The 55,120-nt window shown below is 62.9% G+C and carries 57 protein-coding genes (2 of these 57 running past the window's edge); 35 read left to right on the top strand and 22 right to left on the bottom strand.

Annotated elements, in window-relative coordinates; all coding sequences use genetic code 11:
- On the top strand, positions 1-57 hold the 3' end of the coding sequence (locus DS839_RS14410) for an autotransporter outer membrane beta-barrel domain-containing protein (RefSeq protein ID WP_162918526.1). It extends 3,831 nt beyond the left edge of the window; the window shows 57 of its 3,888 coding nt (coding positions 3,832-3,888); its start codon lies off the left edge, out of view; it ends in the stop codon at positions 55-57.
- Positions 58-270: 213 nt separating this feature from the next.
- The gene (locus DS839_RS14405; protein WP_162918525.1) at positions 271-648 is read left to right on the top strand and encodes a Crp/Fnr family transcriptional regulator; all 378 of its coding nucleotides are present in this window, start codon (positions 271-273) and stop codon (positions 646-648) included.
- A gap of 16 nt (positions 649-664) precedes the next feature.
- Here the strand turns inward: DS839_RS14405 and DS839_RS14400 are convergent, their stop codons facing one another.
- The 3 genes from DS839_RS14400 to speB form a co-directional block, all read right to left on the bottom strand.
- Entirely contained in the window at positions 665-1,063 is a 399-nt protein-coding gene (locus tag DS839_RS14400) for a Crp/Fnr family transcriptional regulator (RefSeq protein WP_162918524.1), read from the bottom strand.
- Between the two features lie 392 nt (positions 1,064-1,455).
- Entirely contained in the window at positions 1,456-2,799 is a 1,344-nt protein-coding gene (locus tag DS839_RS14395) for an IS5 family transposase (protein WP_119271043.1), read from the bottom strand.
- A gap of 254 nt (positions 2,800-3,053) precedes the next feature.
- A complete protein-coding gene (speB, locus tag DS839_RS14390; RefSeq protein ID WP_119271042.1) occupies positions 3,054-4,004 on the bottom strand; it encodes an agmatinase in 951 nt (316 codons plus the stop codon).
- Positions 4,005-4,150: 146 nt separating this feature from the next.
- On the opposite strand from speB, the gene DS839_RS14385 reads away from it, so the two are divergent.
- The 6 genes from DS839_RS14385 (at position 4,151) to DS839_RS14360 (ending at position 14,016) form a co-directional block, all read left to right on the top strand.
- Complete coding sequence (locus DS839_RS14385; RefSeq protein ID WP_119271041.1) at positions 4,151-5,809, top strand: AMP-binding protein; 1,659 nt, start codon at positions 4,151-4,153, stop codon at positions 5,807-5,809.
- Positions 5,810-6,070: 261 nt separating this feature from the next.
- Complete coding sequence (locus DS839_RS14380; protein WP_119271040.1) at positions 6,071-7,243, top strand: isovaleryl-CoA dehydrogenase; 1,173 nt, start codon at positions 6,071-6,073, stop codon at positions 7,241-7,243.
- A 193-nt stretch (positions 7,244-7,436) separates the two neighbouring features.
- Positions 7,437-9,044, top strand: coding sequence for a carboxyl transferase domain-containing protein (locus DS839_RS14375; protein WP_119271039.1), 1,608 nt, complete (start codon positions 7,437-7,439; stop codon positions 9,042-9,044).
- A gap of 203 nt (positions 9,045-9,247) precedes the next feature.
- A complete protein-coding gene (locus DS839_RS14370) occupies positions 9,248-11,230 on the top strand; it encodes an acetyl/propionyl/methylcrotonyl-CoA carboxylase subunit alpha (protein WP_119271038.1) in 1,983 nt (660 codons plus the stop codon).
- A 132-nt stretch (positions 11,231-11,362) separates the two neighbouring features.
- On the top strand, positions 11,363-13,150 hold the full coding sequence (locus tag DS839_RS14365) for a caspase family protein (RefSeq protein WP_119271037.1): 1,788 nt from the start codon (positions 11,363-11,365) through the stop codon (positions 13,148-13,150).
- The gene (locus DS839_RS14360; protein ID WP_119271036.1) at positions 13,150-14,016 is read left to right on the top strand and encodes an alpha/beta hydrolase; all 867 of its coding nucleotides are present in this window, start codon (positions 13,150-13,152) and stop codon (positions 14,014-14,016) included. The genes DS839_RS14365 and DS839_RS14360 overlap by 1 nt, the downstream gene beginning before the upstream one ends.
- A 13-nt stretch (positions 14,017-14,029) precedes the next feature.
- On the opposite strand, the gene DS839_RS14355 is transcribed toward DS839_RS14360, so the two are convergent.
- Positions 14,030-14,896: a cytochrome c3 family protein gene (locus DS839_RS14355; RefSeq protein WP_119271233.1), complete on the bottom strand. Its 867-nt coding sequence runs from the start codon at positions 14,894-14,896 to the stop codon at positions 14,030-14,032.
- Between the two features lie 123 nt (positions 14,897-15,019).
- On the opposite strand from DS839_RS14355, the gene DS839_RS14350 reads away from it, so the two are divergent.
- The 9 genes from DS839_RS14350 to mmsB are packed head-to-tail and all read left to right on the top strand — an operon-like array spanning position 15,020 to position 21,831.
- Complete coding sequence (locus DS839_RS14350) at positions 15,020-16,168, top strand: amine dehydrogenase large subunit (protein ID WP_368911671.1); 1,149 nt, start codon at positions 15,020-15,022, stop codon at positions 16,166-16,168.
- On the top strand, positions 16,168-16,713 hold the full coding sequence (locus tag DS839_RS14345) for a MauE/DoxX family redox-associated membrane protein (RefSeq protein ID WP_119271034.1): 546 nt from the start codon (positions 16,168-16,170) through the stop codon (positions 16,711-16,713). The genes DS839_RS14350 and DS839_RS14345 overlap by 1 nt, the downstream gene beginning before the upstream one ends.
- A 3-nt stretch (positions 16,714-16,716) precedes the next feature.
- Complete coding sequence (gene mauD, locus DS839_RS14340) at positions 16,717-17,310, top strand: methylamine dehydrogenase accessory protein MauD (protein ID WP_119271033.1); 594 nt, start codon at positions 16,717-16,719, stop codon at positions 17,308-17,310.
- Positions 17,311-17,322: 12 nt separating this feature from the next.
- On the top strand, positions 17,323-17,853 hold the full coding sequence (locus DS839_RS14335; protein WP_119271032.1) for a methylamine dehydrogenase light chain: 531 nt from the start codon (positions 17,323-17,325) through the stop codon (positions 17,851-17,853).
- Positions 17,853-18,299 (top strand): c-type cytochrome, encoded by a 447-nt coding sequence (locus DS839_RS14330; protein ID WP_119271031.1) that lies wholly within the window; start codon positions 17,853-17,855, stop codon positions 18,297-18,299. The genes DS839_RS14335 and DS839_RS14330 overlap by 1 nt, the downstream gene beginning before the upstream one ends.
- Positions 18,300-18,301: 2 nt before the next feature.
- Entirely contained in the window at positions 18,302-18,739 is a 438-nt protein-coding gene (locus DS839_RS14325) for a c-type cytochrome (RefSeq protein ID WP_119271030.1), read from the top strand.
- Between the two features lie 7 nt (positions 18,740-18,746).
- Positions 18,747-19,889 carry an acyl-CoA dehydrogenase family protein gene (locus DS839_RS14320; protein ID WP_119271029.1) on the top strand — a complete coding sequence of 381 codons (1,143 nt, stop codon included), beginning with the start codon at positions 18,747-18,749 and terminating at the stop codon, positions 19,887-19,889.
- 5 nt (positions 19,890-19,894) lie between these two features.
- Positions 19,895-20,941, top strand: coding sequence for an enoyl-CoA hydratase/isomerase family protein (locus DS839_RS14315; protein WP_119271028.1), 1,047 nt, complete (start codon positions 19,895-19,897; stop codon positions 20,939-20,941).
- A 5-nt stretch (positions 20,942-20,946) separates the two neighbouring features.
- On the top strand, positions 20,947-21,831 hold the full coding sequence (gene mmsB / locus DS839_RS14310) for a 3-hydroxyisobutyrate dehydrogenase (RefSeq protein ID WP_119271231.1): 885 nt from the start codon (positions 20,947-20,949) through the stop codon (positions 21,829-21,831).
- Between the two features lie 5 nt (positions 21,832-21,836).
- Here mmsB and DS839_RS14305 read toward each other — a convergent pair whose 3' ends face one another.
- Entirely contained in the window at positions 21,837-22,058 is a 222-nt protein-coding gene (locus DS839_RS14305) for a hypothetical protein (RefSeq protein WP_119271027.1), read from the bottom strand.
- A 141-nt stretch (positions 22,059-22,199) separates the two neighbouring features.
- On the opposite strand from DS839_RS14305, the gene DS839_RS14300 reads away from it, so the two are divergent.
- A complete protein-coding gene (locus DS839_RS14300; RefSeq protein WP_119271026.1) occupies positions 22,200-24,917 on the top strand; it encodes a winged helix-turn-helix domain-containing protein in 2,718 nt (905 codons plus the stop codon).
- A 10-nt stretch (positions 24,918-24,927) separates the two neighbouring features.
- Here DS839_RS14300 and DS839_RS14295 read toward each other — a convergent pair whose 3' ends face one another.
- Together DS839_RS14295 and DS839_RS14290 are read right to left on the bottom strand one after the other, a co-directional pair.
- Entirely contained in the window at positions 24,928-25,536 is a 609-nt protein-coding gene (locus DS839_RS14295) for a glutathione S-transferase family protein (RefSeq protein ID WP_119271025.1), read from the bottom strand.
- Positions 25,537-25,556: 20 nt separating this feature from the next.
- The gene (locus DS839_RS14290) at positions 25,557-26,024 is read right to left on the bottom strand and encodes an SRPBCC family protein (RefSeq protein WP_119271024.1); all 468 of its coding nucleotides are present in this window, start codon (positions 26,022-26,024) and stop codon (positions 25,557-25,559) included.
- A gap of 89 nt (positions 26,025-26,113) precedes the next feature.
- Between DS839_RS14290 and DS839_RS14285 the strand changes: the two genes are divergently transcribed.
- Positions 26,114-26,626, top strand: coding sequence for a winged helix-turn-helix transcriptional regulator (locus DS839_RS14285; RefSeq protein WP_119271023.1), 513 nt, complete (start codon positions 26,114-26,116; stop codon positions 26,624-26,626).
- On the opposite strand, the gene DS839_RS14280 is transcribed toward DS839_RS14285, so the two are convergent.
- The 8 genes from DS839_RS14280 to DS839_RS14245 form a co-directional block, all read right to left on the bottom strand.
- Positions 26,627-28,153: an MFS transporter gene (locus tag DS839_RS14280; protein ID WP_119271022.1), complete on the bottom strand. Its 1,527-nt coding sequence runs from the start codon at positions 28,151-28,153 to the stop codon at positions 26,627-26,629. It lies immediately after the preceding gene.
- Positions 28,154-28,195: 42 nt separating this feature from the next.
- Positions 28,196-28,987, bottom strand: a complete 792-nt coding sequence (locus tag DS839_RS14275) for an SDR family NAD(P)-dependent oxidoreductase (protein WP_119271021.1) — start codon at positions 28,985-28,987, stop codon at positions 28,196-28,198.
- 24 nt (positions 28,988-29,011) lie between these two features.
- A complete protein-coding gene (locus DS839_RS14270; protein WP_119271020.1) occupies positions 29,012-29,368 on the bottom strand; it encodes a DUF1428 domain-containing protein in 357 nt (118 codons plus the stop codon).
- A gap of 28 nt (positions 29,369-29,396) precedes the next feature.
- Complete coding sequence (locus DS839_RS14265; RefSeq protein WP_119271019.1) at positions 29,397-30,653, bottom strand: RNA polymerase sigma factor; 1,257 nt, start codon at positions 30,651-30,653, stop codon at positions 29,397-29,399.
- A gap of 108 nt (positions 30,654-30,761) precedes the next feature.
- Positions 30,762-31,181 carry a YciI family protein gene (locus DS839_RS14260; RefSeq protein ID WP_119271018.1) on the bottom strand — a complete coding sequence of 140 codons (420 nt, stop codon included), beginning with the start codon at positions 31,179-31,181 and terminating at the stop codon, positions 30,762-30,764.
- A gap of 10 nt (positions 31,182-31,191) precedes the next feature.
- Positions 31,192-31,632, bottom strand: a complete 441-nt coding sequence (locus tag DS839_RS14255) for a VOC family protein (protein ID WP_119271017.1) — start codon at positions 31,630-31,632, stop codon at positions 31,192-31,194.
- 36 nt (positions 31,633-31,668) lie between these two features.
- Positions 31,669-32,082, bottom strand: a complete 414-nt coding sequence (locus tag DS839_RS14250) for a YciI family protein (RefSeq protein WP_119271016.1) — start codon at positions 32,080-32,082, stop codon at positions 31,669-31,671.
- 138 nt (positions 32,083-32,220) lie between these two features.
- Positions 32,221-32,904, bottom strand: a complete 684-nt coding sequence (locus DS839_RS14245) for a DUF899 domain-containing protein (RefSeq protein WP_119271015.1) — start codon at positions 32,902-32,904, stop codon at positions 32,221-32,223.
- Positions 32,905-33,042: 138 nt separating this feature from the next.
- Between DS839_RS14245 and DS839_RS14240 the strand changes: the two genes are divergently transcribed.
- The gene (locus DS839_RS14240) at positions 33,043-33,489 is read left to right on the top strand and encodes a MarR family winged helix-turn-helix transcriptional regulator (protein WP_119271014.1); all 447 of its coding nucleotides are present in this window, start codon (positions 33,043-33,045) and stop codon (positions 33,487-33,489) included.
- 1 nt (position 33,490) lies between these two features.
- On the opposite strand, the gene DS839_RS14235 is transcribed toward DS839_RS14240, so the two are convergent.
- Genes DS839_RS14235 through DS839_RS14220 form a run of 4 tightly spaced genes read right to left on the bottom strand, consistent with a single transcriptional unit; the run spans position 33,491 to position 35,547 of the window.
- A complete protein-coding gene (locus DS839_RS14235; protein ID WP_119271013.1) occupies positions 33,491-34,234 on the bottom strand; it encodes a DUF899 domain-containing protein in 744 nt (247 codons plus the stop codon).
- A gap of 26 nt (positions 34,235-34,260) precedes the next feature.
- The gene (locus DS839_RS14230; RefSeq protein ID WP_119271012.1) at positions 34,261-34,737 is read right to left on the bottom strand and encodes an SRPBCC domain-containing protein; all 477 of its coding nucleotides are present in this window, start codon (positions 34,735-34,737) and stop codon (positions 34,261-34,263) included.
- On the bottom strand, positions 34,734-35,213 hold the full coding sequence (locus DS839_RS14225; protein ID WP_119271011.1) for an SRPBCC domain-containing protein: 480 nt from the start codon (positions 35,211-35,213) through the stop codon (positions 34,734-34,736). Before DS839_RS14225 ends, DS839_RS14230 begins: the two co-directional genes overlap by 4 nt.
- Positions 35,197-35,547: an ArsR/SmtB family transcription factor gene (locus tag DS839_RS14220; RefSeq protein ID WP_119271010.1), complete on the bottom strand. Its 351-nt coding sequence runs from the start codon at positions 35,545-35,547 to the stop codon at positions 35,197-35,199. The genes DS839_RS14225 and DS839_RS14220 overlap by 17 nt, the downstream gene beginning before the upstream one ends.
- A gap of 94 nt (positions 35,548-35,641) precedes the next feature.
- Here DS839_RS14220 and DS839_RS14215 point away from each other — a divergent pair, with 94 nt between their 5' ends.
- The gene (locus tag DS839_RS14215; protein ID WP_119271009.1) at positions 35,642-35,989 is read left to right on the top strand and encodes a VOC family protein; all 348 of its coding nucleotides are present in this window, start codon (positions 35,642-35,644) and stop codon (positions 35,987-35,989) included.
- A gap of 112 nt (positions 35,990-36,101) precedes the next feature.
- On the opposite strand, the gene DS839_RS14210 is transcribed toward DS839_RS14215, so the two are convergent.
- Positions 36,102-36,398 carry a putative quinol monooxygenase gene (locus tag DS839_RS14210; protein WP_119271008.1) on the bottom strand — a complete coding sequence of 99 codons (297 nt, stop codon included), beginning with the start codon at positions 36,396-36,398 and terminating at the stop codon, positions 36,102-36,104.
- Between the two features lie 162 nt (positions 36,399-36,560).
- Here DS839_RS14210 and DS839_RS14205 point away from each other — a divergent pair, with 162 nt between their 5' ends.
- Positions 36,561-37,199, top strand: a complete 639-nt coding sequence (locus DS839_RS14205) for a TetR/AcrR family transcriptional regulator (protein WP_119271007.1) — start codon at positions 36,561-36,563, stop codon at positions 37,197-37,199.
- Positions 37,200-37,221: 22 nt separating this feature from the next.
- Entirely contained in the window at positions 37,222-37,542 is a 321-nt protein-coding gene (locus DS839_RS14200; protein ID WP_162918522.1) for a response regulator transcription factor, read from the top strand.
- A 1-nt stretch (position 37,543) separates the two neighbouring features.
- Here the strand turns inward: DS839_RS14200 and DS839_RS14195 are convergent, their stop codons facing one another.
- Positions 37,544-38,032 (bottom strand): CGNR zinc finger domain-containing protein, encoded by a 489-nt coding sequence (locus tag DS839_RS14195; RefSeq protein WP_119271005.1) that lies wholly within the window; start codon positions 38,030-38,032, stop codon positions 37,544-37,546.
- 49 nt (positions 38,033-38,081) lie between these two features.
- On the opposite strand from DS839_RS14195, the gene DS839_RS14190 reads away from it, so the two are divergent.
- The 4 genes from DS839_RS14190 (at position 38,082) to DS839_RS14175 (ending at position 45,051) form a co-directional block, all read left to right on the top strand.
- Positions 38,082-39,098, top strand: a complete 1,017-nt coding sequence (locus tag DS839_RS14190) for a branched-chain amino acid ABC transporter permease (protein ID WP_119271004.1) — start codon at positions 38,082-38,084, stop codon at positions 39,096-39,098.
- Between the two features lie 9 nt (positions 39,099-39,107).
- Positions 39,108-39,578 carry a hypothetical protein gene (locus DS839_RS14185; RefSeq protein WP_119271003.1) on the top strand — a complete coding sequence of 157 codons (471 nt, stop codon included), beginning with the start codon at positions 39,108-39,110 and terminating at the stop codon, positions 39,576-39,578.
- Between the two features lie 122 nt (positions 39,579-39,700).
- The gene (locus DS839_RS14180) at positions 39,701-44,458 is read left to right on the top strand and encodes an NAD-glutamate dehydrogenase (protein WP_162918521.1); all 4,758 of its coding nucleotides are present in this window, start codon (positions 39,701-39,703) and stop codon (positions 44,456-44,458) included.
- Positions 44,455-45,051, top strand: coding sequence for a cation efflux transmembrane domain-containing protein (locus DS839_RS14175; protein WP_368911636.1), 597 nt, complete (start codon positions 44,455-44,457; stop codon positions 45,049-45,051). The genes DS839_RS14180 and DS839_RS14175 overlap by 4 nt, the downstream gene beginning before the upstream one ends.
- Before the next feature lie 2 nt (positions 45,052-45,053).
- Here DS839_RS14175 and DS839_RS14170 read toward each other — a convergent pair whose 3' ends face one another.
- Positions 45,054-45,374: a heavy metal-binding domain-containing protein gene (locus DS839_RS14170; RefSeq protein WP_119271000.1), complete on the bottom strand. Its 321-nt coding sequence runs from the start codon at positions 45,372-45,374 to the stop codon at positions 45,054-45,056.
- 226 nt (positions 45,375-45,600) lie between these two features.
- Here DS839_RS14170 and DS839_RS14165 point away from each other — a divergent pair, with 226 nt between their 5' ends.
- The 8 genes from DS839_RS14165 to DS839_RS14130 all read left to right on the top strand — a co-directional run.
- On the top strand, positions 45,601-46,200 hold the full coding sequence (locus DS839_RS14165; protein WP_119270999.1) for an ANTAR domain-containing response regulator: 600 nt from the start codon (positions 45,601-45,603) through the stop codon (positions 46,198-46,200).
- On the top strand, positions 46,197-47,429 hold the full coding sequence (locus DS839_RS14160; protein ID WP_119270998.1) for a CmpA/NrtA family ABC transporter substrate-binding protein: 1,233 nt from the start codon (positions 46,197-46,199) through the stop codon (positions 47,427-47,429). Before DS839_RS14165 ends, DS839_RS14160 begins: the two co-directional genes overlap by 4 nt.
- 239 nt (positions 47,430-47,668) lie before the next feature.
- Positions 47,669-48,967 (top strand): CmpA/NrtA family ABC transporter substrate-binding protein, encoded by a 1,299-nt coding sequence (locus DS839_RS14155; protein WP_119270997.1) that lies wholly within the window; start codon positions 47,669-47,671, stop codon positions 48,965-48,967.
- 15 nt (positions 48,968-48,982) lie between these two features.
- Complete coding sequence (ntrB, locus tag DS839_RS14150) at positions 48,983-49,891, top strand: nitrate ABC transporter permease (protein ID WP_162918520.1); 909 nt, start codon at positions 48,983-48,985, stop codon at positions 49,889-49,891.
- 10 nt (positions 49,892-49,901) lie between these two features.
- Entirely contained in the window at positions 49,902-50,696 is a 795-nt protein-coding gene (locus tag DS839_RS14145; RefSeq protein ID WP_119270995.1) for an ABC transporter ATP-binding protein, read from the top strand.
- Positions 50,693-53,143 carry a nitrite reductase large subunit NirB gene (gene nirB, locus DS839_RS14140; protein WP_119270994.1) on the top strand — a complete coding sequence of 817 codons (2,451 nt, stop codon included), beginning with the start codon at positions 50,693-50,695 and terminating at the stop codon, positions 53,141-53,143. Before DS839_RS14145 ends, nirB begins: the two co-directional genes overlap by 4 nt.
- A complete protein-coding gene (nirD, locus tag DS839_RS14135) occupies positions 53,140-53,487 on the top strand; it encodes a nitrite reductase small subunit NirD (protein WP_438816522.1) in 348 nt (115 codons plus the stop codon). Before nirB ends, nirD begins: the two co-directional genes overlap by 4 nt.
- Positions 53,484-55,120: the 5' portion of a nitrate reductase gene (locus tag DS839_RS14130; protein WP_119270993.1), read on the top strand. 1,006 nt of this gene lie beyond the right edge of the window; 1,637 of the gene's 2,643 nt are visible here — the first part of the coding sequence; it begins with the start codon at positions 53,484-53,486; its stop codon lies off the right edge, out of view. The genes nirD and DS839_RS14130 overlap by 4 nt, the downstream gene beginning before the upstream one ends.

Here is a 55,120-nt window from a genome sequence, read left to right as displayed (position 1 = left end):
TTTGCCGAGGATTATGAAGCCGTCGCGGGCAATGCCGGGGTGAGATTCGCCTGGTAGGCGCAATCTGCTGAAATTTCCGGCAATCTCATGCGGCAATGTGACGGAAAAGACACGGCTTCGCGCAGAATCCATCTTACCCGGCGGAATCCATTTTGGTCGCCCCGGGCAAGTCGAATAGTGTTCTTGAACAGTTGAGCGGCGTCAGGCGCCGAGGCGAAGATGGGTCAGGTCTCATCCCTCGAGAGCGCACTGAAGGAGAGGAGAATGCCGATGGCCGAGAATTTTCTGGGGAGTGCCCGCAGCGGCGAGGAGATACGCCTCGATGCGGGACAGGTCCTGTTCACGAAGGGCGATGCCGGGCACGAGATCTATGTCGTGCGCTCCGGCGAGTTGCAGATTCTCGACGGCAACCGGGTGTTCGAGACGGTGGGCCCCGGCGGCATCGTGGGCGAGATGTCCCTCGTCGACAGCGGACCGCGCAGCGCCACGGTGCGGGCGAGTGCGGCAACCGAGGTGGTGCCTATGGATGAGCGGCGCTTCCTGTTCATGGTGCAGCAGACGCCGCATTTTGCGCTGCGGGTCATGCGCGTCATGAGCGCCCGCTTGCGGGCGATGAATGCACGTCTCACGGGAGTGGATCAGGCCTGAGCCTGAGAGCCAAAGCTCAGGCCGTCGCTTTTGCGGTCGTTCCCGGCATGGCTCTGGCCCGGTCGTTCATGGCGCGCAAACGCCCGCTCATGACTTTCATCACGCGAAGCGCGAAGTGCGGCGTCTGCTGCACCATGAACAGAAACCGCTTCTCGTCGAGCGGAATGACCCGGCTCGATGTCACGGCCCGCACCATGGCACTGCGCGGTCCGCCGTCGATCAACGCCATCTCCCCTACGATGCCGCCTTTGCCCACCGTTTCGAAGACATGATTGCCGTTGAGGATTTGCAGTTCGCCCGACTTGACGATAAAGAAGCTCTTTGCCGGCTCGCCCTGTTGGAACAGAACTTGCCCCGCATCGAGATCGATGGTTTCGGCATTGTCACCAAATAGACTCAGAAAGTCGTCCGGCATCGTCCGCTCCCCTTGCGCCAATCGGTCATTCTTGCGACAGATCGATGACAGCTTGATGACAATGCGCCTGCCCTTACGAACGAGGCTGAGCGGCAAATCTTCCAACTGTCATCAAACTTTCATAAAAGCCGCAAAAGCTGATCGTGCTCCCCAGTGGGAGGTTTCTCCCTCTTGTTGGACTCGGCTCGCCCCCGGACGCCAGACCGGTGTGGCGGGCCTGTTTTCTTTCGAACGAGATCAAGACCTGGATCACCTGCTATGGCGGTGGAATATTCCCTGCTCGAAGCCAGGAGCTATCTTCCCTAAAGCTTTGAGTTTCTTGTGTAACTCTTGGAAGGTCACTTGTCCCGACGCCCACAATTGAAAATAGTCGGCCGTGAACAATTCGATTTTCAAGTGAATGCGGATCGCGGATGAGGCAGTAGCGCCATCAGGAAAAGACACAAGAGACGCCTCAGCCAGTTGAGGAGGAGGCGGAAGTTGTAGCCGGCAGCAGCGAGGATGGCGTTGAGTGCGTCGCCTTGCTCATGGGCGAGATAATTGCGGCCCAAGCGATGCTCGCTCTTGAGGTGGCCGATGACCGGCTCGATCGCCGCCCGCCGTTTCAACTCGCGCTTGATGGCCGGCGTCATGCGCCGCTTCTGGCCTGAGGTGAAGACCTTGAACCTGTGGCTCAGCGGGGCATTGTGGCCGCGATATCCTGCATCGGCGAGAATGCGCTCGATGCCGTTGCCGATCATAGCTTCCATCTCGGGGATCACGCTCGCCAGTGTGTGGCCGTCATAGGGATTGCCGGGCAGCGCCTTGGCATGGAGCGCGAACTGGCCACCCTTCGAGCGCTTGAGCGTGGTGGCAATCGAGACCTTCACCCCGAACTCGTAAGGCGCATGTGCCTTGCCTTTGCCGATGCACTCCACTTCCGGAGCGTGCAGGCTGTAGATCTTGTTGCCCCGCTGCAGGCGGTTCTGCTCCAGAACCCGCAAGGACAAGTGTAGCGGGCGCAGGAAGATCGCCTTGAGGTCGTCTTCGCCGGCGATCTGGCGGGCAATGTCGCGGATTGTGCGCCCGAGATAGGTCTTGAGCTTGCGCAACGCCTTGCCAGCACGCTTGAACTGGTGCGCATGAGCATAGCGTTGGTACTTGATCAGGGCCAATTTGCCCACCCGCGTATAGGATTGCCGCAGATCGAGGCCGACCTTCCTGGCCAGCGACACCAGCTTCTCGCGCGCCCGATGGATCAGCTTGGCGTCGGTCGGGAACATCACGTTCTTCGGCTCAACCGTGGTGTCGACGATCACCCGGAGCGGGTCGGAGGGCTTCATCGCCCCCGTCTTCACCGCCACCGCCAGGCTCTCTTCGAGAAGCGCCCTGATCCGCTCCTCGCCCATCCGCTGGCGCCAGCGCGTCAGCGACGAGCGCTCGAAGGTGAGCTCGTGGCAGAAAAACTCCTCGCCACAAAAATACTGGAAATACGGGTTCTCCACCCAGCGCGCGCACAGCTCCTCGTCGGAGAGATCGAAGGTGTGCTTGAGGATCGCAAGCCCCGCCATCAGCCGGGTCGGTAGCGGCGGCATGCCGGGGCCGTCGCTGTAGACCTCCCCGCACCTCTCTTCGATGAAGCCCCATGAGACCGTCCTCGCCAGCCTCACCAGCTCGTGCTCCATGTTGATGATCTGGTCGAGCCGTGAGCGAAACAGATCCTGCTCACCCTTCTCGCGACGTTCTCGTGGCTTCATGCGCGATCCCTCGGGTCTTCCTTCATGCCGAGAGAATCACGCTTCGCTGAGTCGCGGAATCCCAAATCGAATTTGCAAGAAAAGTCCGCCTCGCATGCCACATTCTGGCAGATCCGAAGACCTCAATACCTGCAATCACTCAATCCAGTCAGAGACTTGGGAATAGTTCACGGGCGACAAAATACCCTGTATCTTCCCTGCATCCGTGAGACACATGGAAAATCGGGCTGGCGGCGCCGGGACAGCGCTCGAGTCTACCGCCGCTTCACGCCCGGCAGCACGCAGAGCATCTCGAACAGCAGATTGGCGCCGGTGAGCGCGGTATTGCCGCTCGGATCGTAAGGCGGCGACACTTCGACGAGATCGCAGCCGACGAGATCGAGGCCCCATGCGCCGCGGATGATCTCAAGCGCCTGGATGGTGGTGAGGCCGCCGATCTCGGGCGTGCCGGTGCCGGGCGCGAAAGCGGGATCGAGGCTGTCGATATCGAAGCTCAGATAGACCGGGCCCTTGCCCATTTGCTGGCGCACCTCGTCCATCAGCGGGCTCAAGGATTTGTGCCAGCATTCCTCGGCCTGGACCACGCGAAAACCCTGCTGGCGCGGCCAGTCGAAATCATCGGCCGCATAGCCCGTGGCCCTGAGCCCGATCTGGATGCAGCGCCTTGTGTCGAGCAGCTTGTCCTCGACCGCGCGGCGGAAGGGCGTGCCATGGGCGATCTTCTCGCCGAACATGCTCTCGTTGATGTCGGCATGGGCATCGACATGGATGAGACCGACGGGTCCGTATTTCTCGGCGATGGCGCGCAGGATCGGATAGGTCAGCGTATGATCGCCGCCGAGCGTCAGGGGCCTGCAGCCCTTGGCGATGATCGAGCGATAGGCGCCGGTGATGATGTCCATGCATTTGGGCAGATTGAACGTGTCGATCGCCACATCGCCGATATCGGCGACCATCAGGCTGTCGAAAGGAGCGGCCCGCGTCGCCATGTTATAGGGACGGATCAGGCAGGATTCGGCGCGGATCTGGCGCGGGCCATAGCGCGTGCCGGCGCGGTTCGAGGCACCGATATCCATGGGGATCCCGACGAAGCAGGCATCGAGCCCGTCGGTTCCCGTCTGCGTCGGCAGGCGCATCATGGTGGCCGGCCCGCCGAAACGCGGCATCTGGTTCCCGCCCAAAGGTTGGTTCAATGTTCGTGCCATGATGGTTCCCCTCGCAGACATTATTCGGGCCACAGGTGACACGCCGCCCGTGGTTAAGCAAGGGGTCCGCCGTCACCTAGACTTTCGGTCGGACTGGTTGAAACTTCAGCGATATTCCTATTTCCTCCTCACAGGAGGAGTGTGAATTGCCGAAGCTCACGCAAAGCTATGTGCATGGGGCGAGCAGCGTGCCGCTGATCGGCCAGACGCTGGGCGCGTTCTTCGACGAAGCAGTCCGACGCTGGGGCAAGTGCGACGCGCTGATCGTGCGCCACCAGCAGGTGCGCTGGACCTATGACGAGCTCAAGCGGAAGGTCGATGATTTTGCCGCGGGCCTCCTGGCGCTGGGACTTGAACCGGGCGACCGGGTCGGCATCTGGTCGCCCAACAATGCCGAATGGGTGGTGACGCAATTCGCCACCGCCAAGGCCGGGCTTATCCTGGTCAATATCAATCCGGCCTATCGCCTGGCCGAGGCCGATTACGCGCTGAACAAGGTCGAATGCAAGGCGCTCGTCACCGCGAGCCAGTTCAAGACCAGCGACTATGTCGGCATGCTGAACGAGCTCTCCTCCGGTAACCGCCTGCCGCATCTTAAGACCATCATCCGCATCGGCGGGGAGAGTGCGGGCATGCTCGGCTTTGCCGACGTGCCGGGCCGGGCGAAGCCCGAGCACCGCCAACGCCTCGCCGAGATCGCCCCGACGCTCCAATTCGATGACCCGATCAATATCCAGTTCACCAGCGGCACCACCGGCTATCCCAAGGGCGCGACGCTCACCCACCACAATATCCTGAACAACGGCTTCTTCATCGGCGAGACGATGCGGCTTTCGGAAAAGGACCGCATCTGCATCCCGGTGCCGCTCTATCACTGCTTCGGCATGGTGCTGGGCAACCTCGCCTGCATCACCCATGGCTCGGCCATGGTCTATCCGGGCGAGGGCTTCGATCCGCTTGCGGTGCTCGAGACCGTCGAGGCCGAGCGCTGCACCGGCCTCTATGGCGTGCCGACCATGTTCATCGCCGAGCTCGGCCATGCCGAGTTCAAGAAGTTCAATCTCGCGACCCTGCGCACCGGCATCATGGCGGGCTCGCCATGCCCGATCGAGGTGATGAAGCAGGTTGTCAAGGACATGCATATGGACGAGGTCACCATCTGCTACGGCATGACCGAGACCAGCCCGGTGAGCTTCCAGACATCGGCCGATGATCCCTTGGAGAAGCGCGTCGGCTCGGTCGGGCGCATCCATCCTCATGTCGAGGTCAAGGTCGTCGATGCGGACGGGCGCATCGTGCCCCCGGGCACGCCTGGCGAGCTCTGCACCCGGGGCTATTCGGTGATGCGCGGCTATTGGAACGATGAGGAGAAGACCCGCGAGGCGATCGACCAGGGCCGCTGGATGCATACGGGTGATCTCGCCACGATCGATGAAGAGGGTTATTGCAACATTGTCGGACGCATCAAGGACATGGTGATAAGGGGCGGGGAGAACATCTATCCGCGCGAGATCGAGGAGTTCCTCTACAAGCATCCGAAGGTCGCCGATGTGCAGGTGATCGGCGTGCCCGACAGGAAATATGGCGAGGAATTATGCGCCTGGATCAGGCTCAAGCCCGATCAGGCCTGCACGGATGAGGAAATACGCCAATTCTGCCAGGGACAGATCGCGCATTACAAGATTCCGCGCTATGTGAAGTTCGTCGATGCCTTCCCGATGACGGTGACCGGCAAGATCCAGAAATATCTGATGCGCGAACAGGCGCGCCGGGAGCTGGGCCTCGAGGAAGAGAAGACGGCATGATGGGATTGAGCGATGCACGTCAATCCTCCCTCCGCCGCCGAAGGCGGGGAGGGTGGCGCGCGGAACGCGCGACGGGTGGGGTGTTTCCGCAAGGGAGATCTCTCGAGCAAAACACTTGCAAGGTGTTCCGTGCAATCGTTGGGTATCTAGCGGCGGAGAGACCCCACCCGACCGCCCTTCGGGCGGCCACCCTCCCCGCGCTTCGCGCGGTGGAGGGAGAGTGGAGCAGGAAGCTCTGTGATTGTGAGTAAGGTTAAAACGATGGCAAACAACAGCAATTTCGGCCTCAATTTCGACCTCGACGAAACCGCCGACATGATCCGCGACACGGTTTCGACCTTTGCCCAGGCCGAGATCGCGCCGAGGGCCGCCGAGATCGACAAGTCCAACGAATTCCCGCGCGACCTGTGGCCGCGCATGGGCGAGCTCGGTCTCCACGGCATCACGGTCGAGGAGGATTTTGGTGGATTGGGTCTTGGCTATCTCGATCATGCAATAGCGGTCGAGGAGGTGAGCCGCGCCTCGGGCTCGGTCGGCCTTTCCTATGGCGCCCATTCCAATCTGTGCATCAACCAGATCCGCCGCAACGGCTCGGACGAGCAGAAAAGGCGCTATTTGCCGAAGCTGATCTCGGGCGAGCATGTGGGGGCGCTCGCCATGTCGGAGCCGGGCTCGGGCTCGGACGTCGTCTCGATGCGCACCAAAGCCGAGAAGAAGGGATCGAAATACATCCTCAACGGCAACAAGATGTGGATCACCAACGGTCCCATCGCCGACACGCTCTTCGTCTATGCCAAGACCGATCCTGGAGCCGGGGCCAAGGGCATCACCAGCTTCCTCATCGAGAAGGGTTTCAAGGGCTTCCGCACCGCGCAGAAGCTGGACAAGCTCGGCATGCGCGGCTCCGACACCGGCGAGCTCATCTTCGAGGATTGCGAGGTGCCGGAAGAGAACGTCGTCGGCGAGGTGAACAAGGGCGTGCGCGTGCTGATGTCGGGCCTCGATTATGAGCGCGCCGTGCTGGCCGCGGGCGCCGTCGGCCTCATGCGCACCGCGCTCGACGTCGTCCTGCCCTATGTGCATGACCGCAAGCAGTTCGGCCAGCCGATCGGCACCTTCCAGCTCGTCCAGGGCAAGCTCGCCGACATGTATGTGCTGATGAATGCGGCACGCTCCTATGTCTATACGGTGTGCAAGGCCTGCGACCAGGGCCGCGTCACGCGCGAGGACGCGGCGGGCGCCATCCTCTTCGCCGCCGAGAAGGCGACGCAAGTGGCGCTCGATTCCATCCAGCTCCTGGGCGGCAACGGCTATATCAATGATTTCCCGACCGGCCGCCTGCTGCGCGACGCCAAGCTCTATGAGATCGGCGCCGGCACCAGCGAGATCCGGCGCATGCTGATCGGGCGCGAACTGTTCGAGAAGTCGATATGAGTGCGCACCGGCAAGGACGAATCCCCTCTCCCCCATCGGGGGAGAGGGTTAGGGTGAGGGGGAACCGGCGGCGGAATCTGTTTAAGATGCAGCAGGCCGCTGACGTCTGTTCCCCCTCACCCTCCCAATGCTTCGCATTGGGCCCCTCCCTCTCCCCCGTAGGGGGCGAGGGTATTTGGAAACTGTCTCGTCCATGACTTCCCTCAAGAGCGACATCGATCCCCAATCGGAAAAATTCCGCCGCAACGAAGAGCACATGCGGGGCCTGGTCGATGACCTGCGCCAAGTGTCGAGCCACATCATGCAGGGCGGGCCCAAGGCCTCGCGCGAGCGGCACGAAGCGCGGGGGAAATTGCTGCCGCGCGAAAGGGTGTTGCGGCTCCTCGATCGCGGCTCGCCCTTCCTCGAGACCGGGCATCTCGCCGCGCATAAGATGTATCACGGCGAAGTTCCCTCCGCCGGCATCATCACCGGCATCGGGCGCGTCAGTGCGCGGGAATGCATGATCGTGTGCAATGACGCGACGGTGAAGGGTGGCACCTATTATCCGATCACCGTCAAGAAGCATCTGCGCGCGCAGGAGATCGCCGAGCAGAACCGCCTCACTTGCGTCTATCTCGTCGATTCGGGCGGCGCCAACCTGCCCAATCAGGACGAAGTCTTTCCCGACCGCGACCATTTCGGCCGCATCTTCTTCAACCAGGCCAATATGTCGGCCAAGGGCATCCACCAGATCGCGGTGGTGATGGGCTCCTGCACCGCGGGCGGCGCCTATGTGCCGGCCATGGCGGACCAGAGCATCATCGTGCGCGAGCAGGGCACGATCTTCTTAGGGGGTCCGCCCCTGGTGAAGGCGGCAACCGGGGAAGTGGTAAGCGCCGAAGACCTGGGCGGCGCCGACGTCCATACGCGCCTCTCCGGCGTCGCCGATCATCTCGCCCAGAATGACGAGCATGCGCTCGAGCTCGCAAGGCAGGCCGTCGCCAATCTGCAGATCAGGAAACCCGGCGATCTCGTTTTGCGCGAGCCGAAGCCGCCGCTTTACGATCCGGCCGAGCTCTATGGCGTCATGCCGCCGACCTCGCGCGAGCCTTTCGACGTGCGCGAGGTCATCGCCCGCATCGTCGACGACAGCGTGCTCGACGAGTTCAAGGCGCTCTATGGCAAGACGCTGGTCACAGGCTTCGCTCATATCCACGGGATGCCGGTCGGCATCCTCGCCAATGACGGCATCCTGTTCTCGGAATCGGCGGTCAAGGGCGCGCATTTCATCGAGATATGCTGCCAGCAGCGCATCCCGCTCTTGTTCCTGCAGAACATCACCGGCTTCATGGTCGGGCGCAAATATGAGAATGAAGGCATCGCCAAGCATGGCGCCAAGCTCGTGACCGCGGTCGCGACGGCGCAAGTGCCGAAGATCACGGTCATCATCGGCGGCAGCTTCGGGGCCGGCAATTACGGCATGTGCGGGCGGGCCTATTCGCCGCGCTTCCTGTGGATGTGGCCCAATGCGCGCATCTCGGTGATGGGCGGCGAGCAGGCGGCCAATGTGCTCGCCACCGTCAAGCGCGACGGCCTCGCCGCCAAGGGCGAAAAATGGAGCGAGGTGGAAGAGGAGGCCTTCAAGGCGCCGATCCGCGAGCAGTATGAGCATCAGGGCCATCCCTATTTTGCCTCGGCGCGACTGTGGGATGACGGCGTCATCGATCCGGCCGAGACCCGCCGGGTGGTGGCTTTGAGCCTCTCGGCCACGCTCAACGCGCCCATCCCCGAAACCCGCTTCGGCATATTCAGGATGTGAAGAATGGAGTGGACGTTCGAAGCGATGGCTCAAACACCCTCGCCCCGCTTTAGCGGGGAGAGGGTAGGGGCCCATTGCGCAGCAATGGGAAGGGTGAGGGGCCTGCGGGTCGTGCCTGACAAGCCCCTCACCCCTCCCGCCGCTTCGCGGCGGGGCCCTCCCCTCTCCCCGCTGAAGCGGGGCGAGGGTTATGGGGTTGTCGCATGCTGAAGTCCGTCCTCATCGCCAATCGCGGCGAGATTGCCTGCCGGGTCATCCGGACGGCGCGGCGCATGGGATTGCGCACCATCGCCGTCTATTCCGATGCCGATGCCGACGCGTTGCATGTGGCGCAAGCCGACGAGGCCGTGCGCATCGGCGGACCCCTCGCACGCGACAGCTATCTCAAGATCGACGCCGTCCTCGATGCCGCGAAGAAAACGGGCGCCGAGGCGATCCATCCGGGCTATGGCTTCCTTTCCGAGAACGCCAACTTCGCCGAGGCCTGCGCCAAGGCGAAGATCGTCTTCGTCGGCCCGCCCGCCTCCGCCATTCGCGCCATGGGCGGCAAGAGCGAAGCCAAGGCATTGATGGCGAAAGCGCAAGTGCCATTGGTGCCGGGCTATCATGGCGAGGACCAGTCGCCCGACGTGCTCGAGAAAGCGGCCGACAAGATCGGCTATCCCGTCCTGATCAAGGCTTCGGCCGGCGGCGGCGGCAAGGGCATGAAGGTCGCGCAAGGCAAGGCCGATTTCCGCGACCAGCTCGCCTCGGCCAAGCGCGAGGCGCTCTCCTCCTTCGGCGACGACCGGGTGCTGATCGAGAAGTATCTCACGAAGCCGCGCCATGTGGAGATCCAGGTCTTCGCCGATGCGCATGGCCATTGCGTCTATCTGTTCGAGCGCGACTGCTCGATCCAGCGCCGCCACCAGAAGGTGATCGAGGAAGCGCCGGCGCCCGGCATGACGGCGGGCTTGCGCCAGCGCATGGGGGAGGCCGCGGTCACCGCCGCCAAGTCGATCGGCTATGTCGGCGCCGGCACGGTCGAATTCCTGCTCGATGAGGACGGCTCGTTCTATTTCATGGAAATGAACACGCGCCTCCAGGTCGAGCATCCGGTCACCGAGTTCATCACCGGCCTCGACCTCGTCGAATGGCAGTTGCGCGTCGCTTCGGGCGAAAAGCTGCCGCTCGCCCAGGACCAGCTCGCGATCAACGGCCATGCCTTCGAGGTCAGGCTCTATGCCGAGGATCCGGATCGCGATTTCCTGCCGCAGACCGGCACGATCACCCATCTGAGCTTTCCGCCGGAGAACGGCCATGTGCGGATCGATACCGGCATCACGCAAGGCAAGGCGATCAGCACCTATTACGATCCGATGATCGCCAAGCTCATCGTATGGGACCTCGACCGGCCCCAGGCCTTGGCACAATTGCGCCGCGCTTTGGCGCAGACGGAGATCGGCGGCCTCGTCACCAATACGGCCTTCCTGGCGAAGCTCGCGGCCAACAAGGCCTTCGCCAAGGGCGATGTCGATACGGGCTTCATCGGCCGGCACGAGAAGGAATTGCTGCCGAGCGTGCCCGCGGCACCGGACGATGCGCTGGTCCTTGCGGCGACGGGCATTCTCTTGCGCGAGCGGCAGAAGGGCACGCGCGATCCCTGGTCGCTGATGGATGGCTGGCGCCACCATGGCGGCGGCCACGACCATCTGACGCTGATCGATGTGAGCGGCGGCCAGACCGCGCACAAGCTCGTTTTCGATTATGCGAAAGATGGCTTCCTGTTCCATCTCAAGAAAGCGGTTCTGCCCGTCAGCGCCACCCTATCTTCATCCGGCAAGCTCACCGCGGATCTCGGCGGGCGGCGCCTCTCCGCCGGCTTTGCCTCGCAGAGCGATGATGTGACCCTCTTTCTCGACGGCGTCGGCTATCGCCTGAAACGGGCCGGCATCGATCTCGGAGAGGAGGACGGCGAGGCGGCGGCGCTCAGGATCGCGGCACCCATGCCGGGCCGGATCATCGCGGTCCATGTCGCGGCGGGCAAGATGGTGGAGAAGGGCACACCCCTCATCGTCCTCGAGGCGATGAAGATGGAGCATACGCTGAAAGCGGGCCATGCCGGCAAAATCGAATATGTCGGCTGCAAGCCGGGCGATCAGATCCGGGAAGGTCAGGAACTCTTACGTTTCGCGGCGCCTGCTTAATTCGTCATGGGCCGTTCATTGTTGCTCCGTCGCACAGGCTTGGAATTTTCACGACCGGTTTTCTGAATACGGCTGACATTCTCCGCCAGTTGACCTAAGGTTATAGGGTTCAAGGCTGGAGCGCGGCAAACCATGAGCAAGAGGGCAGCCGTCGTGATCGGGGTCGGGACGACCGGGACGTTGCCGCCGCTGAAATCACCGGTCCCACAAGCCAAGGCTGTTGCAAAATGGCTCGCTGGCGAAGACTTCGAGGTCACGGTCCTCACCGATGAGACAACCAAGGTCGACGCCCGCTCGATCGCCGATGCGATCGACAAGTATGTCAAGCCGCCGACCCGGTACTCGATGCTGGTCGTCTATTTTTCCGGCCACGGAATCTTTCATGCCCGTTCCGATGTCTGGCTCCTGAGCGAAGCCCCGGGAAGGCCTGACGAAGCCATCAACCTGACCGGAGCGATCGATCTCGCCCGCGGTTCGGGAATCCCCAATGTCGTCCTGATTTCCGACGCCTGCCGGTCGCTGCCCCAGGACCTCGGCGGCGCGCTGGTCAGCGGGGGTATCGCCTTTCCCTTTTATCCCGGCTTGGGCCGCTCGAAGGTCGATGTTTTCCGCGCGACCTTGCCGGCGAAGGTCGCCTATGAAATCCAGAAAAGGGACGGCGACCAGGCGATCGAATCGCTGCTCACGACCGCATGGTTGTCGGCCTACGACAACCCGCCCGCCGACATGCAAAAGTCGCTGACGGTCGCCGGGAACACAATCATCGTCGTTCCGAACCGGAAGCTCGAGGCTTACCTCCAGGACGAAGTCGATCACATGCTCGACGACCTCGGGCAGGATCTCGACCAGTCGATCGAGGCCGACGTTCCCTCGGACGACGATGTCTATATCGGGAGAGCCCGGATCGGCGCCGGCCAGGCAAACCCCTTGCCGCCGCCGGCCACAGGCAATGGGGACGAAGGTCCGAAGCCTGGCGTGCCCCGCGGACGGCGGACGGCGAGCGAAGGGAAGCTCGCTGCCGTCCTCGTTCGCGAACGACTGGTGGCCGGGACCGGAGGGATCGCCCTGGACCGGCCATTGGTCGCCAAGGAAACCCGAACGAGCGTTGAAGGTCAGATCGCGGCCCGCCTTCCGACCGACGCCGTCACCCATTTCGAAACCGAGACCGGCTTCGTCGTCTACGGTCCGCCGATCAAACGGGCTGGGCCCGGAAAGCGGGAGGGAAGGCCCGGCGCCGAAGTCCTCGTCGCCGGCGGCCATGGAGAACCGGGGCTCATTCGAGTGTGGAATGTCAAGCCCGCCGCGACCATCGCCGTCGAATTCTCCGATGGCCGGTCCGCGGCCCTCGCCGCCCTTTTCGGCTATATCGGTCATTGCACGGTCGGGCCGGATGGGCTGTCGAACATCAGCTACGTTCCGTCGAGCAACCATCCGCGCTGGGGCGATTACATGAAGCGTCGGGGCGTGATTGATCAGTTGCGGGCCGAAGTCGCGGTCGCCGCCGACCACAATACTTTTTCGCTTTCATCGCCGGAAAAGGCGGAAAGCTTCGGGCGGCTGATCCGCCAGGACAAGGCATTGGACCCGACCCTCGGGCTTTATGCCGCCTACGCCTATACGCAGGCCGGCAACGAGGACGAAGTTCGAAACGTCCTGGAGTTCATGTGGTACGACCTTCACGCCGACCTGTTCGACGTTCGGATGCTGGCCTTTCGTCGGCCACCCGCGGAAAAACGCCGACCGGTGGTCCCGGCTTGCCCGATGCTGACCCAAGGCTGGAATCTCATCGCGCCGCGTCAGGTCGAGCTTCCTCAGGGTTTTGCCGAAGGCGCCGGCCACTTGACCGGTTCGCTGTGGACGACCTTCGAACCGCCATTCGCCGGACGGCTGTTCGCAACGATCGAAAGGGGCGATTTCTGATGCGGGTTCTGATGATTCACGGACGAGCCCAAGGCGGGCTCGATCCAGCGGCCTTGAAGGCGACCTGGGTCAAGACTCTTGCCGACGGCTTTCGAGGCCACGGCCGGCAACTCCCCGGCAACCTGGCTTTCGATTTTCCCTATTATGGCGACCTCCTCGACGAGTTCACCAGCAAAGCGAAGCTCAGGACCCCCGACGAGGTGGTCGCGAAGGGGCCTGGCGAGGATCGCGACTTCGAGGCCTTCGAGAAATCGGTCCTCCTCGAAATGAAAAAGGAAATGCAAATCTCGGACGACGAGGTCGATGCGGTACGCTCGCCCGTGGCCGGCGAGAAGGGCGTCGAAAACTGGGGCTGGGTGCAGGCGATCGCGCGGATTCTGGATCGGCACGTCACCCCGGCATCCGAGTTCACGATCGCGACCTTCCTCAAGGACGTCTATCTCTACCTGACCAAGCGAAGCGTCAGGCGGGCGATCGACAAGACGGTCGAAGACCTCCTGACCGACGAACCGACGATCATCATCAGCCATTCCCTGGGAACGGTCGTCGCCTATAACATCGTCAAGGCCCACAAGGCCGATATCAACCTGAAGAAGTTCGTCACCGTGGGATCGCCGCTGGGAATAACCGCGATCAGCTCGCGGCTCGGGGTGATCGAAAACCCGGCAGCGGCAGTTGGCTGGTACAACGCCTATGACGAACGCGACGTCGTCGCCCTCAACCCACTCGACTCGTCGTATTTTCCGACCGACCCGTTGATCATGAACAACAACGGCGTGCAAAACCACACCGCGAACCGGCACGGGATCGTTGGCTACCTCAACGACGCCGGAGTTGCGGCGAATGTCATCAGCGGGCTCGCCTGAACCGGTCGCCGGTTCAACTTCCATGGCAGGCCGTACAGTGGTCAATGGGCCCGCTCTTGCGGCCTGCCCGCTTCTCGCGGCGATGGCAATCGGCGCAGAAGGCATGGAAGAGCCGGTCGACGCGCATCGTTTCGCTGGTCGAGAGCTTCTTGTGGCAGGTGATGCAGTTCTCCGTGCCGGTGCGATCGGTAAAATTATGATGACAGGTGGTGCAGACGAAGCCCGAATGATCGTCATGCAGGAAGCGGGCATGATCGACGGGCGATGAGCGCAACGGCGCGAACCGCGCCCGGGGTCCGGCGGCCAAGGCGGCTATGATGGCGAGAAGAACTGCGGGAAGCGCCATAAGGATGAGCTTGCGCCTTTCCGGGAGGAGGGCCCCGGCCACGAGCAGCAGGAGTCCTGCCAGGACGAGGCCCACGATCGCCGCTTCGGTGCCGGCAATGAGGGCTGAATGCGCGGCCGCCGCGATGACGACGGTAAAGCCGGCAATGCGATGAAGGATGAGGGCCCGGGGTGAGCTCAGCGAGCGCCGCACCGCAAGGGTCGCAAAGAGCGCCAGCGCCGCCACCAGGCCGCAGATGATCTCGACGGGCATGGTGGCGCTGAGCCATTGCCAGAAAACCGGCTCGAAAGCTGCAACCGCAAGGACATGCAGGCTCACCGCGACAATCGCGAATGCGCCGAGCAGGCGGTGCCACGCTTGGCCGTCAGGGCGGGGCTGAATGACAAGGGTCAGGGCGGCGAGAAGCAGCGCCAGCATTCCGGGAATGCGGACCAGCCACCACGCGCCATCGGTCGGCTGCAGCGCCAGGCCAAGGAGAGCCGCCGCGAGCAAGGCTCCGCCCAGGCGGCCGCCATGGGACAGGATCGTCCGCATGCTGTGCTTTTCCACCTCGTTCGACCAAAGGTATCAGTTGAAATCGCAGATAGCCTGCCGGATAGTATTATCAATAGTGCGCTCCACGCCAGTATCGCACATCTAGGGAGAGGAACCGTGCCCATGCTTCGCACCGGATTTTTCGCCTGCGCCTTTGTCGCGCTCCTTCCTTTCATCGCTGAGGCCCAGGAGCCTCTGCAACCCGAGCAGATGACGGTCGAGCCGATCCCCGCGGGCACGCCCAAGCTCTTCGTCGCCGATCTCGCCATCGAGCATATCGTCGATGGCCGCGTGCGCGTTTACGACGCCAACAGCATGAAGCTCCTCGGCATGGTGGGCACGGGCTTCCTCGGCCAGGTCTATATCCCGCCCAAGCAGGACGTCTTCTACATATCGACGAGCTATATCGAGAAGATCACCCGCGGCAAACGCTCGGACTGGCTCGAGATTTATGACTCGAACACGCTGCAGTTCAAAGGCGATATCCCGATCGCCACGACGCGTGCCCAGGCCTTGAACTATCGTCCGCTGCTGCAGGGATCGTCCGACGATCGCTGGATCTTCGTCCAGAACGCGACGCCCGCGACCTCGATCAGCGTCGTCGATCTCAAGGCGCAGAAGCAGACGGCGGAACTGCCCAATGCCGGCTGCTATGGCATCTATCCCACAACCGGCAACGGCTTGCGCTTCGCCACCATGTGCGGCGACGGCACTTTCGGCACCTACACGCTGAAGGAGGACGGATCGGCGGCCGAACGCAAGGCCTCGGAGCCGATCTTCGACGGCGATGCGGACGCGCTCTTCATCCACGGCGAGCGTGACGGCAACAACCGGATCTTCATGTCCTTCCCGGGCAATATCTATGTCGTCGACCTCGAGGGCGATACGGCCAAGCTCGTCGAGAAGATCGAGATGACCAAAGGCGTCGAGGGCGACTGGCGGCCCGGCGGATACCAGACCCATGCCTTCCATCCGAAATCGGGCGTGCTGTTCGTGCTGATGCATAAGGGCGGCGCCGAAGGCTCGCACAAGAATCCGGCCGAAGAGATCTGGGCCTATGATCTGCGCAACAAGAAGCTCCTGTCGCGCTCGCCCACCACCACTGCCACCTGCGTGACGGTCGGCCAGGGCGATGAGCCGGCCGTCTATGTCATTGACGCCATCGGCGTTAAGGTGATGCGCTATACGTCGGACGCGACCAAGGGCTATGCGCTAACCGCCGCGGGCGAACAGAAGGCAGGGAACGCGCCGGGTCAAGTCGAGAGCCAGTGATGCAGCTCGACCCGCTCGTCATACTGATCGCCTCGGGTGTCCTCATCGCCGTCTTTGTGCGCGCGATCTGGCACAAGCTCAGCGATTTCGACGTGTTCAAGGCATCCTTCGCCGATTATGAGCTCTTGCCGCAGTCGCTCGTCGCCCCGGCGGCGCTCATCCTGGTGCTGGCCGAGGCCGCCATCGTTGCTGGGCTCGTCGTCCCGCTGACGCGGCCCGCCGCCGCCATCGGCGCCGTCATCCTTCTCGTCCTCTATGGCGGCGCCATCGCCGTCAATCTGAGGCGCGGACGCTATCTGATCGATTGCGGCTGCGGAGGGCCGGGACAGGGCCTCTCCTGGTTCCTGGTCGCGCGCAATGCGATCCTTGCCGTGATCGCCGCCATGGCCGCCATGGCGCCGGGGCTGCGCTCGATCTCCGTCTCCGACGCCCTCATTCTCGGACTGTCGGTTGTCACCGTGTGGCTCCTGATCCTCGCCAGCGAGCAGGCTGCCGCCAATGACGCGCACCGGCAATTCATCCGCAACAGCAGGAACAAGGGTTAGACCATGGATGCGTTCACCATTGCCCTCATCCTGCTCTGGGCCGTCGTCATCGCGCTCGGCATCGTGGTGTTGGCACTTGCCCGCCAGATCGGCATCCTGTTCGAGCGCGTGGCCCCGATGGGCGCGCTGATGACCGATTCCGGCCCCAAGATCGGCGAAGCCTCGCCCAAATTCGCGCTGCAGGCGCTGGGCTCCGGCAAGCCGGTCTCGATCGGCGCGCAAACCGGACGCTCGCTTCTCATCTTCTTCCTGTCGCCGACTTGCCCCGTGTGCAAGAAGCTGCTCCCCGTTCTCAAATCGGCGCAGAAGACGGAGAAGGGTTTCGACATCGTGCTCGCCAGCGACGGCGATGCGCCCAAGCATGAGGCCTTCATCGCCAGCCACAAGCTCGACCAATTCCCCTATGTGCTGTCGAGCGATCTCGGCATGGCCTACCGCGTCAGCCGCCTGCCCTACGGCGTGGTGCTCGATGGCGAAGGAACGGTGCGCGCCAAGGGGCTCATCAACAATCGCGAGCAGCTCGAAAGCCTGTTCAATGCCAAGGAAATGGGTGTCGCCTCGATCCAGGGCTTCCTGGATCAGGTCAAGGAAGCTTGAGGAGGGTTTGACATGATCGGATCATTGCAAAGGCTTGTGGAAAGCTTCGACCGCTTCAGCGAGACGGCGACGCGCTTCGGCGCGCAACGCATCGGAAGGCGGAGCGCCCTTTCGGCGCTCGGCACCGCGATCGCCGGCGGCGCCATCCTGCCGATGCTGCCCTTCGACCGTTCGGGCGGTGCGGCACAAGCGGCGAGCACACGTGATGCGGGCGACGAGACCTGCGAATACTGGCGCTATTGCGCCCTCGACGGCTTCCTGTGCACCTGCTGCGGCGGCTCGCTGGCGAGTTGCCCGCCGGGCTCGGAGGCCTCCAAGGTCACCTGGGTCGGCACCTGCCAGAGCCCTGCGGACAACAAGGCCTATCTCATCAGCTACAATGACTGCTGCGGCCAGGTGTCGTGCGGCAACTGCCTGTGCAATTACAATCTGAAGGAACGGCCCGGCTATCGCATGGGCGTCCATAACGACATCAACTGGTGCATGGCCAACAGCCGCGGCCTCTATCATTGCACCGTCGCTGCGGTGATCGGTACCGGCTGATGATGCAACGGCTCGTTCTGGGTGCCGCGCTGCTCAGGGTCTCGTCCGGTGCCGCGGCAGCGGATAGCGCGTCCCTGTTTTCGGAGAATTGCGTCGCCTGCCATCAACAGGGCGGGGTCGGCACGCCGGGCCTGGCACCACCGCTCGTTTCGGAGACGCTCAGGAAAGCGGGCAGCGTCCAGCGCGATTATGTGGCGCTCGTCATCATCCACGGGCTCTCTGGCCCCATCAAGGTCAAGGGCCAGCTCTATACGAGCGCCATGCCGCCGCGCACCGATTTCAGCGACGATGACGTCGCCGGCCTCGCCAATTACGTGGCGCGGGATCTCAACGGCCTGGCGGCGGACCAGTACAAGCCCCTGGTCACAGCCGACGTCGCCCTCCTCAGAAAGACCACAGTCGATCACCAGACTCTGCGCGACATGCGGTCGAAATTCGGAGAATGATGATGATGCGCCGCTGTGCCGTCGTCATTGTCGCAACTTTTCTCGGGGTGGCAGGCGCGCAAGCGGTGGAACCCAACTATAATTATGCGCTGCATTGCACCGGCTGCCACACGGCCGAGGGCGTCAGCCCGGAGCTTGGACGTATCCCGCCGCTCAAAGGCGTCGTCGGCCATCTGGTGCGCACGCAGGAGGCACGGCTTTACTTCGCCAATGTGCCGGGCATCGTCAATTCGGGTCTCGATGGCGAGGAGACCGCGGCCTTGCTCAACTGGGTGGTGAAGATCTATGGCGGCGAGAGCACGCCCGAGAGCTGGAAGCCCTTTGACGGTGCGGAAATCAAGGCGCTGAGAAGCGAGGCGCCGGCCGATATCATGGCCTATCGCAAAGAGGTCGAGGATCGGCTAAAGGCCGATGGCTACAGCATCGGCACCTACCCTTGAGCGTTTCATGGATTTTTCGCTGACCGCCGACCAGATTGCCATCCGGGACATGGTGCGCGGCTTCGCGGCCGAGAAGTTGGCACCCTTCGCCGCGCAATGGGACGAAGAGAAGACGATCCCGCGCGATGTGCTGAAACAGGCGGCGGAGCTCGGGCTTGCCGCCATCACGGTGCGCGAGGATCACGGTGGATCGGGCCTCTCCCGCGTCGAATCGGCTCTCATCTTCGAGGAACTCTCCTATGCCGACCCCGTGGTGGCGAGCTTCCTCTCGATCCACAATATGTGCGCCTGGATCATCGACACCCATGGCACGGAGGAGCAACGCCAGGCCTGGCTACCCAGGTTCTGCGCCATGGACGTCGTCGCGAGCTACTGCCTCACCGAGCCCGGCTCAGGTTCGGATGCGGCGGCGCTCAAGACCAAGGCGGTCAAGGACGGCAACAGCCATTACCGCCTGACCGGCTCCAAGGCCTTCATCTCGGGCGGCGGCTATTCCGACATCTATCTGGTGATGTGCCGCACCGGCGGGGAGGGACCGAAGGGAATCTCCTGCATGCTCGTCGAGAAGGGCACCGAAGGCCTGAGCTTCGGCGCCAATGAGAAGAAGATGGGCTGGAATGCGCAGGCGACCGCGACCGTTAATCTCGATCAGGTGCGTGTGCCCGCGGCCCATCTCATTGGCGGGGAAGGCAAAGGTTTCTCGATCGCGATGAACGGCCTCAATGGCGGCAGGCTCAATATCGCCGCCTGCAGTCTGGGGGCGGCGCAAGCGGCTCTGGACAAGGCCGTCGCCTATATGAAGGAGCGCAAGGCCTTCGGCAAAAGCCTCTCCCATTTCCAGGCGCTGCAGTTCAAGATCGCCGATATGGAGACGGAATTGCAGGCGGCGCGCATCTTCCTCTATCAGGCGGCCTGGAAGCTCAGCCAGGATGCGCCCGATGCGCGCAAGTTCTGCGCCATGGCCAAAAGGCTCGTCACCGACACCGGCTTCCGCGTCGCCAATGAAGCGCTGCAGATTCATGGCGGCTATGGCTATCTCAGGGATTTCGGCATCGAGAAGCTGGTGCGCGATCTGCGCGTGCATCAGATCCTCGAAGGCACCAATGAGATCATGCGCGTCATCATCGCCCGTGACATGCTGGATAGCTGAGACAGATGACAGACGACGTCGTGATCCGCATCGAAGGTGCCGCCGGCCGCATCACGCTCAATCGGCCCAAGGCGCTCAATGCCCTCAATCGTCCGATGACGGACGCCATCACGGCGGCGCTCGTTCGGTGGCGCGACGACGCCTCCGTCAAGCATGTCGTCATCGACGGCGCCGGCGGCCGCGCCTTCTGCGCCGGCGGCGACATCCGCGCGGTCTATGACATGATCCCGACCGATCCCGAATTCCCGCGGGCCTATTGGCGCGCCGAATACCGGCTCAATGCGATGATCGCGCGCTATGAGAAACCCTATGTCGCGCTCATGGATGGTTTCTGCCTCGGCGGCGGCGTCGGGCTTTCGGCCCATGGCTCGCATCGCATCGTCACCGAGCGCTCGTTCGTGGGGATGCCCGAAACCGCGATCGGCTTCACGCCGGATGTCGGCGGCGCCTGGCTCCTGGCGCGGGCACCAGGTCATGCGGGAGAGTATATGGCGGCGGTCGCCTATCGCATGAATGCGGCGGACGCAATTTATGCAGGCTTCGCCGACACGATGATCAGGGCCGAGGATATTCCGGCCTTCGTCGCGGCGCTCAGCGAGGGACAAGATGCCGGCGAAACGGCGCGTCGTTTCAGCATCCCTCCCGGCGCCAGCGGTCTCGCGGCCCGGCAAGCCGATATCGATCTCATTTTCGGCACCGAGACGGTCCAGGAAGCGGCGCGCCGGCTCAAGGCGATGGCGGGCCCCTGGGCGGAAGAGACGCTCGGCAAGATATCCTCCCATTCGCCCACAGCGCTCGCCGCCGCGCATTTCTCCGTCCGCAAGGTGCGGGGCTTCGGCCGGGTGGAAGAAAGCCTCGATCACGAGTATCGTTATGCCCATCGCGCCACGGGCCTGCATGATTTCCGTGAAGGCGTCCGGGCGCTCATCGTCGACAAGGACGGCAAGCCGCAATGGCGCCCGGCGCATCTCGACGATGTGCGCATGAGCGATGTCGTGGCGCTGTTCGCGCCGCTCGGCAAGGATGAGCTCGGCCTGGCAGCGGGGAGTTGAAGACCATGAAGATCGCGTTCATCGGCCTTGGGCATATGGGCGGACCCATGGCGGCCAATCTGGCGGCCAAGGGATTCGCGGTCACGGGCTTCGACATCGTGCCGGCCAATCTGGAGAAAGCCGCCGGGCAAGGCGTTGCCGCGGCGCAGAGTGCCGAGGATGCGGTCACCGGCGCCGAAGCCGTCGTCACCATGGTGCCGGCAGGCCAGCATGTGCTCGATCTCTATCGCCACATCCTCAAATCGGCGCCGCCCAACACGCTCTTCATCGATTGCTCGACCATCGATGTGGCGAGCGCCCGCGAAGCGCACGGCCTGGCGCAGCAGGCGCGCCTGCAGAGCCTCGATGCGCCGGTCTCGGGCGGCACGGCGGGTGCTGCCGCGGCGACGCTCACCTTCATGGTGGGCGGCGAGAAGCGTGCTTTCGAGCGCGGCCAGCCGATTCTGGCCGCCATGGGCAAGCGCATCGTCCATTGCGGCGAAGCGGGGGCGGGGCAGGCGGCCAAGATCTGCAACAACATGATCCTCGGCATATCGATGATCGCGGTGTCGGAAGCCTTCGTGCTGGCCGAAAAACTCGGCCTGGATGCCAAAGCGCTCTACGACGTCGCCTCGGCCGCTTCCGGCCAGTGCTGGTCGCTGACCACCTATTGCCCGGTGCCGGGTGTCGGGCCCAAATCGCCCGCCGACAACGACTACAAGCCGGGCTTTGCCGCAGCTCTCATGCTCAAGGACCTCGCTTTGGCGCAGCAGGCGGCGTCAGAGACCGGTGCTGCGACGCCGCTCGGCGCCCATGCCGAGCAGCTCTATCGACGCTTCAACGAGGAAGGCGGCGCCACGCAGGATTTCTCCGCCATCATCCGCCATCTCGCCGCCGCGCGGCGGGATTAAGCAGTTCACCAATCTGGATCGCGACCTTCGAGATCATTGTCCGGAATGACTGGCGGCCGGCACTGAAGGCTCGTGTAGGGGGCCACATAGGCCATATTGAACGCGTGGCCCAGAAGCCCGGCGATTGCGCCAAGGGCTGCTCCGACCCCAATTCTCGGTAAGCTTGGCCGTGACAGGCTGGAGCGGCGGCGGATGGAGATGGGGACCGTGGAAATGATGTCGGACATGGCGTCCTCCTGTACCCATGAAAATGACACCGCTTGCCGTTCAGGTCCTTGGCGCGAAGCTGAAGAATCCTGAAAGATCCTGAAGTTCGCCTTAGGGAACAACTTGGGTTATTCTGCTCCCGAGGAACGGGTTCTCGGCACATGGACGTGGAGTTTGGGAGCTACCGCCTGAAGCGCGCCGAACGGCTTCTGCTAGGACCCAAGGGGCCGGTGGAGCTCTCGGGGCGATCCTTCGACATCCTCGCCAAGTTGCTGGAGAGGCCGGAAGAGGTCGTCGGCAAGACCGAGCTCTTCGATGCGGTCTGGCCCGGCATGGTGGTGGAAGAGAATACGCTGCAGGTGCATATATCGGCGCTGCGCAAGGCGCTCGACACCGGCATGATCACGACGGTGCACGGCCGCGGATACAAATATGCCGGCCCGAGGCCAGTCGCGGCCGCGCCTGCCGCAGACAAGGCTTCGCCGCAGGCCAAACCATCCATCGCCGTCCTTCCTTTCGCCAATCTGAGCGGCGACGCGGCGCAGGATATTTTCTGCGAAGGCTTGGCGCTCAACATCGTCGCCAGCCTCGGGCGCTACCACGAGTTGTTCGTCATCGACCGGATTTCGACCCTGGCCTACCGAAACCGGACGGTGACATCGGCTGAGGCCGCGCGCGAACTTTCGGTTCGCTACATTCTGGAGGGAAGTGTCCAGAAAGCTGGGGATCGCATCCGCGTCTCTGTCCAACTTGTCGACGGAGTCGACAACCGGCAGCTTTGGACCGAGACTTATGACCGCCAGCTGACGGATATCTTCGCGGTCCAGGACGAAATCGCCGGGACGATCATCGGAACGCTTGCCTCCGGCTATGGCGGCAGGCTCGGCAAGGCCTGGCGTGATCGAAGCAAGTCCACCGGGCTCGAGAGTTTCGTCGCCCTGGACCATCTCCAGCGCGCCCTCGATACCTGCCGCTTCACCAAGGAAGGAGAAATCCGTGCCAGGGAGGATCTGGCCAGGGCAATCGAATGTGATCCCAGACTTGCCAAGGCCTACGCCAAAATGTCCATAAGTCACATTCTCGACGCCTATTGCGGCTGGGCCGACGACTATGACATCTCGATGGAACTGGCCCGCCGATGGGCAGTGGAGGCGATCGCCTGCGACGACGGCGAATCCTGGTCCCATTGGGCCTTCGCCAACTATCATTTGTATACTTTGAATCATGGCGTGGCCCTCGAGGCCTTCCGAAAGGGCCTCGACTGCAATCCCAACGACGCCGAGACAATGACCGACTACGGGCTTTGCCTGAGCTATGCGGGCAGGGCGGAAGAGGGCATCGAGCACGCGCAAAAGGCCATGCGCCTCAATCCGTACCACTACGAATGGTACACGGCTCAACTGGGCCAGATCTATTTCGATGCCCGCCAATATGACAAGGCGATCGCCGCCTTTGCCCGCCTGCGTTCGCTGGATAGCGCCATCATGCGTGTCTATCAGGCGGCGAGCTTCGCTGCCGCCGGGAACCAGCAGCAGGCCCAGAAATCCGTGAAACGCGCTCTCGAACTCGATGCCGGCGCCACACTGGAAAAATGGACCGATCCGAAGCTCGCGCCCTATGATGATGCTGCTTACCTTGACCACTTCCGCGAGAATCTCCGCAAGGCCGGCCTGCCGGAGCGGGCCGCGCCGCATGACGAAAAACCCTCCATCGCCGTTCTTCCCTTCGACAACATGAGCGGCGACCCGGAGCAGAATTATTTCAGCGACGGCATCACCGAAGACATCATCGCCGAACTCGGCAGGTTCAAGGAATTTCTGGTCATTGCGCGGAACTCGTCGTTCCAGCTCCGCGACAAGGCGAATGACGTGGCCGAGGTGGCGAAGAAGCTCGGCGTCCAGTATGTCGTCGAAGGCAGCGTGCGCAAGATCGGCAACCGGGTCCGGGTCACCGTGCAGCTGATCGACGCCGCCTCAGCGGCCCATGTCTGGGGCGAGCACTATGACCGCGAGCTCACCGACATTTTCGCCATCCAGGACGAAATCACCCAGATGATCGCAGCCCGCCTCGCCCGGCAGGCCAGAACCGCGATTGCGTCCTACGCCAGGGTTCGACCGACCGACAACATGTCGGCTTATGACTTCTACCTCAGGGCGCTGCAACTGGCAGCCACCTATGACACGGTGCTCAAAGCGGAACCCTTTCTGCGCCAAGCCATAAAGCTCGATCCGCGGTTTGCCGCAGCCCACGCCATGTTCAGCTTTGTCGAATCCATCAAATGCTACTGGGCCTACTACGATCCGGGTCATCTTTATGATCATCTTCATGCCGGGTTGGAGATCGCAAAAACCGCATTGCAGCTTGACCCCAACGAGGCCTATGGACATCTCGCTTCCGGCTTTGCCCTCTTGTATCTGCATCGATTCAAGCAAGCTGAAATCAGTCTCGACCGGGCGGTTGCCCTGAACCCGAACGATCCGTTCATCCTAAGCATCCGTGCCCTTCTGCTCAATTACACGAGCAGGCCGGAAGAGGGCTTGCGTGAACTATACGAAGCCCAGCGCCGCGACCCGTTCGCCGTGGGTTGGTACGACGACTTTCGCGGCATCATACTGACGACGGCTGGGCGATATCGCGAGGCAACGGCCTGCTTCGCAAAAATGGAAACCGTAAATTCGTGGTCGCTCGCGCATCTGACGATCTGCCATTTCGAGCTGGGCGAAATCAAGCAGGCGCGAGATACCCTGGCAAAGCTCAAGGCACTCTGGCCCGGACTAACCATCGACGAGATCGCCGACAATGAAATCGATTTCTTCGAGGACCCGGCAATCTGCAGCCGTTACCGCGCGATCTTGAAGCGCGTGGAAAAGGAAGAGTAGGCTGCGCGTCTCACGCGTTCCAGCTCGGGCGCCGGCGCAGGCGCGCGTTCCAGCGCTGCACATGCGGGAGATCGGCCGGGACCTCGTAGCTGAACACTTCCGACAGCCACAGCGTGACCATGCCGGAGATGTCGGCGATGGAGAATTCATCGCCGGCGAGATAGGGCCGGCCGTCGCTCATCTCGCGATCGAGCCAGGCCCACTTCCCCGGGATCATCCGCTTCTGCGCTTCGGCAAAGGCCGGGACCTGGATCACCCGCTCCTTGAAGAATTCATCGGTATGCAAGGTGACATTGCCGATGGTGGCGAAGACTTCGTTCTCCATGCGCCGGTTCCACATCTCGATCTTGCCCTGGCTCGCCGGATCCGATCCGAACAAGGGCGGTGTGGGATGGACGGCCTCGAGATAGCGGCAGATCGCGACGCTCTCGGTGATGACCGTGCCGTCATCGAGAACGAGCACCGGCACCTGGCCCAGCGAATTGAGCTTCAGGAATTCCGGCGATTTGTGCTCGCGCTTGCCATAATCGAGCTCGACCAGCGGCAGCGAGATGCCTTTCTCCGCCATGAAGATGCGCACGCGATAGGAATTGGGGCCGGGGGCCACGTAGAGCTTCATGTCTTTCTCCTCTTGTCCAATCACGCGGCCAGGCGCGTGAGCTCGCTGCCGAGCGTGTCGAAGAGCTGCTCGCAGCCCTCTTTGCGGGTCTTGAGCGTGTCGGCGCCGTCGAGGAACGCCGCCTGCTCGGTATAGATGAGCCTGGTGCCGGAGGCCTCAGGGGAAAGCTCGATCGTCGCGAGCGAGGCCGATATGCGCTTGCCGTCGATGAACATGCAATAGCTGAGGACGAGGCGGCGGTCGTCGACGACATCGAGATAGGTGGTCTCGTTGCGGATCGGCGGACCGTCCTGATAACGGAACGTGCCTTCCTCGTGCCCGCCTTCACGCGCATCGAGCGCATAGCTTTCGGTGACCCAGCCGTCCCCTTCCGCGAACCAGCGGCGCTTCATCTCGACGTCGGTCAAGGCCTGGAAAACCAGGGATGCGGGGGCATCGAAGCGGCGCTCGATCGAGAAATTGCCATGTTCTACGGTGCGTTGGGTCATAATGTTCTCCCGGTAACTAGTTGTAATATGCAACTAGTTGTAACTTACACAAACCGATGCGATAATGCAACCGGTTTTTGGAGATTTTCATGCACGACGCGCATCGGTCGGGTTGCCCCATCAATCTCACTCTCGAGGTGCTGGGCGACAGATGGAGCCTCATCATCATCAGGGACATCGTCTTCGGCAACAAACGGCACTTCCGCGAATTGCTCACCCAGTCGATGGAAGGCATCGCCTCCAACATCCTCGCCGACCGGCTCAAGAAGCTGTTGGAGGAAGGCATACTGTCGAAGACGGATGATCCGAGCCACAAGCAGAAGGCGCTCTACAGCCTCACCGAGAAGGGCATCGACCTCGTGCCGGTGCTGGCGCAAATGGCAGTTTGGGGCCGCAAATACATGCCGGTCAGCGAAGAGCTGTCGATCCGGGCGCAGGTTCTTGAAGAGGGCGGTCCGGCCCTGTGGCGGGATTTCGCTGAGGAGTTGCGTGAGCTGCATCTGGGAAAGCCTCCCGCCAAAAAACGCCGCGGCCCGTCGGTGACGGAGCGATTGCAGAGGGCCTATGAGGAAGTGGTCGCCCGCAAGAAGGCCGCATCATGATCAGTGCGCGACGGGCTCGACCCGCCGCAGCATGAGAATGGCGAGTACGGCCGCTGCCGCCGCGATCGCCGCGCTGATGACCGCGGTCGTCGCCAGGGCGCCGGTGAAGGCGAGACGCGCGCTCGCCAACAAGGTGGCTCCGATCTCGGCCGGCAAATCTTTCGCCACGGCGACGGCGCCGCCCAAAGTGCCAAGCGCCGCTTCAGCCGCATCGGGCGGTGTGTCCAAAGGGATCGCCGCGCTCATCGCGCCCCGATAGATCGCGGTCATGATGCTGCCGAGGAGCGCAATGCCGAGCGCGCCGCCGACCTCGGCACTGGTCTCGGAAATGGCGGCGGCGGCACCGGCGCGTTCCGGCGGCGCCGAGGTCACGACGAAGTCGGTCGCCAAAGTGAAGACGGGCGCCAGGCCGAGCGACAGGATGACGAAGCCCGACATCACCACGGCAAGCCCATAGGAGCTGCCGACGAGCGACAACAGGAGGCAGGCGACCGCTGCGACGGCAAGCCCGCCCGCCATCACATAGGCCGGATGCAGCTTGCGCACGAAGCGCGGGGCGAGCATCGAGCTCAGCATGAAGGCGAGGCCGGAGGGTGCCGTCCATAGGCCGGCTTCGAGCGGTCCCATGCCGAGGACGAGCTGCAGATATTGCGAGATGAACAGGAAGAAGCCGAAAGCGACGAGCACGCCCAGCATATAGACGGTAAGCGAGGCGCTGAAGGCGGGACGGCGGAAGAGCGTGAGGTCGATCAGGGGATCGGTGAGCTGCCGCTGGCGCCGCGCGAAGACATAAGCCAGGACGATGCCGACCAGCACCGACAGCAGCGGTCGCCAGCCCACGCCATATTCGGCGACCTGCTTCAGCCCATAGATCACGGCCAGCACCGCCAGGAGCGAGAGCGCCGCGCTCACGATGTCGAGCCGGGTCGCCGCCGGATCGCGGAATTCCGGCAGCAGGATCGGCGCCAGGACGAGCAGCAGGATCATGATCGGCACATTGACCAGGAAGACCGAGCCCCACCAGAAATGCTCGAGCAGAAGCCCGCCGAAGAGCGGGCCGACGGCGCCGCCGACAGAATAGCTCGCCACCCAGATGCCGATCGCGGTGGTGCGCTCCGTCGGATCATGGAACATGTTGCGAATGAGCGAAAGCGTCGATGGGGCGAGGGTGGCGCCGGCCACGCCCAACACCGCGCGCGCTACGATCAGCATCGCGGCGCTGGTCGAAAAGGCGGCGAAGACCGAGGCCGCACCGAAGGCCAAGGCGCCGATCATCAGCAATTTGCGCCGGCCGATGCGGTCGCCGAGATTGCCCATGATGATGAGCGAGCCGGCGACGAAGAAGCCGTAGATGTCGATGATCCACAGGAGCTGCGAAGCGCTCGGCTTCAGCTCTTCGCTCAATTGCGGCACCGCGAGATTGAGGACCATGAGATCCATCGAATAGATCACGCAAGGCAGTGCGATCACCGCGAGGCCGATCCACTCGCGGGTGCCGGCCTTGCCTGGCGCTTCAGAGCTCGTCATGTTCCTACCTTGTCATGATGCGGTGGCAACATCTGTCAGCAGCTAGTCGAGCAGCGCCCCGCAAGTGAGATTGGCGATCGTGCCGGTCATGGCGCCGGCCTTGTCGGAGGCCATGAAAGCGGCCGTCGCCGCCACTTCGTCCAGCGTCGGATAGCGCTTGAGCAAGGTCCCGGCCGGCGCCTCGAACATCTCCTTGACCGTCACCCCCGCTTGGTCCGCCGCCGGTTTGAACACCGCCGCGGCATGCGATCCGAAGCTCAGCGCTTCCGGTACCGCATGTGGCCTCAGGCAAATGACGCGGATGCCCGAAGGCGCCAATTCGCAAGCGAGGAGCCGCGAAAAGCCTTCGATCGCGGCGCAGGCAACCCCGAAGCCGATATAGCCGACACCCGGCAGGTTTCCGCCCGGCGTCGAGAGCGTCAGGATGACTCCCGATTTGCGCTTGGCCATGTGCCAGGCCACCGCCTTGGCGGTGATGAAATGCGCCTGAGCATAGGCGATGATAGGAAAGGCGTAATCGTCGAGCGCCAGATCGGCGAAGGGCGTGCCCTGGACATGGAACAGGCCGATGGCATTGAGCGCGATGTCGATGCCGCCGGTCTTGGCCGCGACCAGGTCGGCATGCGCCTTGATCGCCTCCTCATCGAGGGCGTCGATCTCGGTGACCTCGACCTCGCCGCCCTGGCTCGATATGTCGGCCGCGACCTTGGCGAGCTTGCTCAAGGTCCGTCCGGCGAGAAAGACACGAGCGCCTTCCCGGGCAAAGGCGCGCGCCACTGCGCCGCCAATGGCTCCTCCGCCGCCATAGACGATGGCGGTTTTGTTCGCGAGCATGAATAACTCCGTTGTTCCTGTGCTTCAGGCCTCGACTATGACCTTGAAGCCGCCATAGATCATGCGCTTGGCATCGAAAGGCATCTTCTTGATATCCATGCCGCCGAAGCGCGGATCTGCCATGACCTTCTTGTTGATGCGGTCGCGATCGGCCCGCGATTTGTAGGTAATCCAGGCGAAGATCACGGTCTCGCCCGGCTTCTGTTTGACGGCGCGCGGAAACGACGTGATTTTGCCCATGGGCACGTCATCGGCGACGCATTCCTTGTAATCGAGCGCGCCATGCTCGCGCCACACCTTGCAGCCGAGCTTGGCCAGCTTCTTGTACTCGTTGAGCTTCTTCTTGGGGACGGCAACGAGAAAACCATCGACATAGGCCATGTTCATTCTCCTGTGGTTTGGAAAGTTGCTATTGGCGGCAGGCCGCAGCGCGCTCGAGAAGCAAGGATTTCTCGCGGGCATTCTGCGTCAGGCTGGCGGCGCGGCGGAATTCCGCTTCGGCCTCGGCGAGGCGGCCGAGCTTGAACAGGAAATCGCCCCTGACGCTCGGCAGCAAATGATAGGTCTTGAGCGCATCCTCGCCGATGAGCGCATCCACCAGATCGAGCCCGGCCTGCGGACCCGCGACCATCGAATGCGCGACGGCGCGGTTGAGGTCCACGACCGGCGATCCCTCGAGCGCCGCGAGCGCATCGTAGAGCGAAGCGATCCGCGCCCAGTCGGTCTGGGTGGCTTCCCGTGCGCGCGCATGGCAGGCGGCGATCGCCGCCTGGAGCCCATAGCGGCCGAGCGCTGGTGAAAGCGCCTCGGCGCGCGCCAGTGCGGCAAGCCCGCGGCGGATGAGGAGCTGGTCCCACAAGGCGCGGTTCTGGTCGAGAAGCAGGATCGGCTCGCCCGAGGGTCCGGTCCGCGCCTCGATGCGCGAGGCCTGGATCTCCATCAGCGCCGTCAGGCCGAAGACTTCCGATTCCTCCGGCATCAGTCCGCACAAAATGCGGGCGAGCCGCAAGGCCTCCTCGCAGAGCTGCGGGCGCATCCAGTCGTCGCCCCCTGTCGCCGAATAGCCCTCGTTGAAGGTGAGATAGATGACTTCGAGGACCGAGGCGAGCCGTTGGGTGAGCTCGGGCCCGCGTGGAATCTCGAAGGGGACGTGCTTCTCCGCCAAAGTGCGCTTGGCGCGCACGATGCGCTGCGCGATCGTGGGCTCGGACTGCAGAAAGCCGCGGGCGATCTCCTCGGTGGTGAGCCCTGAAATGAGCCGCAAGGTGAGCGCGGTGCGCGCATCGGTCGACAGCACCGGATGGCAGGAGACGAAGATCAGCCGCAAGAGGTCGTCGCCCATCGGATCGTCGAGCGCGTCCTCCAGAGCCTCCCATGCGATTTCCTGCTCGGCATCGCGCTCGCGTCCGATCTCCACATGCTTGCCCTGGGCGAGCTTCGCCTTGCGGGCCTTGTCGATGGCGCGGTTCTTGGCCGCCGTCATCAGCCAGGCGCCGGGCTTTTCCGGAATACCCATCCGCGGCCATTGCTCGAGGGCCGAGAGCAAGGCGTCCTGGGCCAGTTCCTCGGCCAGGCTCAGATCGCGCGTGAAGCGGGCGAGGCCGGCGATGAGCTTCGCCTGCTCGATCCGCCAGATGGCGTCGATCGCGTGATGGACCTCGGACATGATGTCCGATCACACCACCTTCGCTCATCTGCCGCAAGGCCATGGCCGGCATGGATTTCCTCAAGAGTGAAGGTCCGCGGCATGTTTCGTGCCGCGGACCGGTTTCCGTTACGTCTTCTTGGCCAGCTCCGCCATGAGGCGCTCTTCCTGGGCGCGCAGCTCCGGCGTGAAGGCCTCGCCGAAATCCTCCGCCTCGAAGACGGGGCGGATTTCGAGCACGTCGCCGTCCAGCATCGGGCAGCGCCTGGCCCAGTCGAGGGCTTCGTCCATCGACTTCACCCTCCAGATCCAGAAGCCGGCAATGAGCTCCTTGGTCTCGGCGAAAGGACCGTCGATCACGCGCGGCGCCTTGCCGGTGAACTGCACCCGCTTGCCCTTGGACGAGGGATGCAGGCCTTCGCCCGCCAGCATGATGCCGGCCTTGACCAGTTCCTCGTTGAAGTTGCCCATCGCGGCCAGGAGCTCGGTCGAGGGCATGACGCCCGCTTCCGTATCCTCGTTCGCCTTTACAAACACCAAAACTTTCATGCTCGTGTCCTCACGGTGTCTCGGGCGCCACGACCATCCAGCTCACGCCGAATTTGTCGGCGAGCACGCCGAAGCTTGTTGCAAAGAAGGTCTTGATCAGCGGCTGCTGGACCTGTCCGCCGGTGGCGAGGCCGTCGAAGATCCGCTTGGCTTCGGCGTCGTCCTTGGCCTGGATGGCGAGCGATACGCCGGCGAAACTGGTCTTGCCGGAGCAGAAGCCATCGGAGGCCATGATCAGCGAATCGCCGATCTTGAACTCCGAATGCATGATCTTCTCACCCGTATTGGCGGGCGGCGCACCCTTGTCGCCGCAGCCCTGGTCAGAGGCCTCCATGGGCGGCGCATCCTTGAAGCGCATCTTGACGTTCACCTGGGCGCCCACCGCCTTGGTGTAGAAATCGAGCGCCTCTTCGGCACGGCCCTCGAAAGACAGATAGGGTTGAACACGCATGGTCTTACTCCTCTCCTTGGTTGATAATCGGGGTACTCACTGCTTTGCTGCCGCAACCCCCATGTCGCGGAATCTCTCGATCGCTTCGCCCGGGGTGAAATCCTCAAGCTCGAATAGTTGGCGGATTTCGATCTCACAGTCCTCGTCATGCGGATTGGGGAAGCGGCGGGCCCATTCGAGGGCCTCCTCGCGCGACTTCACCTGGATGAGGGTGTAGCCGGCGATCAATTCCTTGGTCTCGGCGAAGGGCCCGTCGATGACGCGGCGCCTGCCGCCTTCATATCTGATGCGCCAGCCCTTGGCGGAAGGATGGAGGCCATTGGCGTCGAGCAGTACGCCCGCTCTGGCGAGCTCCTGGTGATAGTCGGCCATGGCGGCGAGCATGTCCTCTCTGGGCATCACGCCCGCTTCCGAATTCGTCGAAGCCTTGACGATGATCATGAATCTCATGGGTTTTCTCCTGTTCCTGCGCTGTCGAGCCCAACGGCTGCATGAACGACGACGAAGCAGGCACGGCAAAATCGACAGGCGCAGAAAAATTTTTGAGAAATTTCTCTGCCCTAACGGCAGGGGTGAAAGTCCTAAGTCTTAGGCGCCTTGCCGTCCGAGCGGCGTCAGATCGAGATAATGCAGCACCGGGACCAAAGGTTCGACGCCGCGGGCATAGGTCGAATAGGTGTGGAAGACCGCATCGCCCTCACGCAGGAACACGCTGACGCCATGCTGCTCGCCATCGGCAAACCACGGCTCGCCATTGGCCAGATGCTCGGCGCGCGGGCGATAATTGTATTCGGCGGGCGTCACCGTCTCGTCCGAGGTGACATGGAAATCATAGTTGAAGTCGCTGCCGAAGGACGAATAGAGCGGAATGTCCCAGCCCTGGAGCCGGCGATAGGCGTCGAGCTTGGCCTGAGGGGCCCGGCCGATGACGGCGAGCGATGTGTCATGCTCATGCAGTCCCTCGAGGTCGGGGAGGTCTTTGACGAAGCCGGTGCAGCCGGGACAAGCCTTCTCCCAGGCGGGGTCGAACATGAAATGATAGACGATGAGCTGGCGGCCGCCCTGGAACAGGTCGATGAGCTTCACCTGGCCCTCAGGCCCTTCGAAGACATAATCCTTGTCGATCCGTACCATCGGCAACTGGCGCCGCGCTTCGCTCAGCGCGTCGCGCTCGCGCGTCAACCGCTTTTCCTGTTCGAGAAGCGCCTTGCGGGCGATGAGCCAATCGTGGCGTGAGGCGGTTTTGGGCAATGTGGGGGATGTCTCAGGCATGGCAATACTCCCTTGTTCCCGGTTAATGGGCTGACGCCCTTCAGGGCCAAGCTTTCCACTTACATATGCAGCGAAACGTCCCGGATCCGCGCATGACGACAGTCTTGACAAATGGGTTGATATCAACATAATTAGCGCATGTCAAATCGAAAAATCCTTCCCTTCGAGGCCACGCATCACGTGCGCGATCATTGCCTGTGTCTCGCCGTGCAAAGGACGGCGCGGGCGCTGGCGCGCCGCTTCGACGATGCGATGCGCTCCATCGATCTGACACACGGGCAATTCTCGCTGCTGATGAGCCTCAACCGGCCGGAACCGCCGAGCATCGGCGCGGTTGCGCAATTCCTGGCGATGGACCGCACGACGCTGACCGCCAATCTCAAGCCGCTCGAGCGCCGCGGCCTCATCAAGGTGACAGTCGACAAAGAGGACCGGCGCAGCCGCCGCCTCACGCTGACGGCGGCGGGCCATGCGCTGCTCATCGAGGCGCTGCCGACCTGGAAGAAGACGCATGCCGAGATCGATAGGCTGCTCGTCGATCAGAAACCCGATCATCTGCGCAAGATCCTCGCTCTCCTGTCCTGAATTAGCTGACGGCGCAGCAGTTTCCCGCTTTGCCCTCAGTCTCATAACGGTCATGCCGCCTCACCCAATCGGTAAGGTCGTGATTGGGCCCGGTCTCGTTACGGCCCTTGGGCGTCAGGTCGAGATAGGCATAGGCGGTCAGTGCTTCCTCGCCGCCGCGGCCATAGGTGGAATAGGTGTGGAAAATCTCGCCTGCATCATTCTTGGTGAAGACGCTGATGCCGGAAAGATCCTCGATCCCCACTTCGGTCATGCGGTAGTTGTAATAGGCCCTTCCGCTCTCGACTTCCTGGCGCGTGAAGGACACGTTGAAGTCATAATTGAAATCGCTGCCGAAGGACGAGACGAAGGGAAAAGTCCAGCCCATGCGGCGGCGATAGGCTTCGATCTCGTCCAAGGGCGCCCGTGCCACGGCGACATAGGCGACGTCGTGATGCTTGAAGTGCTGACGCGCCCCTTCGACCTGGTCGACCTCGAAGGAGCAGCCGACACAGCCTTCGCTCTCGCCCGGCGCCATCATGAAATGCTTGACGATGAGCTGGCTCTTGCCGTCGAAGAGATCGGCGAGGCTGCGCCGGCCCTCGGGTGTTTCGAAGACATAGGCCTTCTCGACCTTGACCCAGGGCAGCTCGCGCCGCTCGGCGTTCAGTTCATCGCGCAGCCGGGTAAAAGCCTTTTCCTTCTTCAGGAACGCCGTCCGGGCTTCAGTCCATTGCTCGCGGGTGACAATCGCGTGATGTTCCATTTTCTGTCTCCTCATACTTACAAAGGTCATGCCGTCCGCAGGCCGGCGACATAGGCGCCGAGCTTGTCGAAGGCTTCGCTCCAGCCGCCTTCATGGCCGTCGCGCTCCTCGAGCGACGGGAAGGGCGACTGCTTGAAGGTCATGCGGGTCTTGCCGCCTTCCTCGGCGAAGGTCACGGTGACCAGATTCTCCTGGCCGCGCTCGCCGTCCTCTTCCCAGGCAAAAGTGAAGACGAGGCGCTGGTTCTCGACGACCTCGCGATAGGTGCCGCGGAACCAGTAATCCTTGCCCTCGGCCGAGCGGATCAAGGCGCGATAGTTTCCGCCTTCGCGCACATCGAGCTTCGCCGACGGCGCGGTAAAACCCTTGGGCCCCATCCAGCGCACCATGTGCTCGGGGCTGGTCCAGGCCTTGTAGACGAGCACCGGCGGCGCATCGAGCACTCGGGTGATGACAAGCTCGAGCTTGCCTTGACGGACGTCGGTATTGTTCGCAGCGATCATGGGCTTTCCTTTCGCAGCGCCTTTTGGCTCAGATAATCGTCGATGAGATCGAAGGCGCTCTGCCAGCCTTCCTCATGGCCGTCGCGGTCGGCGATCGCGTCGAAGATGCCTTGATGGAAGGTGAGCCGCGTTCTGCCGTTCTCTTCGGTGAAGCGCGCGGTGACGAGGGTGGAAGGGCCGAGCGGCCGGCCGGGGAAATCGAAACTGTGCGAGAAGACCAGCCGTTCCGGCGGAACGATGTCGTGAAACACGCCATAGGAGGAGAACGCCATGCCATCGGGCGCCTCAGTATGGATGCGCCAGGCGCCGCCGGGCCTGAGATCGATCTCGCAAGAAAGCGTGCGAAAGCCTTTCGGACCCCACCAATGGATCAGATGGCGAGGATCGGTCCACAGTTCGAAGACGACATCGCGCGGCGCGTTGAACAGGCGATTGATGCGCAATTCGAGGCGAGGGATCTCAGCTTTGCGGGCCATCGCCGCCCCCCTTGGCCTGCAGCATCTTCAGATAGGCATCGAGGCGGTCAAAACTCTGGTCCCAGAACTGCCGGTAATAATCGAGCCAGTCGGCGGCCTCTTTCAGGGCCTGAGGCTCGAGGCGGCGCGGCCGCCACTGTTTCTCGCGGCTCTGCGCGATCATGCCGGCCTGTTCCAGCACCTTGAGATGCTTGGAGATGGCGGGAAGGCTCATCTCGAAAGGCTCGGCCAGTTCGGTGACCGTCGCCTCGCCCAGAGCGAGCCGCGCCAGGATGGCGCGCCGTGTCGGATCGGCAAGGGCGGCGAAAGTATTGCTCAGGCGGTCGACAGACATTGTATTAAACCGAAAAGTTAATTAACATATCGGTTAAATAGTTGATCGGACCGCGCCTGTCAATAGGATCGTCCGCAGATCGATGGGGGTAGTCATGAGTGTCAGACGTATCGTGCCCAATCTGGCGACGGCGGATCCCGCTAAAGCAAAAACCTTCTATGGCGATGTGCTCGGCCTCGAACTGGTCATGGATCAGGGCTGGATCATGACCTTCGCCTCATCTCAAAAGATGATGCCGCAGGTGAGCTTCATGAGCGAAGGCGGCTCCGGCACGCCGGTGCCGCAGATCTCCATAGAGGTGGATGATGTCGATGCCGCCTATGCCCGCGTGAAGGCGGCGGGCTTCGAGATCGTCTATGGACCCGCCGACGAGCCCTGGGGCGTGCGGCGCTTCTTTGCGCGCGATCCCTTCGGCACGATCGTCAATATACTGACGCACTGAATAAGAAGCGACGCTAGAGCATCGGCCCGAAAAGTGTGTGCGGTTTTCGGATAAGCCGATGCGTAACAATAAAGAGATAGAGCGCCGGGCCGATTCTGTGAGAACCGGCGCTCTATCGCGGCAGGCCGACTCCGCCCACGGGCTCGGTCGGCGTCGAGCTGTCGAAGCCGGCGATGATCGGCATGGCCTTGGCGATGGCGGCGCGCACCTGAGGCAGCGTCAACGATGCCTTGTGGCTTGATTCATTGTCCCAGACCTCGGTGATCCAGATGACGTCGGCATCGGCGGGATCCCTGGCCACGATATAACTGAGACATCCCGGCATCGAGTCGATACCGTTAAGCAGGATGGCCAGCAAATCGTCGCGCTTGCCGGGCTTTGCCCGCATCTTTCCGATCAGTCCGTACATGGGTGGCGGCTCCTTTTCTGAAATGATGCGTGGTTCGCAGGACACTGTCGAGATGGGTCAGGCTTGATGCCCTATTTAAAAACAAACGCTTGTTTGTTTCCTGGAGCATGATAATCTCCTCCGAAAGAACAGGTCGAACGACCGGATATAAAGGGAGGAATGATGTCGCGGACCCGCGGATCGGTCGGCGCCGAGACTGAAAAAGCCATTCGCAAGGCCGCCATCGAGCTCATCGCCAAACACGGCTTCGAAGCCATGACCTTGCGCGATCTCGCCGACCATGTCGGCCTGCAGCCCGGATCGATCTATCGCTATATCGCCACCAAGGACCAGCTGCTCGCCGATATCATGGCCGAGCATATGGAAGCCTTGCTCGTCGCCTGGCGCAAGGCGGACGATCCGCAAGCGGGCCCGCTGGCCAGGCTCGAGAACTTCGTCGAATTCCACATCCGCTACCATTTCGAGCGCCAGAAGGAAGTGCTCATCGCCAATCTGGAATTGCGCAGCCTGACGCCCGATGAGCGCCGCGCCACAGTGGCCTTGCGCAAGGCTTATGAGAACGAGCTGCGCCAAATCCTCGATGCCGGCATCGCCAAGCATCTCTTTCCGGCGATCGACAGCGGCATCGCCACTTACGCGATCCTCTCGATGCTCACCGGCGTGTGCTTCTGGTACAGCCCGAAGGGCCGGCTTGGCGCCGATGACATCATCGCCATCCACAAGCGCCTGGTGCTCGGCAGCCTCAATGGCGCGCCGCGTGGCGAAGCGAAAGTCATTGCTTTGGCGAGGGGACGCAGCTGACATGAAAAGGGAGGAGGCCATCATGGACCACACATTTGCGGAGGCGCATCCCGTGCCCATCGCGCTCGAGGGATTGCAGTCGGTGCCGCGGCTCAGCCGGATGATGGGAGAGATCAGAACCTATGGCTACCGGCCGACGCCGGCGAAGCTCACCGGGCAGCAATTGCTCATCGCCCAGCTCACGGCGCTCGGCCTCGCCAACAAGGAGATCGCCTATCTCGCGGATATTTCCGAGACCACGGTCAAGGCCCATATCAGCGCCGCCTTGCGCAGCCTGAATCTCAAGCGGCGCACCCAGCTCTGCCGCTATATTTTCGAAGGCGGACTGCTCGCGGAAGATTGAGTCAGCCCGAGGCCACGCGCTTCTTCGCGTGATAATGGCGCCTGGCCTTGGTGCGGCTGCTGCAGGTTAAGGTGCACCAGCGCTTGTTGGCATTGCGCGTGCTATCGAAGAACAGCCAGCCGCAATTGCCGCAGATCCGCACCCGGCTCCTCTCGGGCGAGAAGGCCAGCGCCATCGCCGCATGCAGGATCGTCGTGAGGAAGGGATCGTCATCGGCCTTGAGCGCCTCAGCATAGAGCGAGACGAGATCGGGCCAGCCGGCGCCGATGCGGAAATAGCCATCGATCGCTTCCCTGACCTTCACGCATCGATCGACATCGGCGCGCGGCAAAGCCAGCCCCGCATAGGCCGCCCAGCCTTTGAGATTCTCCAGCGACCGGCCGCGATCCTCTTCGGCCGCCTGGCCGCGCCACACCACCATATTGGCAAAATCCAATGCTGGATTGCGGTTGATGAAATGATGATCGTGCCAGTGGAAGTGGGTGGTCATCGTTCCAATTGACAGGGAGAAGCCATAACGTCATTCTTACTAGCAAACCATGGTTAGCCCGTCAAAATGGATTGTTCCCGGCCTTGCCGGACTAGGGGCATTCCTCTTCCTCTCCGAGCCTGCTCTCGCCCAGAGCGCGATCAGGGCGACGGGCTATGTCATCCAGCAAACGGTGAATGCGAGCCTCGTCGGCGCCCTCTACAGTCTGCTCGCCGTCGCCTATGCGCTGCTCCACGGCATCACCAACCGCATCGTTCTCTCCTTCGGCGACATGGCGACCTTCGGCGCCTTCGCCGCGATCTATGCCATGATGTTCATGCTCGCCGCCAACTGGCAGATGGGCCTCGCTATCGCCGCGGTGTTCCTGATCGCGGCGGTCTCGGCGGCGGCGCTCGGCGCCGTGCTGCAGATGGGCGTCTTCAATCCTCTGGTGCGCTCGCCCACCCAAGCGATCATGATCGCCTCCATCGGCGTCTCGATCACGCTGCAGGAGAGCTTGCGCATCCAGTCGGCTGGGCGCGAGCAATGGCTGTCGCCGATCTTCGCCGACTCGGTCGTCAACATCGATTTCGACGGCTTCGTCGTCCATGTCACCGGCATGCATTGCCTCATCCTGGGGATCAGCGCTTTTCTGTTGACCGGGCTCACCTTGGTTCTCGCCAAGAGCGAGGCGGGGCGGCTGTGGCGCGCCTGCTCGCAGAATCTCGCTTTGGCCCAGCTCTGCGGCATCGACACCGATCGCGTGCTCACCTGGACCGGCGTGGCGGCGGCCGCCTTCGCGGCGGCTTCCGGCTGGATCATCGCCATCGGCTATGGCGGGGTCAGCTTCTATATGGGGCTGGTGCTCGGCCTCAAGGCGCTGTTCGCGACGATCATCGGCGGCTTCGGCACGATCGGCGGCGCCATCGTCGGCGGCTTCCTGCTCGCCGCCATTGAAACCGTGTGGACCGCCTATTTTCCGATCGTCTATCGCGATGTGGCGGTATTCCTGATCGTCATATTGATCTTCATCATCAAACCGGATGGGCTGTTGGGCGTCGGCTTGCGGCGCGACAGCGAAGCGTGAGGTAATGCCATGATGCTGCGCAAAATCATTCTCTTGACCTTGGCCCTTTTTCTCACCGCCTGCGGCGAGGACGAGAACGCCCCCTATCTCTCCTTTGCCGGCGGCGGCTTCGTCTTCAACTACCGCAATGCCGAGGCCTTCTACGGCTTCATCGCCAAGCCGCTCCGGACGCTGCCGGAAGGTTCCGTGATCGAGGCCCAATTCGAAGTGCCGGGCAAGCCCGAACCCGCCGTCGAGCAGGAAAAGGTCGTCCAGGGCCGGGTACAATACAGTTTCAAATCACCCCTCTTGACCGGCATAGAGGCCAAGCGCGACTACAAGGCGGTGATGCGGCTGATCGACGCCCAGGGCAAGGAAGTTGCCCGCTATGAACGGAATTTTCACACCGACGTCGACCAGGCGAGCCTGCCGAACCAGCCTCTGGTGGTCGGACCGGGCTATCAGAAGAATCCCGAACTCAAGCCCGGGACACTCAATTAAAATGTTAGTTGGGTGTGATTAAGTGTCCGCCCTAATCCTGTAGCTCTTCTGTCGCAATGCTTCTAAACAGTGGGCCAAAGCCGGGCCGACCGGCTAGCCCGATTGCTGATGGGAGTTTCGCGATGTCGCCGCATGATCCTCTGGTCACTTTGATCAAAACGGCGGAGGGGAAAGCAAAGGGCGAGCGGGAAAAGCTCTTGACGCGCCAGCTCCTGGAAAAGGCGCCGCCGGAAGACCTCCAGGGCTATTCCGCCTCAGACCTGCATGAACTGGTGAGCGGCCGGCTCAGCTTCCTCAACGAGCGCAAGCCCGGCCGCAGCAAGGTCGCCGTGACCAATCCCGAAGCGCCCTTCGGTGACGTTACGGTCATCGACATCGTCAATGACGACATGCCGTTCCTGGTCGATTCGACCATCGGCCTCCTGACCGATCGCGGCCATGACGTCAGGCTCGCTCTCCACCCGGTCCTGTCGGTGAAGCGCGACGGCACGGGCAAGCTCACGGGACTCGAAGCCAAGCCCAGTCCCGATTCCAACGCGATCCGCGAAAGCTTCCTCCATATCCATCTGTCGCGCATCACGCCCGAGGAGGCGAAGACGCTCGAGGACGACCTCAAGGGCGTCTTCGACGATGTGCGCGTCGCCGTTCTCGACTGGCGCGCCATGCAGCAGCGCCTGCGCGAAGCGATCGCCGCCTATCAGAAGAATCCACCGCCCATCCCGATCGAGGAACTGACCGAATCGATCGCCTTCCTGCAGTGGCTGCTCGACAACCATTTCACCTTCCTCGGGATGCGCGAGTACAAATTCGTCGGCGGCGCCAAGAAGGGCGCGCTTGAGCCGATCGCCGACTCAGGCCTCGGCATCCTGCGCAAGGCCGAGATCGAGGTGCTGAGGCGCGGCAACGAGCTGGTCGCCATCTCGCCGCAGATCCGCGAATTCCTGATGCAGCCTGCGGCGCTCGTCATCACCAAGTCGGATGTGCGCGCCACCGTGCACCGCCGCTCGGCCATGGATTATGTCGGGGTCAAGTTGTTCGACGCCGAAGGCACGCTCTCCGGCGAATTGCGCGCCATCGGCCTCTTCACCTCATCGGCCTATACGCAGAATCCCAACGAGATCCCGCTCTTGCGCAAGAAGCTGCAGCGCGTGGTCGCGGCCTCGGGCTTCGCGCCCTCGGGCCACTCCGGCAAGGCACTGGCCGCCGTCCTCGAAGGCTTCCCGCGCGATGAATTGTTCCAGATCGATACCGATGTGCTGGCCGCGATGGCGCAAGGCATATTGCGCCTCGAGGAGCGGCCGCGCACGAGACTTTTCGTCCGGCGCGACAAGTTCGACCGCTTCGTCTCGGCCTTCGTGTTCATCCCGCGCGACCGCTTCGATTCCGATGTGCGCCGCAAGGTCGGCGATCTGCTGGCCGAGAGCTTCGACGGCCGGGTGGCGAGCTTTGCACCGTCCTTCGGTGAAGGCGCCCTGGTGCGCGTCCATTTCATCATCCTCCGCAACGCGAGCAAGGAGCCCAAGCCCGATCTTGCAGAGCTCGAGCAGCGCATCGTCGAGGCGGTGCGCAACTGGGACGACCGGCTGGAAAGCGCGCTCATCGCCAAGGGCTCAGGCCAGGCACTGATCACGCGCTGGCGCGGCGCCTTCCCGCCCGGATATCGCGATTCGACCGACCCGCAAGCGTCGCTCAAGGATATCGAGGAGATCGACGCGCTGTCGGGCGATCAGATCGGCGTCGAATTCATCAAGGTGGCCGGAGACGGGCGTAATGAGTTCCATTCGCGCCTCTATCACCAGGGCGAGGCCATAGCGCTTGGCCGAAGATTGCCCATTCTCGAAAATCTCGGCCTCCAGGCGATCTCGGAAACCACTCATATCCTGGCGACCGGCTCGGGCACCGGCCGCGCCGTCATCCATGACGTGCTGCTGCAGGCGCCGGCCAATGCCGCGATCGGCGCCGCTACGTTTGCCAATCTCGAAGCGGCCTTCCTCGCCGTCTGGACGGGGCAGGCCGAGAACGATGCCTTCAACGGGCTCACTTTGCGCGAAGGCATCGTCTGGCGCGATGTGTCGCTCCTGCGAGCGCTCGGCCGCTATATCCGCCAGTCGGCCGCGTCCTTCTCCTCGGACTATGTGGCCCAGACGCTGGTGAAATATCCGGCGATCGCGCGCCAGCTCGTCACCTTGTTCTATGCGCTGTTCGATCCCAAGGCGCAGAGCGAGAAGGACGCCGAGACGGCGCTGGCCAGGATCGAGAAGGCGCTCATCGATGTCTACAATCTCGATGAAGACCGCATCATCCGTCGCTATGTGAATCTGATCTCGGCGCTGCTGCGCACGAACTTCTTCCAGCCGGCGAAGGACGACGGCGAGCCGCCGCTGATCAATTTCAAGATCAACTCCAAGCTGGTGGACGGCCTGCCGGAGCCCAAACCCTTTGCCGAGATCTTCGTCTATGCGCCCGATGTCGAAGCCGTTCATCTGCGCGCCGGCCATATTGCGAGGGGCGGCATCCGCTGGTCGGACCGGCCGGAGGATTTCCGCACCGAGGTGCTGGGCCTCGCCAAGGCCCAGAATGTGAAGAATGCAGTGATCGTGCCGGTCGGCGCCAAAGGCGGCTTCGTGCCCAAGAGGCTGAAGATCGGCGACAGCCGCGAGGCCATCCAGGCGGAAGGGGTCAGGGCCTATACGCGCTTCATCTCGAGCCTGCTCGACATCACCGACAATCTGAAGGACGACAAGGTCGTGCCGCCTTCGGACACGGTGCGGCGCGACGGCGATGATCCCTATCTGGTCGTCGCCGCCGACAAGGGCACGGCGACCTTTTCCGATACCGCCAACGGCATTGCCCGCCGCCATGGCTTCTGGCTCGACGATGCTTTCGCTTCCGGCGGCTCGGCCGGCTATGACCATAAGAAGATGGGCATCACCGCGCGGGGCGCCTGGGAGGCCGTGAAGCGGCATTTCCGCGAGATCGATGTCGACATCCAGACGACGCCCTTCACGGTGATCGGCGTCGGCGACATGTCGGGCGATGTGTTCGGCAACGGCATGCTCTTGTCGCGCCAGATCAGGCTCCTCGCCGCCTTCGACCATCGCGACATCTTCATCGATCCCGATCCGGACCCCGAGACCTCCTTCACGGAGCGCGAGAGGCTCTTCGCTTTGCCGCGCTCGAGCTGGCAGGACTATGACAAGTCGCGCTTGAGCAAGGGCGGCGGCGTGTTCCCGCGGTCGCTCAAGGCCATCCCGCTGACACCGGAGATCAAGGCCCTGACCGGCCTTCGCGCCGACAAGGCGACGCCTCAAGAGCTCATGCATGCGCTGCTCCAGGTGCCCGCCGACCTTTTGTGGTTCGGCGGCATCGGCACCTATGTGAAGGCGTCGAACGAAAGCCAGGCCGATGCCGGCGACCGCGCTAATGACGTGCTGCGCGTCGATGCCAATGAGCTCAAGGTCAAGGTCATCGGCGAGGGGGCCAATCTCGGCGTCACGCAAAGGGGGCGGATCGAGTTCGCCCTCAATGGCGGGCGGATCAACACCGATGCGGTCGACAATTCCGCCGGCGTCAATTCCTCCGACATCGAGGTCAATATCAAGATCGGCCTGTCGCGCGCGGAAGCGGCGAAAAAGCTGACGCGCGAGGACCGCAACACGCTCCTCGCCGACATGACCGATGACGTGGCAGCGCTCGTGCTGCGCAACAACTATCTGCAGACCTTGTGCCTGTCGCTCGCTCTCGAGCAGGGCACGACGGAAAACTCCTATGCCATCCAGCTCATGCAGCAGCTCGAGAAATCGGGCGAGCTCGACCGCAAGATCGAGTATCTGCCGAGCGACTCGCAGATCATCGAGCGCGACCTCAAGGGCGGCGGGCTGACGCGCCCCGAGCTTGCGGTGATCATGGCCTATGCGAAGATCTCGCTGCATGGCGAGATCCTGGCCAGCGGCGTGCCCGACGATCCTTATCTGTCGCGCGAGCTCAAGCGCTATTTCCCCAAAGCCATGCAAGAGCGCTTCGCCGACGACATCGAGCATCACAAGCTCAGGCGCGAGATCATCGCCACCATGCTCGCCAACAGCATGATCAATCGCGGCGGACCGAGCTTCATCGCCTATATCATGGGCGAGACCAGTGCGGCGCCCGCCGACATCGCCTCGGCCTTCGCGGCGGCGCGCGACTCCTACGATTTCCTCGCCCTCAACACGGCGATCGACGCGCTCGATGCGAAGATCCCCGGCACGCTCCAGAACAAGCTCTATGCCGGGCTGCAGCTCCTGCTGCGCTGGACGACGGTGTGGTTCCTGCGCCATGAGAAGCTTGACCAGGGCTTGCAGCAGCTCATCGGCAAATATCGCGACGGTCTCGCCAAGGTCGAGGCCGTGCTGGCGAAAACCGTGCCTGCGGCCGATCTCAAGGAAATGGCGGAGCGGCAGAGCGAGCTCGAGAAACTGGGCGTGCCGGCCGAGCTCGCCCGCAAGCTCGCGAGCCACCGCTTCCTGCAGCGGGCCCTCGATGTCGTGAAGATTGCCGAGAAGAGCGGCGCCAGCATCGAGACGGTGGCTAAAGTGATGTTCGCGACCGCCTCCGACCTCGGTGTCGAAAGGCTGATCGAGGAAGGCAATGCGCTCCGAGCACGTGATCTTCTGGAACGGCAGGCGATCAACCGGCTCCGGGCCCAGGTCTTCGAGAACCATCGCGGCATCGTCGCCCGCATCGTCAAGGACGAGATGGACTGGGCGCAATGGCGCGACAAGAACCAGGCCCGCGCCAATGCCGTCATCGAGAATATGGAGACGATCCTGGCGAGCAAGCCGTTCGACATCGCGCGCTATGCGGTGGCCCAAGGCACGCTGGCGGATCTCGCGATCAGGTGACGCCGAATCCCGGCGATCGCGATTTGCGCCGGGCCGTTCGTCTGGTCGCTCTACTCAATCTCGCTTATTTCGGGATCGAGTTTGCGGTAGCGCTGGCCATCGGGTCGGTGTCGCTCTTCGCCGACAGTGTCGATTTCGTCGAAGACACGTCGATCAACCTTCTGATCCTCATGGCGCTCGGCTGGTCGGCCCGCAGCCGCGCCAGGGTCGGGATGGCGCTGGCCGGCATCTTGCTGGTTCCCGGCCTCGCAACCTTGTGGACGGCGTGGGACAAGTTCGTGACACCGGTGCCGCCCGATGCCTTTGCGCTGTCGCTGACCGGTCTAGGCGCGCTCGCGGTCAATCTCACTTGCGCTCTGTTGCTGACCCGGTTCCGGCGCCACAGCGGCAGCCTGACCAGAGCGGCCTTTCTTTCGGCGCGCAATGACGCGGTGGCGAATGTCGCGATCATCGGCGCCGGTCTCGTCACGGCCTATAGTTTGTCCGTCTGGCCTGATCTGATCGTCGGCCTCGGCATCGCCGCCATGAATGCCGACGCAGCGCGCGAAGTCTGGCAAGCCGCCCGCGAGGAGCATCGCACGGCGGAAGCCTGAGACTACTCGATCCTTACCGCAGTGCCCGCCGCCGTCACCATCAGCATGCTGCCATTGGAGCCGATCGTCTCGTAATCGAGATCGACGCCGATGACCGCATTGGCGCCCAAAGCTGCCGCCTTGTCGGTCAATTCGCCGATCGCGGTCTGGCGCGCGTCATTCAATACCTTTTCATACGAACCCGAACGGCCGCCGACGATATCGCGGACCGAGGCGAAGATGTCGCGGAACAGATTGGCGCCGAGGATCGCCTCGCCGGCGACCAGGCCCTTATATTCGACGATGCGGCGGCCTTCGATGGCATTGGTGGTGGTGACGAGCATGAGGGGGTTCTCCTTTGGATCACGGGTTCACTCGGATCGTAACGATCAGATGGGACAAAGATGATCGAAATTCCATGGGTCGAGCTTGCTTGACAAAAACCCCATGAAATCAGGACCTTCATTCTCGTCAGCGGCCGGAGGTGGCCATTGGGCTGATCAAGGAAGCGGCAAGTGACGTTTTATTGTGCATCGCAATATCATTTTGCTGTGCAACATTTGTTGCATAATGTCCGGCTCCGAACTTTCCATTCTCATCATTGACGAGAATCGCGTCAGGGCGGCGATCATCGAAGAGGGCTTGCGGGAAGCGGGGCATTCGCGGATCTCCGTCATCTCGGAGATGGCGGGCCTCGTGCGCCGTATCGAAGAGGCGGCCCCCGACGTCATCGTCATCGATCTCGAAAATCCCAACCGCGACATGCTCGAGGACCTGTTCCGCGTCTCGCGGGCCGTGCGCAAGCCCGTCGCGATGTTCGTCGACAAATCCGACACGGCGATGATCGCTGAGGCCATTGCCGCCGGGGTCTCGGCCTATGTCGTCGACGGCTTGAGAAAAGAACGGGTCAAGGCGATCCTCGATCTGGCCATCGGCCGCTTCAATGCCTTCGAGCGCATCCGCGCGGAGCTCGAGACGGCGCGGCAGGCGCTCAGCGATCGCAAGGCCATCGACCGGGCCAAAGGCATATTGATGAAGATGATGCATGTCGGCGAGGACGAGGCCTATACGCTCCTGCGCCAGACGGCCATGCGCCAGAACATGCGCATCGCCAAGGTGGCCGAGAGCATCATCGCGACCTCGGATCTTTTCGGCAAGGGGGACAAATGACCTCGCCGCCGCTCATCCCCGTCCGCGCCGGGTTTCTGCCGCTCGTCGATGCGGCACTCCTGATCGCCGCCAAGGAGAAGGATTTCGCCCGCGAGGAGGGGATCGATCTCAGTCTCACGCGTGAAACTTCCTGGGCCAATATCCGCGATCGCGTTTCGGTGGGCCATTTCGATGTCGCTCACATGCTGGCGCCACTGCCGATCGCCGCCAATCTCGGTCTTTCGCCGCTGGACGTGCCGTTCATCGCGCCGATGGCTCTCGGCCTCGGCGGCAATGCCGTCACGGTCTCGAAGCGCCTGTGGTCGGCGCTCGAGGAGCAGGGTGCCCCTTCCGACGGCGACCCGGCACGGGTAGGGGCCGCCTTGCGCAATGTCATCAAGACAGGCCAGACGCGCCAGGAGCGGCTCCTGGTATTTGCCGTCGTCCAGAGCTTCTCGGGCCATCACTATGAATTGCGTTATTGGCTCGCCGCCTGCGGCATCGATCCCGACCGCGACCTCACGATCACGGTCGTGCCGCCGCCTTTGATGGTCGATGCGCTGAAGTCCGGGCGCATCGACGGCTATTGCGTCGGCGAGCCGTGGAACACGGCTGCCGTTCATGACGGATCGGGGCGCATCGTGACGACCAAATCATCGATCTGGCGCTCAAGCCCGGAAAAGGTTCTGGGTGTCACGAAGGAATGGGCGGAGACGAACCCTCTCACCCTGGCTGCGGTTCTGCGCGCTCTTCATCGGACTTCCCTCTGGTGCGAAGACAAAAGCAACAATGCCGAACTCGCAGACTTGCTGGCAGGACCCGATTATCTCAACCTGCCGCAGGCGGTGGTGCTGCCCGCGATAGAAAACAGGATCGCGCTCGGCGACAAGGAGCCCCGGCCGATCGCCGACTTCCTCACCTTCGCCGGCAAGGCCGCGACCTTCCCCTGGCAGAGTCATGCGCTGTGGTTCTACAGCCAGATGGTGCGCTGGGGACAGGTCGCTCATTCGCCTCAGCGCGCGCAGGCGGCGCGGCTCTCCTATCGTCCCGATCTCTACCGCCAGGCGCTGTCCGGCCTGAATGTCGCCATGCCGGGCGCAAGCTCGAAAATCGAGGGCGCGCTCACCGAGCGCACGCATCTTCCGGCAGCACGCGGCCAGCTTGTCCTGGGTCCGGATGGATTCTTCGACGGCGTGATCTTCGATCCCGATCGGGTCGAGGACTACATCGCGGCATTGCACAAGAATTGACCGCCTCCCTGCTCATTGAGGCAGCACTCTTCCTTTCGCTGTCGGAGCCCTTGCGCTAACGCGTTGATTCATAATGAGCCGGCATGGCCGAGTGAGTTGGCATGCCGCATGCACTGTCACTGATCGACAATTCGTGTGCCCGATGACGGGCAACCGGCAACGCCGCCGGCAAGACCTCCTCCCGGATGTACGGAGTTGGTCTTGCTGGTGGCGTTTTGCGTTTTGGAAGGAGTTTGCAAATGACGAAACCCAACGGCATCTCTGCCTGTTCACGGCGCAGGTTCCTCAGGAAATCGGCCGGGACGATGGCGCTCCTGCTGGCGGCGCGCGCCCACTTGCCCCATGGCGCCTTCGCCCAAAGCGGCGGGCCCGAAGTGACTGGCGCCAAGCTCGGCTTCATCGCCCTCACCGATGCCTCGGCACTGATCGTCGCGAAGGAGAAGGGATTCTTCGCCAAGCACGGCGTGCCCGATGTCGAGGTGCTGAAGCAGGCCTCGTGGGGCGCCACGCGCGACAATCTGGTGCTCGGCAGCGAAGGCAACGGCATAGACGGCGCCCATATATTGACGCCGATGCCCTATCTCATGACGACGGGCAAGATCACCCAGAACAACGTGCCCTTGCCGATGAAGATCCTGGCGCGGCTCAATCTCGACGCCCAGGCGATCTCGATCGCAAGCGCTTATGCCGATCTCACGGTCGGGACCGACGCCGGAGTCTTGAAGAAAGCCTTTGCGGACAAGAAGGCCGCCGGCACGCCGGCCAAAGTCGCCATGACATTTCCGGGCGGCACGCATGATCTTTGGCTGCGCTACTGGCTCGCCGCCGGGGGAATCAATCCCGACGCCGATGTCGAGACCATCGTGGTCCCACCGCCGCAAATGGTCGCCAATATGAAGGTCGGCACGATGGACTGCTTCTGCGTCGGCGAGCCGTGGAACGCACAGCTCGTCAATCAGGGCATCGGCTATACCGCCGTCAACACGGCCGAGCTGTGGGCGAAGCATCCGGAGAAGTCGTTCGCCTTGCGCGCCGACTTCGTCGAGCGCTACCCCAAGACCGTCGAGGCGCTGCTGATGGCCGTCATGGAAGCCCAGCAATGGTGCGACGACTTCGCCAACAAGGAGGAGATGGCCTTGATCGTCGCCAAGCGCTCCTGGTTCAACGTGCCGAAGACCGACATCATCGGTCGGCTCAAGGGCGACTATGACTATGGCAACGGCAAGACCGTGGCGCAGAGCCCGCATTTCATGAAGTTCTGGCGCGATGCCGCGTCATTCCCGTTCAAGAGCCACGATGCCTGGTTCCTCACCGAGAATATTCGCTGGGGCAAGCTCCCGCCGGATACCGACATCAAGGCTCAGGTCGGCGCGGTCAACGGCGCCGAACTGTGGCGCGCGGCCGCCAAGACGCTGGGCGTCACCGACATACCCGCAAGCGACAGCCGCGGGCCTGAGACCTTCTTCGACGGCAAGGTCTTCGATCCGGAAAGTCCGGAGACCTATCTCGCCAGCCTCGCCATCAAGCACACCGCGTGACCCATGGATATTGGAATGTCGGCAACAGCCCGCAAGCTCGTTCAAACGGAAGCAGCGCCCGCAGGCCCTGCCTCATCTTCCGCCGCGATGATCGTCGCCTTTCCCGCCGCGCATCCGCCGGTCCTGGCGAAGTTTTGGGCGCTGCTCGGTTTTGCAGCGGAACGATTCGTGCCGCCAATGGTCGTCCTTCTGGTCATCGGCGCCACATGGCAGCTCGCCTGCTCGCATCCGGGTTCGAGCCTCCCGCCGCCGTCCCAGATCATCACCGACAGCTGGGAGCTTATCGCCGATCCGTTCTATGACCGCGGCGGCCTCGACAAAGGTCTCTTCTGGCACATCCTCGCCTCGCTCAAGCGCGTCGCCATCGGCTATGCGATCGCCGCCGTCGTCGGCGTGGCGCTGGGCACCCTGATCGGGCAGTCGCAGCTTGCGATGCGCGGGCTCGATCCCATCTTCCAGGTGCTGCGCACCGTGCCGCCGCTCGCCTGGCTGCCTTTGTCGCTCGCCGCCTTCCGCGACGGCCAGCCCTCGGCAGTGTTTGTGATCTTCATCACCTCGGTATGGCCGATCGTCATCAACACGGCGGTCGGTATCCGCAACATTCCTGAAGACTACCGCAATGTGGCGCGCGTGCTGAGACTCAATCCGCTCGAATATTTCGGCAAGATCATGCTCCCCGCGGCATCGCCCTACATCTTCTCAGGCCTTCGGATCGGCATCGGTCTCTCCTGGCTCGCGATCGTCGCAGCCGAGATGCTGATCGGCGGGGTCGGCATCGGCTTCTTCATCTGGGATGCCTGGAACTCCTCCCTCATCGGCGACATCATCGTGGCGCTCGTCTATGTCGGAATCGTCGGCTTCTGCCTGGATCGTCTCGTCGCCGGCGCCGCGAAAATCGTCACCCGCGATACGGCCAGCAGTTGAGGCGCCATCCATGCAGAAATGTCTTTCGCTCTCCCTCGTTTGCAAGACCTTCACCCGCGATGCGGCGACGACCGAAGTGCTGCGCGACGTCACGCTCGATGTGGCGCAAGGCGAATACATCTCGATCATCGGCCATTCGGGCTGTGGAAAATCGACGCTGCTCAATATCATCGCCGGGCTGACCGAGGTCAGCTCCGGCGCGGTGCTGCTCGAAAATCGCGAGGTGACCGAGCCCGGTCCCGACCGCGCGGTGGTGTTCCAGAATCATTCGCTGCTGCCGTGGCTCACGGCTTACGACAATGTGAGGCTCGCGGTCGACAAGGTGTTCGGCGCGTCGAAGACCGCCGCCGAGAGGCATGAATGGACCATGTTCAGCCTCGAGCTCGTCCATATGGGGCACGCCCGGGACAAGCGTCCGGCCGAAATTTCGGGCGGCATGAAGCAGCGCGTCGGCCTCGCCCGGGCACTCGCCATGGAACCCAAGGTCCTGCTTCTCGACGAACCCTTCGGCGCCCTCGATGCCCTCACCCGGGCGCACCTCCAGGACCAGGTGATGGCGATCCATGCAAGGCTCAACAACACGGTGATCATGATCACCCATGATGTCGATGAAGCCGTGCTGCTCTCCGACCGTATCGTCATGATGACCAACGGGCCGGCCGCGACGATCGGCGAAATCCTGGCCGTCCCGCTGGCGCGGCCACGCCGGCGCGTCGAGCTTGCGACCGACAAGGCCTATCTCAACTGCCGCGCCGCGGTGCTGAGATTCCTCTATGAGCGCAACCGATTCGTGGAGGCAGCGTGAAACGCAAACTCGTCATCATCGGCAACGGCATGGCGCCCGGCCGCATGCTCGAGCACCTCTTCGAGGCGGCGCCCGGCAAATACCAGGTCACGATCTTCAATGCCGAGCCGCGCGTCAACTACAACCGCATCATGCTCTCGCCGGTGCTGTCCGGCGAGAAGACCTATGACGACATCATCACCCATGACGATGGCTGGTATGAACGCCATGGCGTCGAGCTTCATCGCGGCAACAAGATCGTCGCCATCGACCGGGCAAGGAAGACGGTTCTCGCCGAGGACGGAAGGCAAGCGGCCTATGACCGGCTGGTGATCGCCACCGGCTCGATGCCGATCGTCATACCGGTGCCGGGTCATGACCTGGCAGGCGTCCTCACCTATCGCGATCTCGATGATGTCGACCGGATGCTCACCGCGGCGCGGTCGGGCGGCAACGCCATCGTCATCGGTGGCGGGCTCCTCGGCCTCGAAGCGGCGGCCGGGCTCGCCCAGCGCGGGATGAAAGTGACGGTCCTCCATCTCATGCCGACACTCATGGAGCGCCAGCTCGATCCGGCGGCGGGCCATCTGCTGCAGCAGGCGGTCGAGGCGCGCGGCATCCGCGTCATCACGCGCGCCAACACCCATGCCATTCAAGGCACCGACAAGGTCCGCGCCGTCACGCTCGAGGACGGCACCGAGCTTTCGGCCGACATCGTCGTGATGGCGGTCGGCATCAGGCCCAGCGCTACGCTCGCAAGAAGCGCCAATCTCGCAGTCAATCGCGGCATCCTGGTCGATGACCAGCTGGTCACCAGCGATCCTTCCATTCAGGCGATCGGCGAATGCGCCGAGCATCGCGGCATCTGCTACGGGCTGGTGGCGCCGCTTTACGAGATGGCGAAAGCCGCGGCCCTTCATCTCGCCGGTGACGACACCACGGCCTTTACCGGTTCCGTCACCTCGACCAAGCTCAAGGTCACCGGCATCGATCTCTTCTCCGCCGGCGATTTCGCCGATGCCAAGGACCGCGAGGAGATCGTGCTGCGCGATGCGGCGCGCGGGGTCTATCGCCGGCTCGTCCTCAAGGAGAACCGGATCATCGGCGCCGTGATCTATGGCGACACGGCCGACGGCCCGTGGTTCTTCGATCTCCTGAAGAAGGCTGAGGACGTAACATCCTTGCGCGAGACCCTGATCTTCGGCCAGTCCTATGCGGGAGACACCCCTCTGGACCCTATGGCGGCCGTTGCAGCCTTGCCGGATGATGCGGAAATCTGCGGCTGCAACGGCATATGCAAAGGCAAGATCGTCACGGCAATCACGGAGAAGAAGCTCGGCACGCTCGAAGAGGTGAGAGCCCATACCAAGGCCTCCTCTTCTTGCGGATCCTGCACCGGGCTCGTCGAGAAGCTCTTGGGGCTCAGTCTCGGTGAAAGCTACAAGCCCAAGCCCATACAACCGATCTGTTCTTGCAGCGATTTCGGCCATGACGAGGTCCGCCGGCTGATCGTCGCCAAGGAATTGAAGTCGATTCCGGCGGTGATGCAGGCGCTCGAGTGGAAGACCTCGTGCGGCTGCGCCAAATGCCGCCCGGCGCTCAATTATTATCTCATCGCCACCTGGCCCGGGGACTATGAAGATGACAGCCAGTCGCGCTTCATCAACGAGCGCGTGCACGCCAATATCCAGAAGGACGGGACCTATTCCGTCGTGCCGCGCATGTGGGGCGGCGTCACCAATTCACGCGAATTGCGCGCCCTTGCCGATGTCGTCGACAGATTCGCCATTCCGACGGTCAAAGTCACCGGCGGCCAGCGTATCGATCTCCTCGGCGTGAGGAAAGAGGATCTTCCGGCGGTGTGGGCCGATCTCGGCAAAGCCGGCATGGTCTCGGGCCATGCCTATGGCAAGGCGCTGCGCACGGTGAAGACCTGCGTCGGGAGCGAGTGGTGCCGGTTCGGGACGCAGGATTCGACCGGGCTTGGCATCCGCATCGAGAAATTCATGTGGGGCTCATGGACGCCGGCCAAGGTGAAGATGGCGGTCTCCGGTTGTCCGCGCAATTGCGCCGAGGCCACCTGCAAGGATGTCGGCGTCATCTGCATCGACTCCGGGTTTGAAATCCACTTCGCCGGCGCCGCCGGGCTCGACATCAAGGGCACGGAAGTCCTGACCCGGGTCCGAACCGAAGACGAAGCGCTGGAAATCATCGTGGCGCTGGTCCAGCTCTATCGCGAGCAGGGGCGCTATCTCGAGCGCATCTACAAATGGACCAAGCGCGTCGGCATCGACACGATCAAGGCGCAGGTCTGTGATGACCTGCACAGACGCAAGACCTTGTTCGAACGTTTCGCGTTCAGCCAGAAATTCGCCCAGCATGATCCCTGGGCGGAGCGCGCGAGCGGACATGACGCCCGAGAATTCCGGCCCATGGCGGAGATCAGATTCGCGGAGGCAGCGGAATGAACGCGATGGTCGGCGAATGGCTGGATGTCGGCAGCGTCGAGGACGTGCCGCGACGTGGCGCGCGCACCATCGCGACAGGGCAGGGCGCCATCGCCGTGTTCAAGGCGGCGGACGGAACACTCTTCGCGCTGTGGGACCGCTGCCCGCATCGCGGCGGGCCCTTGTCGCAAGGCATCGTCCATGGCCACGCCGTGACCTGCCCACTGCACAACTGGGTGATCAGCCTCGAGACCGGGACCGCCCAGGGCGCGGATAAGGGCTGTGTGCGCAAGCTGCCGCTCAAAGTGGAGGACGGCCGCATCTGCCTGTCGGCGCAAGCTGTGGCGGCGGGGCCCGGCGCATGATGCCGGTCAAGACCACATGCCCCTATTGCGGCGTCGGCTGCGGCATCATCGCGACGCGCCATGAGGACGGCAAGATCGCGATCGACGGCGATCCCGATCATCCGGCCAATTTCGGGCGTCTGTGCTCGAAGGGCTCGGCCCTTGCCGAGACGCTTTCCCTCGGCGATCGCGAGCTCCATCCGCTGATCGGATCAAAGCGTGCTCCATGGGACGAGGCGCTCGGCCTCGTCGCCCGGAAATTCTCAGACGCGATCCGCGACTTCGGGCCCGACAGCGTCGCCTTCTATGTTTCGGGTCAGCTCCTCACCGAAGACTATTACGTCGCCAACAAGCTGATGAAGGGATTTATCGGCTCCGCCAATATCGACACCAATTCCAGGCTGTGCATGGCCTCGGCCGTGGCCGGCCATATCAGGGCCTTTGGCTCCGACACGGTTCCCGGGACTTACGAGGATTTCGAGCTTGCCGATCTCGTTGTCCTCGTCGGTTCGAATCTCGCCTGGTGCCATCCGGTCCTGTTCCAGCGCCTGATGGCGGCCCGCGAGAGGCGCGGCACGAAGCTCGTCGTCATCGACCCGCGCCGCACGGCGACGGCGGAATCAGCCGACATGCATCTTGCCGTGCGGCCGGGAAGCGATGTGGCGCTGTTCAATGGTCTTCTCAGACATCTCTTCGTCACCGGCAAAGCCGATGCCGATTTCGTTGCGCGCCATACGAGCGGGCTCGAAGGCGCTCTTGCGGCCTGTTCCGCCGAACTTGCCCCAGCGACTGGCCTATCCGCCCAAGAGATCGAAAGCTTCTTCACCCTGTTTGCCGCGACGGAGAAATCCGTCACTGCGTTCTCGCAAGGCGTCAACCAATCGACCAGCGGCACCGACAAGGTCAATGCGATCATCAACTGCCATTTGCTCACCGGCCGCATAGGCAAGCCGGGCATGGGACCATTCTCGCTGACCGGGCAGCCCAATGCGATGGGCGGGCGCGAGGTGGGCGGCCTCGCCAATGCGCTCGCCGCTCACATGGATATCGGCAATCCGGAGCACCGCGCGCTGGTGCAGGCCCTCTGGTCCGCGCCGCGGATCGCCGCAAAGCCCGGCCTCAAGGCCATCGACTTGTTTCGTGCCGTTGGCGACGGCCGCATCAAGGCCTTATGGATCATGGCCACCAATCCGGCGGTCAGCATGCCGGATGCGGATGGTATCGCCGAAGCGCTGAGAAACTGTCCCTTCGTCGTCATATCGGACGTGACGGCGAAGACCGACACTGCGCGGCATGCCCATGTCTTTCTGCCGGCGGCGGCTTGGGGCGAGAAGAGTGGAACGGTGACCAATTCCGAACGCCGCATCTCGCGGCAGAGAAGTTTCCTTGCGCTCCCGGGCGAGGCGCGCCCCGATTGGTGGATCATCAGCCACGTGGCGAAGCGCATGGGCTTTGCCGGTTTCGACTATCGATCGCCAGCCGAGATTTTCCGCGAGCATTGCGATCTCACCCAATTTGCGCGCGATCTCGATCTGACGCCCATGAGGCGCGCCTCCTATGAAGAGCTTGCGCCCTTTCAGTGGGGCAAAGAGCGGTTTTTCGGCGATGGCCAGTTCTATACGGCCGACGGTCGCGCCTGTTTTGTGCCCACACC

The organism is Taklimakanibacter deserti (assembly GCA_003574785.1).
The sequence above is the reverse complement of the archived record's forward strand: the minus strand, read 5'-3'. Positions and strand labels throughout refer to the sequence as shown.

What these genes read in the sequence shown, in the direction of transcription:
- DS839_RS14405 (WP_162918525.1), top strand. Translation starts at nt 271, where the DNA reads ATGGCCGAGAATTTTCTGGGGAGTGCCCGCAGCGGCGAGGAGATACGC.
- DS839_RS14400 (WP_162918524.1), bottom strand. Translation starts at nt 1,063, where the DNA reads ATGCCGGACGACTTTCTGAGTCTATTTGGTGACAATGCCGAAACCATC.
- DS839_RS14395 (WP_119271043.1), bottom strand. Translation starts at nt 2,799, where the DNA reads ATGAAGCCACGAGAACGTCGCGAGAAGGGTGAGCAGGATCTGTTTCGC.
- speB (WP_119271042.1), bottom strand. Translation starts at nt 4,004, where the DNA reads ATGGCACGAACATTGAACCAACCTTTGGGCGGGAACCAGATGCCGCGT.
- DS839_RS14380 (WP_119271040.1), top strand. Translation starts at nt 6,071, where the DNA reads ATGGCAAACAACAGCAATTTCGGCCTCAATTTCGACCTCGACGAAACC.
- DS839_RS14375 (WP_119271039.1), top strand. Translation starts at nt 7,437, where the DNA reads ATGACTTCCCTCAAGAGCGACATCGATCCCCAATCGGAAAAATTCCGC.
- DS839_RS14370 (WP_119271038.1), top strand. Translation starts at nt 9,248, where the DNA reads ATGCTGAAGTCCGTCCTCATCGCCAATCGCGGCGAGATTGCCTGCCGG.
- DS839_RS14365 (WP_119271037.1), top strand. Translation starts at nt 11,363, where the DNA reads ATGAGCAAGAGGGCAGCCGTCGTGATCGGGGTCGGGACGACCGGGACG.
- DS839_RS14360 (WP_119271036.1), top strand. Translation starts at nt 13,150, where the DNA reads ATGCGGGTTCTGATGATTCACGGACGAGCCCAAGGCGGGCTCGATCCA.
- DS839_RS14355 (WP_119271233.1), bottom strand. Translation starts at nt 14,896, where the DNA reads ATGCGGACGATCCTGTCCCATGGCGGCCGCCTGGGCGGAGCCTTGCTC.
- DS839_RS14350 (WP_368911671.1), top strand. Translation starts at nt 15,020, where the DNA reads ATGCTTCGCACCGGATTTTTCGCCTGCGCCTTTGTCGCGCTCCTTCCT.
- DS839_RS14345 (WP_119271034.1), top strand. Translation starts at nt 16,168, where the DNA reads ATGCAGCTCGACCCGCTCGTCATACTGATCGCCTCGGGTGTCCTCATC.
- mauD (WP_119271033.1), top strand. Translation starts at nt 16,717, where the DNA reads ATGGATGCGTTCACCATTGCCCTCATCCTGCTCTGGGCCGTCGTCATC.
- DS839_RS14335 (WP_119271032.1), top strand. Translation starts at nt 17,323, where the DNA reads ATGATCGGATCATTGCAAAGGCTTGTGGAAAGCTTCGACCGCTTCAGC.
- DS839_RS14330 (WP_119271031.1), top strand. Translation starts at nt 17,853, where the DNA reads ATGATGCAACGGCTCGTTCTGGGTGCCGCGCTGCTCAGGGTCTCGTCC.
- DS839_RS14325 (WP_119271030.1), top strand. Translation starts at nt 18,302, where the DNA reads ATGATGCGCCGCTGTGCCGTCGTCATTGTCGCAACTTTTCTCGGGGTG.
- DS839_RS14320 (WP_119271029.1), top strand. Translation starts at nt 18,747, where the DNA reads ATGGATTTTTCGCTGACCGCCGACCAGATTGCCATCCGGGACATGGTG.
- DS839_RS14315 (WP_119271028.1), top strand. Translation starts at nt 19,895, where the DNA reads ATGACAGACGACGTCGTGATCCGCATCGAAGGTGCCGCCGGCCGCATC.
- mmsB (WP_119271231.1), top strand. Translation starts at nt 20,947, where the DNA reads ATGAAGATCGCGTTCATCGGCCTTGGGCATATGGGCGGACCCATGGCG.
- DS839_RS14305 (WP_119271027.1), bottom strand. Translation starts at nt 22,058, where the DNA reads ATGTCCGACATCATTTCCACGGTCCCCATCTCCATCCGCCGCCGCTCC.
- DS839_RS14300 (WP_119271026.1), top strand. Translation starts at nt 22,200, where the DNA reads ATGGACGTGGAGTTTGGGAGCTACCGCCTGAAGCGCGCCGAACGGCTT.
- DS839_RS14295 (WP_119271025.1), bottom strand. Translation starts at nt 25,536, where the DNA reads ATGAAGCTCTACGTGGCCCCCGGCCCCAATTCCTATCGCGTGCGCATC.
- DS839_RS14290 (WP_119271024.1), bottom strand. Translation starts at nt 26,024, where the DNA reads ATGACCCAACGCACCGTAGAACATGGCAATTTCTCGATCGAGCGCCGC.
- DS839_RS14285 (WP_119271023.1), top strand. Translation starts at nt 26,114, where the DNA reads ATGCACGACGCGCATCGGTCGGGTTGCCCCATCAATCTCACTCTCGAG.
- DS839_RS14280 (WP_119271022.1), bottom strand. Translation starts at nt 28,153, where the DNA reads ATGACGAGCTCTGAAGCGCCAGGCAAGGCCGGCACCCGCGAGTGGATC.
- DS839_RS14275 (WP_119271021.1), bottom strand. Translation starts at nt 28,987, where the DNA reads ATGCTCGCGAACAAAACCGCCATCGTCTATGGCGGCGGAGGAGCCATT.
- DS839_RS14270 (WP_119271020.1), bottom strand. Translation starts at nt 29,368, where the DNA reads ATGGCCTATGTCGATGGTTTTCTCGTTGCCGTCCCCAAGAAGAAGCTC.
- DS839_RS14265 (WP_119271019.1), bottom strand. Translation starts at nt 30,653, where the DNA reads ATGTCCGAGGTCCATCACGCGATCGACGCCATCTGGCGGATCGAGCAG.
- DS839_RS14260 (WP_119271018.1), bottom strand. Translation starts at nt 31,181, where the DNA reads ATGAAAGTTTTGGTGTTTGTAAAGGCGAACGAGGATACGGAAGCGGGC.
- DS839_RS14255 (WP_119271017.1), bottom strand. Translation starts at nt 31,632, where the DNA reads ATGCGTGTTCAACCCTATCTGTCTTTCGAGGGCCGTGCCGAAGAGGCG.
- DS839_RS14250 (WP_119271016.1), bottom strand. Translation starts at nt 32,082, where the DNA reads ATGAGATTCATGATCATCGTCAAGGCTTCGACGAATTCGGAAGCGGGC.
- DS839_RS14245 (WP_119271015.1), bottom strand. Translation starts at nt 32,904, where the DNA reads ATGCCTGAGACATCCCCCACATTGCCCAAAACCGCCTCACGCCACGAT.
- DS839_RS14240 (WP_119271014.1), top strand. Translation starts at nt 33,043, where the DNA reads ATGTCAAATCGAAAAATCCTTCCCTTCGAGGCCACGCATCACGTGCGC.
- DS839_RS14235 (WP_119271013.1), bottom strand. Translation starts at nt 34,234, where the DNA reads ATGGAACATCACGCGATTGTCACCCGCGAGCAATGGACTGAAGCCCGG.
- DS839_RS14230 (WP_119271012.1), bottom strand. Translation starts at nt 34,737, where the DNA reads ATGATCGCTGCGAACAATACCGACGTCCGTCAAGGCAAGCTCGAGCTT.
- DS839_RS14225 (WP_119271011.1), bottom strand. Translation starts at nt 35,213, where the DNA reads ATGGCCCGCAAAGCTGAGATCCCTCGCCTCGAATTGCGCATCAATCGC.
- DS839_RS14220 (WP_119271010.1), bottom strand. Translation starts at nt 35,547, where the DNA reads ATGTCTGTCGACCGCCTGAGCAATACTTTCGCCGCCCTTGCCGATCCG.
- DS839_RS14215 (WP_119271009.1), top strand. Translation starts at nt 35,642, where the DNA reads ATGAGTGTCAGACGTATCGTGCCCAATCTGGCGACGGCGGATCCCGCT.
- DS839_RS14210 (WP_119271008.1), bottom strand. Translation starts at nt 36,398, where the DNA reads ATGTACGGACTGATCGGAAAGATGCGGGCAAAGCCCGGCAAGCGCGAC.
- DS839_RS14205 (WP_119271007.1), top strand. Translation starts at nt 36,561, where the DNA reads ATGTCGCGGACCCGCGGATCGGTCGGCGCCGAGACTGAAAAAGCCATT.
- DS839_RS14200 (WP_162918522.1), top strand. Translation starts at nt 37,222, where the DNA reads ATGGACCACACATTTGCGGAGGCGCATCCCGTGCCCATCGCGCTCGAG.
- DS839_RS14195 (WP_119271005.1), bottom strand. Translation starts at nt 38,032, where the DNA reads ATGACCACCCACTTCCACTGGCACGATCATCATTTCATCAACCGCAAT.
- DS839_RS14190 (WP_119271004.1), top strand. Translation starts at nt 38,082, where the DNA reads ATGGTTAGCCCGTCAAAATGGATTGTTCCCGGCCTTGCCGGACTAGGG.
- DS839_RS14185 (WP_119271003.1), top strand. Translation starts at nt 39,108, where the DNA reads ATGATGCTGCGCAAAATCATTCTCTTGACCTTGGCCCTTTTTCTCACC.
- DS839_RS14180 (WP_162918521.1), top strand. Translation starts at nt 39,701, where the DNA reads ATGTCGCCGCATGATCCTCTGGTCACTTTGATCAAAACGGCGGAGGGG.
- DS839_RS14170 (WP_119271000.1), bottom strand. Translation starts at nt 45,374, where the DNA reads ATGCTCGTCACCACCACCAATGCCATCGAAGGCCGCCGCATCGTCGAA.
- DS839_RS14165 (WP_119270999.1), top strand. Translation starts at nt 45,601, where the DNA reads ATGTCCGGCTCCGAACTTTCCATTCTCATCATTGACGAGAATCGCGTC.
- DS839_RS14160 (WP_119270998.1), top strand. Translation starts at nt 46,197, where the DNA reads ATGACCTCGCCGCCGCTCATCCCCGTCCGCGCCGGGTTTCTGCCGCTC.
- DS839_RS14155 (WP_119270997.1), top strand. Translation starts at nt 47,669, where the DNA reads ATGACGAAACCCAACGGCATCTCTGCCTGTTCACGGCGCAGGTTCCTC.
- ntrB (WP_162918520.1), top strand. Translation starts at nt 48,983, where the DNA reads ATGTCGGCAACAGCCCGCAAGCTCGTTCAAACGGAAGCAGCGCCCGCA.
- DS839_RS14145 (WP_119270995.1), top strand. Translation starts at nt 49,902, where the DNA reads ATGCAGAAATGTCTTTCGCTCTCCCTCGTTTGCAAGACCTTCACCCGC.
- nirD (WP_438816522.1), top strand. Translation starts at nt 53,140, where the DNA reads ATGAACGCGATGGTCGGCGAATGGCTGGATGTCGGCAGCGTCGAGGAC.